At 71.3% G+C, this 57,170-nt stretch carries 49 protein-coding genes and 2 pseudogenes (1 of these 51 running past the window's edge); 24 read left to right on the top strand and 27 right to left on the bottom strand.

Annotated elements, in window-relative coordinates; translation table 11 throughout:
- From dapB to MKK68_RS14600, 10 genes are all read left to right on the top strand, one after another.
- A protein-coding gene (gene dapB / locus MKK68_RS14645; RefSeq protein ID WP_147841221.1) for a 4-hydroxy-tetrahydrodipicolinate reductase crosses the window boundary here: on the top strand, positions 1-177 show its 3' portion. It extends 621 nt beyond the left edge of the window; 177 of the gene's 798 nt are visible here — the last part of the coding sequence; its start codon lies beyond the left edge, outside the window; it ends in the stop codon at positions 175-177.
- 121 nt (positions 178-298) lie between these two features.
- Positions 299-934: a 2,3-bisphosphoglycerate-dependent phosphoglycerate mutase gene (locus MKK68_RS14640; RefSeq protein WP_147725019.1), complete on the top strand. Its 636-nt coding sequence runs from the start codon at positions 299-301 to the stop codon at positions 932-934.
- A gap of 10 nt (positions 935-944) precedes the next feature.
- A complete protein-coding gene (locus MKK68_RS14635) occupies positions 945-1,592 on the top strand; it encodes an alpha-ketoglutarate-dependent dioxygenase AlkB (protein ID WP_147841220.1) in 648 nt (215 codons plus the stop codon).
- Between the two features lie 183 nt (positions 1,593-1,775).
- A complete protein-coding gene (locus MKK68_RS14630) occupies positions 1,776-2,735 on the top strand; it encodes a hypothetical protein (RefSeq protein ID WP_147725023.1) in 960 nt (319 codons plus the stop codon).
- 110 nt (positions 2,736-2,845) lie between these two features.
- Positions 2,846-3,988, top strand: coding sequence for a YihY/virulence factor BrkB family protein (locus MKK68_RS14625; protein ID WP_244030880.1), 1,143 nt, complete (start codon positions 2,846-2,848; stop codon positions 3,986-3,988).
- Positions 3,989-4,029: 41 nt separating this feature from the next.
- Complete coding sequence (locus MKK68_RS14620) at positions 4,030-4,326, top strand: nucleotidyltransferase family protein (protein ID WP_244030879.1); 297 nt, start codon at positions 4,030-4,032, stop codon at positions 4,324-4,326.
- Positions 4,307-4,672 carry a DUF86 domain-containing protein gene (locus MKK68_RS14615; RefSeq protein WP_244030878.1) on the top strand — a complete coding sequence of 122 codons (366 nt, stop codon included), beginning with the start codon at positions 4,307-4,309 and terminating at the stop codon, positions 4,670-4,672. Before MKK68_RS14620 ends, MKK68_RS14615 begins: the two co-directional genes overlap by 20 nt.
- 37 nt (positions 4,673-4,709) lie before the next feature.
- Positions 4,710-7,775, top strand: coding sequence for a DNA polymerase I (polA, locus tag MKK68_RS14610; protein ID WP_244030877.1), 3,066 nt, complete (start codon positions 4,710-4,712; stop codon positions 7,773-7,775).
- 220 nt (positions 7,776-7,995) lie between these two features.
- Complete coding sequence (locus MKK68_RS14605; protein WP_244030876.1) at positions 7,996-8,742, top strand: rhodanese-like domain-containing protein; 747 nt, start codon at positions 7,996-7,998, stop codon at positions 8,740-8,742.
- Positions 8,739-8,945, top strand: a complete 207-nt coding sequence (locus MKK68_RS14600; RefSeq protein ID WP_147725031.1) for a SlyX family protein — start codon at positions 8,739-8,741, stop codon at positions 8,943-8,945. Before MKK68_RS14605 ends, MKK68_RS14600 begins: the two co-directional genes overlap by 4 nt.
- Before the next feature lie 67 nt (positions 8,946-9,012).
- Here the strand turns inward: MKK68_RS14600 and MKK68_RS14595 are convergent, their stop codons facing one another.
- Together MKK68_RS14595 and MKK68_RS14590 are read right to left on the bottom strand one after the other, a co-directional pair.
- Entirely contained in the window at positions 9,013-10,446 is a 1,434-nt protein-coding gene (locus tag MKK68_RS14595; protein WP_243951166.1) for an NAD-dependent succinate-semialdehyde dehydrogenase, read from the bottom strand.
- A gap of 117 nt (positions 10,447-10,563) precedes the next feature.
- The gene (locus tag MKK68_RS14590) at positions 10,564-11,355 is read right to left on the bottom strand and encodes a class II glutamine amidotransferase (protein WP_147858564.1); all 792 of its coding nucleotides are present in this window, start codon (positions 11,353-11,355) and stop codon (positions 10,564-10,566) included.
- A 339-nt stretch (positions 11,356-11,694) separates the two neighbouring features.
- On the opposite strand from MKK68_RS14590, the gene MKK68_RS14585 reads away from it, so the two are divergent.
- Entirely contained in the window at positions 11,695-12,087 is a 393-nt protein-coding gene (locus tag MKK68_RS14585) for a response regulator (RefSeq protein WP_147725038.1), read from the top strand.
- Positions 12,088-12,225: 138 nt separating this feature from the next.
- Here MKK68_RS14585 and rpsU read toward each other — a convergent pair whose 3' ends face one another.
- Positions 12,226-12,546 (bottom strand): 30S ribosomal protein S21, encoded by a 321-nt coding sequence (rpsU, locus tag MKK68_RS14580; protein ID WP_244030874.1) that lies wholly within the window; start codon positions 12,544-12,546, stop codon positions 12,226-12,228.
- Between the two features lie 403 nt (positions 12,547-12,949).
- On the opposite strand from rpsU, the gene MKK68_RS14575 reads away from it, so the two are divergent.
- Together MKK68_RS14575 and MKK68_RS14570 are read left to right on the top strand one after the other, a co-directional pair.
- Positions 12,950-13,993: a threonine aldolase family protein gene (locus MKK68_RS14575; RefSeq protein WP_244030873.1), complete on the top strand. Its 1,044-nt coding sequence runs from the start codon at positions 12,950-12,952 to the stop codon at positions 13,991-13,993.
- 222 nt (positions 13,994-14,215) lie between these two features.
- A complete protein-coding gene (locus MKK68_RS14570) occupies positions 14,216-15,688 on the top strand; it encodes a SulP family inorganic anion transporter (protein WP_244030872.1) in 1,473 nt (490 codons plus the stop codon).
- Positions 15,689-15,703: 15 nt separating this feature from the next.
- On the opposite strand, the gene lysA is transcribed toward MKK68_RS14570, so the two are convergent.
- From lysA to MKK68_RS14545, 5 genes are all read right to left on the bottom strand, one after another.
- Entirely contained in the window at positions 15,704-16,972 is a 1,269-nt protein-coding gene (lysA, locus tag MKK68_RS14565) for a diaminopimelate decarboxylase (RefSeq protein WP_244030870.1), read from the bottom strand.
- A 133-nt stretch (positions 16,973-17,105) separates the two neighbouring features.
- Complete coding sequence (gene lptM, locus MKK68_RS14560; protein ID WP_244030867.1) at positions 17,106-17,465, bottom strand: LPS translocon maturation chaperone LptM; 360 nt, start codon at positions 17,463-17,465, stop codon at positions 17,106-17,108.
- A gap of 132 nt (positions 17,466-17,597) precedes the next feature.
- The gene (locus MKK68_RS14555; protein WP_147729929.1) at positions 17,598-17,864 is read right to left on the bottom strand and encodes a 3',5'-cyclic-nucleotide phosphodiesterase; all 267 of its coding nucleotides are present in this window, start codon (positions 17,862-17,864) and stop codon (positions 17,598-17,600) included.
- Positions 17,865-17,994: 130 nt separating this feature from the next.
- On the bottom strand, positions 17,995-18,696 hold the full coding sequence (locus tag MKK68_RS14550) for a hypothetical protein (RefSeq protein WP_244030866.1): 702 nt from the start codon (positions 18,694-18,696) through the stop codon (positions 17,995-17,997).
- 199 nt (positions 18,697-18,895) lie between these two features.
- Entirely contained in the window at positions 18,896-19,552 is a 657-nt protein-coding gene (locus MKK68_RS14545; RefSeq protein ID WP_243935530.1) for a DUF1134 domain-containing protein, read from the bottom strand.
- Between the two features lie 172 nt (positions 19,553-19,724).
- On the opposite strand from MKK68_RS14545, the gene MKK68_RS14540 reads away from it, so the two are divergent.
- Complete coding sequence (locus MKK68_RS14540) at positions 19,725-20,177, top strand: YHS domain-containing (seleno)protein (protein ID WP_244030865.1); 453 nt, start codon at positions 19,725-19,727, stop codon at positions 20,175-20,177.
- On the opposite strand, the gene MKK68_RS14535 is transcribed toward MKK68_RS14540, so the two are convergent.
- The 10 genes from MKK68_RS14535 to MKK68_RS14490 form a co-directional block, all read right to left on the bottom strand.
- On the bottom strand, positions 20,155-21,048 hold the full coding sequence (locus MKK68_RS14535) for a 3'(2'),5'-bisphosphate nucleotidase CysQ (protein WP_409567246.1): 894 nt from the start codon (positions 21,046-21,048) through the stop codon (positions 20,155-20,157). The two genes, MKK68_RS14540 and MKK68_RS14535, sit on opposite strands and share 23 nt — an antisense overlap.
- 82 nt (positions 21,049-21,130) lie before the next feature.
- Positions 21,131-22,132 carry an asparaginase gene (locus MKK68_RS14530; RefSeq protein WP_244030861.1) on the bottom strand — a complete coding sequence of 334 codons (1,002 nt, stop codon included), beginning with the start codon at positions 22,130-22,132 and terminating at the stop codon, positions 21,131-21,133.
- A 157-nt stretch (positions 22,133-22,289) separates the two neighbouring features.
- Positions 22,290-22,928, bottom strand: a complete 639-nt coding sequence (locus tag MKK68_RS14525; RefSeq protein WP_244030860.1) for a hypothetical protein — start codon at positions 22,926-22,928, stop codon at positions 22,290-22,292.
- A gap of 174 nt (positions 22,929-23,102) precedes the next feature.
- A complete protein-coding gene (locus MKK68_RS14520) occupies positions 23,103-23,978 on the bottom strand; it encodes a protein-glutamate O-methyltransferase CheR (protein WP_147858557.1) in 876 nt (291 codons plus the stop codon).
- Positions 23,975-25,144: a chemotaxis response regulator protein-glutamate methylesterase gene (locus MKK68_RS14515; RefSeq protein ID WP_409567245.1), complete on the bottom strand. Its 1,170-nt coding sequence runs from the start codon at positions 25,142-25,144 to the stop codon at positions 23,975-23,977. The genes MKK68_RS14520 and MKK68_RS14515 overlap by 4 nt, the downstream gene beginning before the upstream one ends.
- 100 nt (positions 25,145-25,244) lie before the next feature.
- Complete coding sequence (locus tag MKK68_RS14510; protein WP_244030966.1) at positions 25,245-25,637, bottom strand: response regulator; 393 nt, start codon at positions 25,635-25,637, stop codon at positions 25,245-25,247.
- Positions 25,638-25,680: 43 nt separating this feature from the next.
- Positions 25,681-26,163: a chemotaxis protein CheW gene (locus tag MKK68_RS14505; RefSeq protein WP_147726973.1), complete on the bottom strand. Its 483-nt coding sequence runs from the start codon at positions 26,161-26,163 to the stop codon at positions 25,681-25,683.
- A gap of 89 nt (positions 26,164-26,252) precedes the next feature.
- A complete protein-coding gene (locus MKK68_RS14500) occupies positions 26,253-29,006 on the bottom strand; it encodes a hybrid sensor histidine kinase/response regulator (protein WP_244030859.1) in 2,754 nt (917 codons plus the stop codon).
- Between the two features lie 120 nt (positions 29,007-29,126).
- Positions 29,127-29,777, bottom strand: a complete 651-nt coding sequence (locus MKK68_RS14495) for a hypothetical protein (protein ID WP_147726975.1) — start codon at positions 29,775-29,777, stop codon at positions 29,127-29,129.
- Positions 29,774-30,997 carry an ATPase gene (locus MKK68_RS14490; RefSeq protein ID WP_147726976.1) on the bottom strand — a complete coding sequence of 408 codons (1,224 nt, stop codon included), beginning with the start codon at positions 30,995-30,997 and terminating at the stop codon, positions 29,774-29,776. Before MKK68_RS14490 ends, MKK68_RS14495 begins: the two co-directional genes overlap by 4 nt.
- 287 nt (positions 30,998-31,284) lie before the next feature.
- Between MKK68_RS14490 and MKK68_RS14485 the strand changes: the two genes are divergently transcribed.
- Positions 31,285-33,129: a cation:proton antiporter gene (locus MKK68_RS14485; RefSeq protein ID WP_147726977.1), complete on the top strand. Its 1,845-nt coding sequence runs from the start codon at positions 31,285-31,287 to the stop codon at positions 33,127-33,129.
- A gap of 28 nt (positions 33,130-33,157) precedes the next feature.
- Here MKK68_RS14485 and MKK68_RS14480 read toward each other — a convergent pair whose 3' ends face one another.
- Positions 33,158-33,574 carry a hypothetical protein gene (locus MKK68_RS14480; protein WP_147726978.1) on the bottom strand — a complete coding sequence of 139 codons (417 nt, stop codon included), beginning with the start codon at positions 33,572-33,574 and terminating at the stop codon, positions 33,158-33,160.
- A 246-nt stretch (positions 33,575-33,820) separates the two neighbouring features.
- Between MKK68_RS14480 and MKK68_RS14475 the strand changes: the two are divergent.
- A pseudogene (locus MKK68_RS14475) lies at positions 33,821-34,995 on the top strand (vWA domain-containing protein).
- A gap of 10 nt (positions 34,996-35,005) precedes the next feature.
- On the opposite strand, the gene MKK68_RS14470 reads toward MKK68_RS14475, so the two are convergent.
- Both MKK68_RS14470 and MKK68_RS14465 read right to left on the bottom strand, forming a co-directional pair.
- Complete coding sequence (locus tag MKK68_RS14470) at positions 35,006-35,326, bottom strand: 2Fe-2S iron-sulfur cluster-binding protein (protein ID WP_147726980.1); 321 nt, start codon at positions 35,324-35,326, stop codon at positions 35,006-35,008.
- Positions 35,327-35,543: 217 nt separating this feature from the next.
- Complete coding sequence (locus MKK68_RS14465) at positions 35,544-35,858, bottom strand: Hpt domain-containing protein (protein ID WP_244030858.1); 315 nt, start codon at positions 35,856-35,858, stop codon at positions 35,544-35,546.
- 272 nt (positions 35,859-36,130) lie between these two features.
- On the opposite strand from MKK68_RS14465, the gene MKK68_RS14460 reads away from it, so the two are divergent.
- The gene (locus tag MKK68_RS14460; protein WP_244030855.1) at positions 36,131-43,249 is read left to right on the top strand and encodes a hypothetical protein; all 7,119 of its coding nucleotides are present in this window, start codon (positions 36,131-36,133) and stop codon (positions 43,247-43,249) included.
- A gap of 55 nt (positions 43,250-43,304) precedes the next feature.
- Here the strand turns inward: MKK68_RS14460 and MKK68_RS14455 are convergent, their stop codons facing one another.
- The 3 genes and pseudogenes from MKK68_RS14455 to MKK68_RS14445 form a co-directional block, all read right to left on the bottom strand.
- Positions 43,305-43,745, bottom strand: coding sequence for a DUF1489 family protein (locus MKK68_RS14455; RefSeq protein ID WP_147728889.1), 441 nt, complete (start codon positions 43,743-43,745; stop codon positions 43,305-43,307).
- 115 nt (positions 43,746-43,860) lie between these two features.
- Positions 43,861-44,613, bottom strand: a pseudogene (locus tag MKK68_RS14450) (AAA family ATPase).
- A 173-nt stretch (positions 44,614-44,786) separates the two neighbouring features.
- Positions 44,787-45,806 (bottom strand): hypothetical protein, encoded by a 1,020-nt coding sequence (locus tag MKK68_RS14445; RefSeq protein ID WP_244030853.1) that lies wholly within the window; start codon positions 45,804-45,806, stop codon positions 44,787-44,789.
- 151 nt (positions 45,807-45,957) lie between these two features.
- Here MKK68_RS14445 and MKK68_RS14440 point away from each other — a divergent pair, with 151 nt between their 5' ends.
- The 5 genes from MKK68_RS14440 (at position 45,958) to MKK68_RS14420 (ending at position 51,109) form a co-directional block, all read left to right on the top strand.
- Positions 45,958-47,181 (top strand): MFS transporter, encoded by a 1,224-nt coding sequence (locus MKK68_RS14440; protein WP_244030851.1) that lies wholly within the window; start codon positions 45,958-45,960, stop codon positions 47,179-47,181.
- A gap of 111 nt (positions 47,182-47,292) precedes the next feature.
- Positions 47,293-48,393, top strand: coding sequence for an ABC transporter permease (locus tag MKK68_RS14435; RefSeq protein ID WP_244030965.1), 1,101 nt, complete (start codon positions 47,293-47,295; stop codon positions 48,391-48,393).
- Positions 48,394-48,418: 25 nt separating this feature from the next.
- Positions 48,419-49,228, top strand: a complete 810-nt coding sequence (locus MKK68_RS14430) for an ABC transporter ATP-binding protein (RefSeq protein WP_244030850.1) — start codon at positions 48,419-48,421, stop codon at positions 49,226-49,228.
- Between the two features lie 89 nt (positions 49,229-49,317).
- The gene (locus tag MKK68_RS14425; RefSeq protein WP_147729241.1) at positions 49,318-50,400 is read left to right on the top strand and encodes an MlaD family protein; all 1,083 of its coding nucleotides are present in this window, start codon (positions 49,318-49,320) and stop codon (positions 50,398-50,400) included.
- Positions 50,401-50,521: 121 nt separating this feature from the next.
- Positions 50,522-51,109, top strand: a complete 588-nt coding sequence (locus tag MKK68_RS14420; protein WP_243935546.1) for an ABC-type transport auxiliary lipoprotein family protein — start codon at positions 50,522-50,524, stop codon at positions 51,107-51,109.
- Between the two features lie 13 nt (positions 51,110-51,122).
- Here MKK68_RS14420 and MKK68_RS14415 read toward each other — a convergent pair whose 3' ends face one another.
- From MKK68_RS14415 to thiE, 3 genes are all read right to left on the bottom strand, one after another.
- A complete protein-coding gene (locus MKK68_RS14415) occupies positions 51,123-51,746 on the bottom strand; it encodes a helix-turn-helix domain-containing protein (protein ID WP_147729642.1) in 624 nt (207 codons plus the stop codon).
- 126 nt (positions 51,747-51,872) lie between these two features.
- A complete protein-coding gene (gene thiD / locus MKK68_RS14410; RefSeq protein WP_244030849.1) occupies positions 51,873-52,685 on the bottom strand; it encodes a bifunctional hydroxymethylpyrimidine kinase/phosphomethylpyrimidine kinase in 813 nt (270 codons plus the stop codon).
- Positions 52,682-53,407 (bottom strand): thiamine phosphate synthase, encoded by a 726-nt coding sequence (gene thiE / locus MKK68_RS14405; protein WP_147859161.1) that lies wholly within the window; start codon positions 53,405-53,407, stop codon positions 52,682-52,684. The genes thiD and thiE overlap by 4 nt, the downstream gene beginning before the upstream one ends.
- A 250-nt stretch (positions 53,408-53,657) precedes the next feature.
- Between thiE and MKK68_RS14400 the strand changes: the two genes are divergently transcribed.
- Positions 53,658-54,638, top strand: coding sequence for an NUDIX hydrolase (locus MKK68_RS14400; protein WP_147729042.1), 981 nt, complete (start codon positions 53,658-53,660; stop codon positions 54,636-54,638).
- Between the two features lie 194 nt (positions 54,639-54,832).
- On the top strand, positions 54,833-57,170 hold a 2,338-nt coding region (locus MKK68_RS29505), incomplete at its 3' end, for a phosphatase PAP2 family protein (protein ID WP_279605350.1).

Here is a 57,170-nt window from a genome sequence, read left to right as displayed (position 1 = left end):
GGCGGCAGCGTCGTCGGCGATCATTCGGTGATGTTCGCCGGCGCCGGCGAGCGCATCACCCTCTCGCACCACGCCGAAGATCGCAGCCTGTTCGCGGCCGGAGCGGTGAAGGCGGCGCTCTGGGCGCATCCGAAGCCGCCGGGCCTCTACAGCATGACAGACGTGCTCGGCCTGTAAGGCTACGCTCGACCACGGACGGGCGCGGGTGGTCGGCCCGCGCTTGGGGCCTTGGCCCGGCTCTGGTAGGAGCCGCAGCGACCTGCCCGATCGGGCGCCTCCCCAGAAAGACCGGACCCCGATGGACCGCTTGCTCGTCCTCGCTCGCCACGGCCAGAGCGAGTGGAACCTCAAGAACCTCTTCACCGGCTGGCGCAACCCGGACCTCACCGAGCGCGGCGTCGACGAGGCGCACAAGGCCGGGCGCTGGCTGAAGAGCGAGGGCTACGGCTTCGACGTGGCGTTCACCTCGAACCTCGGGCGGGCGCAGCGGACCTGCAAGCTGATGCTCGGCGAGATGGGCCTGTCCGAGATCGAGACGATCCGCTCGGAGGCGTTGAACGAGCGCGATTACGGCGACCTGTCCGGCCTCAACAAGGAAGACGCCAAGGCGCGCTGGGGGGCCGAGCAGGTGCACCAGTGGCGCCGCTCCTACGATATCCCGCCGCCCGGCGGCGAGAGCCTGAAGGACACCGCGGCCCGGGTGCTGCCCTACTATATCGAGACGATCCTGCCCCGCGTGATGGCCGGCGACCGGGTGCTCGTGGCCGCCCACGGCAACTCGCTCCGCGCCCTGGTGATGGTGCTCGACCGGCTCAACACCACGACCATCGCCGGCCTGGAGATCGCCACCGGCGTGCCGCTCGTCTACCGCCTCAAGGCCGACACCACCGTCGCCTCGAAGACGGTGCTGGAACGCGACATCGACGACGCGTGACGCGCAGCGCGTGGCGGTCGAACTCGCGCCGGGCCTGATCCACCATCCCGGCTGGCTCGATGCGGCCGCCCGGCGGCGCCTCTCCGACGAGATCGCGACCGTGCTGGCGGCCGCGCCGCCGTTCACGCCGCGGATGCCGCGCACGGGAAAACCGTTCTCGGTGCGGATGTCGAATGCCGGCCCGCTCGGCTGGGTCTCGGACGTCGCCGGATACCGCTATCAGCCGGATCATCCCGAGACCGGCGACCCCTGGCCGGCGATGCCCGCGACCGCACGCGCCGCCTGGGACGCGCTCGCCGATCATCCCCGCCCGCCCGAGGCCTGCCTGATCAACCTCTACGCACCGGGCGCCCGCATGGGCCTGCACCAGGACCGCGACGAGGAAGACCTGACGGCCCCGGTCGTGTCCCTGTCGCTGGGCGCGGCGGCGGTGTTCCGCTACGGCGGCCCGAAGCGCTCCGACCCGACCCGCTCGATCCGCCTGACGGCCGGCGACGCCCTCGTGATCGGCGGCCCCTCCCGCCTCATCCACCACGGCGTCGACCGCATCGTCGCGGGCGGCGACCTGCTGTCGGTGGCGGAAGACCCGGACCCGCCATTCCTGCCCCCGGGCGGCCGCTGCAACCTGACCCTGCGGCGGGTGACGAGGGCGCCTTGAACGCGAAGGGCCCTGGTTGATGCGGACTCATGGAGACAGGCGCCTGGTTCGAAGTTCGCTCCAAGGCCCGCAGGTCCGGCATCCGGGCAGACGCGTGAACGCGTCCGCTTGACAGGACCCGGCCGCGGGCCGACGCATCGCATCCGGTCCGGCGCCATTCCGGATTGTGGAGATCCTGGTTCGATGCGCCTGCGCCCCCGTCTGTCCGCCCTCGCGCTGCTTGCCCTGGTGCTCGGCTTCGATGCGGGGCCGGCGTCGGCCGCCGAGCCGATCTATCCCGCGGGCTCGCGCTTCGGGTTCGAGCCGCCCTCCGACATGTCGCCCTCGCGCCGCTTCTCCGGCTTCGAGCGCAAGGAGGGCGGGGCGACGCTCTCGGTGGTCGAGCTGCCGGCGACCGCCTTCGCCGACCTCGTGCAGACCTTCACCGACGCCAACCTGAAGAACCAGGGCTTCGCCGTCGAGACCCGCGAGCCGGTGAAGATCGGCGAGGCCGACGGCATGCTGTTCACCGGCTCGCAGCCGGGCGAACCGGGCAGCGCCACGCCGACGGTCCGCAAGTGGCTGCTGCTCGTCGGCGATCCGACCGTCACCGGCCTGATCATCGGGCAGGCGCTGCCCGATGCCGAGACCGAGAAGACCATGCGCAGCCTCGTCACCGGCGTGACGATCCGGCCGGCGCTGACGCTGGCGCAGCAGGTCGACGCGCTGCCCTTCCGCATCGCCGATCCGGCGGGGTTCCGCCCGCTGCGCGTGCTCGCCGGCAACTCGGTGCTGCTGACGCAGGGGCCGAAGGACCAGATGAGCAACCTCGAGCAGCCGATCCTGGTTCTGGCTCAGGCGGTGCAGCAGCCGCCGACGGCCGAGCAGCGCGACGGCTTCGCCAAGGCCGCGCTGTACTCCAACCAGACCATGAAGGATTTCGTGATCGAGCGCTCGCAGAGCTACCGCTCGAACGGAACCGATTGGCACGAGATCGTGGCGCGCGCCACCGACATGCCGACGAACACGCCGGTCGTCGTCTCCCAGACGATCCGCTTCGCGCCGGACGGCTATCTCCGCGCCCTCGGGGTGGTGCGCGAGGACCAGCGCGAGGGCACGCTCGCCAAATTTCGCGAGGTCGTGGACAGTGTTCAGGTGAAATAGCATGGGGCAGCCTGAGAATTCGCCCGTCGTCTGAGGAAACCACCCCTTGCGACCACCGGTTGTCGTCGCGACGCGCCGTCTCGTAGACGGCCATCGCGACGGGACCATTGATGACCGACCGAAACCATAGCGCAGACGGACTGGACGAGCGCCATTCCGCCGTGTGGACGCTGGCGCTCGCCGCCACCCTCGTCGGCATCGCCGCGCTACCGTATCGGCGCGGCGGAGACCGGCCCGCGCCGGCCCCGGACGGTCCCCGCGCGCCCTCGCCCTCGCATTCTGGCGGCGACGCCCGGGCGGTGGCGCAAACCGAGTCGGACCGCGGCCGGCAGGCGAGCACCCCCTTCGAGATACCCAAAAGCGGCTGGAAGGATGTCGGGCTGCGCGTGTTCCGCGACCTGAAGGAGAATCGCCTGGTCTCGGTCGCGGCCGGCGTCACCTTCTACGTGCTGCTCGCGATCTTCCCGGCCGTGGCGGCGCTGGTGTCCTGCTACGGCCTCTTCGCCGACGTCGCCACGATCAACGACCACCTCGCCAGCCTCCAGGGGGTGATGCCCTCCGGCGCGATCGACATCGTCGGCGAGCAGGTCAAGCGCATCGCGGCCAAGGGCGACACGACCCTCGGCGTCACATTCTTCACCGGCATCCTGCTCTCGGTCTGGAGCGCCAATGGCGGCATGAAGGCGGTCTTCGACGCGCTCAACATCGTCTACGAGGAGCGCGAGACGCGAAACTTCGTCTGGCTGAACCTGCGGTCCCTCGCCTTCACCGCGGGCGCGCTGCTGTTCATCATCCTGGCGCTTGGGGCGATCGTGGTGTTGCCGGTGGTGTTCAACACGGTCGGCCTGTCGGCGGACGCGTGGTACCTGGCGCTGCTGCGCTGGCCCGCCCTGTTCGTCGCCGTCCTCGGCGGCCTCGCCCTGCTCTACCGCTACGGCCCCTGCCGCGACGCGCCGCGCTGGCGCTGGGTGACGTGGGGCAGCGCGATCGCCGCCTTCGCCTGGCTCGCCGGCTCCCTCGGCTTCTCGTGGTACGTGGCGAACTTCGGCAAGTACAACGACACCTACGGCTCGCTCGGCGCCGTGATCGGGTTCATGACCTGGATCTGGATCTCGACGGTGATCGTGCTGCTCGGCGCGGAGGTGAATGCCGAGATGGAGCACCAGACCGTCCACGACACCACGGTCGGGGCGCCGCAGCCGCTCGGCACGCGGCGGGCGAAGATGGCGGATACGGTGGGGGCTGCGACCTGAGGCGCGTTCCGCGGAGGTCGGATCCGCGGTAGGGTCGGTCCATGGATCGCGACGCCGCCATCAATATCCTGCGTGCGCATGAGCCGGAGCTGCAACGCCTCGGCGTGCGGCATGCTGCGGTGTTCGGCTCGGTCGCGCGGGGTGAGAACCATGCAGGCAGCGACCTCGACGTGATGATCGAGATCGACGCGCGGGCGGTACGAGATGCCTTCAACTACGTCGGGATTTGCCGAGCCATCGGGAGCCTGTTCCCGGTCCCCGTCGACGTCGCCAATCGCGAGACGTTGAAGCCGCACATTCTCTCGCGCGCCGAGCGGGATGCCGTCCGTGCTTTCTGAGCGTAAATCGGACGCCTGCGTCGATATCGTCGCCAACGTTCAGGCTGCCCGCGACTTCATCGACGGCATGCCCTACGAGGCCTTCGCCGCCGATCTGCGGACGAATTACGCGGTGATCCGCTGCATCGAGATCGTGTCCGAGGCGAGCCGACGCCTCGGAGCGGCATTCAAAGCCCGGCATCCGCACATCCCCTGGCAGGACGTCGCAGATACGGGCAACTTCTATCGCCACGCCTATCATCGTGTCGCGCTGGACATCGTATGGAGGACCGTCCACGAGCCGCTGATGGAGATCGCTGTGGTCTGCCGCGCCGAGCTCGAGGCGCATCAGGATCCGGCTGCGTGATCCTCTGTTCTCCCGTTCGCCGAGATGTCCGCGCACCATGACCGACGAGACGCTTCCTTCCCCCGTCGGCCCCGGCGATCAGGTGATCCTGGTGGACGGCTCGTCGTTCATCTTCCGGGCCTACTTCCAGGCGATAAACCAGCCGGAAAAATTCAACTTTCGGCCCTCGGACGGGCTGCCGACCGGTGCGGTGCGGCTATTCTGCACCAAGATCGCGCAGTTCGTTCAGGAGGGCGCGGCCGGCATCTGCCCGACCCATCTCGGCATCGTCTTCGACAAGTCGGAGGGCTCGTTCCGCAAGGAGCTCTACTCCGACTATAAGGGCCACCGCCCCGACGCGCCGGACGACCTGAAGCGGCAGATGCCGCTGATGCGCGACGCGGTGCGCGCCTTCGGCCTGCATGCGATCGAGATGGAGCGCTACGAGGCCGACGACCTGATCGCCACCTATGCCCGGCAGGCCGAGGCGCGGGGCGCCGGCGTCATCATCGTGTCGTCCGACAAGGACCTGATGCAGCTCGTCGGGCCCCTGGTTCGGTTCTACGATTTCGAATCCGGCTCCAAGGGCAAGCCGGGCCACCGCCCCGAGCGCAACCTCGACGAGGCGGCGATCGTCGCGAAGTGGGAAGGCCTGCAGCCCAATCAGATCGGCGACGCGCTGGCGCTGATCGGCGACACCTCCGACAACGTGCCCGGCGTGCCCGGCATCGGTTTGAAGACCGCGGCGGCCTTGATCAAGGAATACGGCAGCCTCGAGCAGCTCCTGGAGCGGGCGGGCGAGATCAAGCAGCCCAAGCGCCGCGAGATGCTGCTCGCCGGCATCGAGCAGGCGCGGCTCTCGCGCCGGCTCGTGGCCCTGGTCGAGGACGTCGACGTGCCGGTGGCGCTCGACGACCTGCGCCTGCCCAAGCCCGACCCGGAAAAGCTCGTCGGCTTTCTCAAGGCGATGGAGTTCAACACGCTGACCCGGCGCATCGCCACGATGCTGCATGTCGACCCGGAAGCGGTGAAGCCCGATTCGCGCCTGCTCCCGGGCCATGTCCCGGGCGACGACGCTCCCTTCTCCGACGCCGCAGCCGCGGCCGGGGATGGCGTTGAGATCGACCCCTTCGCCGATCTCGGCCTGCCGGACGCGGCGCCCAAAGCCCGCGGCCCGTCCGATCCGACGCCGTCGAACCTCGTCGCGGTGCGCGCGGCGGAGGCGAGCAAGCCGTTCGACACCAGCGCCTACGAGACGATCCTCTCGCTCGAGCATCTCGATGCCTGGATCGCCGAAGCGCACGAGGTCGGCGTGATCGCAGTCGACACCGAGACCGACTCGCTCGATGCGCACCACGCCAATCTCGTCGGCGTGTCGCTCTGCGTCGCGCCGGGGCGCGCCGCCTACATCCCCCTCGCCCATGTCCGCGCGGTCGAGGCCGCGCCGAACGCCGACGACCTGTTCGGCGGCGGGGCGACGGCGTCCGATCTCGTGGAGCCGCTGCCTTCGCAGATCGACCGCGACGCCGCGCTCAGTCGGCTGAGGCCGCTGCTCGAGAGCCCGAGCGTGCTCAAGGTGGCGCAGAACCTGAAATACGATTGGCTCGTGTTCCAGCGCTACGGCATCACCGTGGCGCCGTGCGACGACACCATGCTGATCTCCTACGTGCTCGATGCCGGCAAGGGCGGGCACGGCATGGACGAACTCGCCAAGCGCCATCTCGGCCACCAGCCGATCACCTTCTCGGACGTGGCCGGCACCGGCAAGGCCAAGGTCACCTTCGACCGGGTGCCGCTCGACAGGGCCACCGCCTACGCGGCCGAGGATGCCGACGTGACGCTGCGGCTGTGGCGGATGATGAAGCCCCGCCTCGTCGCCGAGCGGCGGCTCGCCGTCTACGAGACCCTGGAACGGCCCCTGATCGCGGTGATCGCCCGGATGGAGCAGCACGGCATCCGCGTCGACCGCAACATGCTCTCGCGGCTGTCCGGCGACTTCTCGCAGATCCTGGCGCGTCTCGAGGAGGAGATCCAGGAGGATGCCGGCGAGCGCTTCCAGGTTTCCTCGCCGAAGCAGATCGGCGACATCCTGTTCGGCAAGATGGGCCTGCCCGGCGCCAAGAAGACGCCGTCCGGCCAATGGGCGACGCCAGCGACCCTGCTCGAGGAGCTGGCCCAGGCCGGGCACGACCTTCCGAAGAAGATCCTCAACTGGCGCCAGCTCGCCAAGCTGAAGTCGACCTACACCGACTCGCTGCAGGAGCACGCCGACCGCGACACCAACCGGGTCCACACCTCGTTCTCGCTCGCCGCCACCACCACCGGGCGGCTGTCCTCGTCGGACCCGAACCTGCAGAACATCCCGATCCGCACCGAGGAGGGCCGCCGCATCCGCCGCGCCTTCGTCGCCGACCCCGGCAACCGCCTGATCTCGGCCGACTACAGCCAGATCGAGCTGCGCCTGCTCGCCCACATGGCCGACATCCCGCAGCTGCGGCAGGCCTTCGCCGACGGCATCGACATCCATGCAGCGACCGCGAGCGCCATGTTCGGCGTGCCGCTCTCCGAGATGACGCCGGACCTGCGGCGGCGGGCCAAGACCATCAACTTCGGCATCATCTACGGCATCTCGGCCTTCGGGCTCGCCGACCGCCTCGGCATCGGCCGCGAGGAGGCGAGCCTGTTCATCAAGCAGTATTTCGAGCGCTTCCCGGGCATCCGCGACTACATCGACACCACCAAGCGCGCCTGCCGCGACAAGGGCTACGTCACGACCCTGTTCGGCCGCGTCTGCCACTACCCGCAGATCCGCTCCAACAACCCGTCCGAGCGCGCCAGCGTCGAGCGCCAGGCGATCAACGCTCCGATCCAGGGCACCGCCGCCGACATCATCCGCCGGGCGATGACACGGATGGAGGCGGCGCTCACCGCCGAGCGCCTGAACGTCCGCATGCTGCTGCAGGTGCACGACGAGCTGGTGTTCGAGACGAACGAGGCCGAGGTGGATCGCGCGATCCCGGTGATCAAGCGCATCATGGAAGAGGCCCCGGCTCCGGCGCTCACCCTCCACGTGCCGCTGGTGGTCGAGGCGCGGGCAGCGGAGAACTGGGAGGAGGCGCATTGAGCGGGTGCTCACCCGGTCGTCAAGTGATCGAGCTTCAGACCTCCGTCAAACCACCGCATCCTGAGGCGTCGAAGCCCAGCGGAGGCCTCCAGGTCGCACCGAGGGTTCTGGAGGCCTCCTTCGAGGCCCGCTGACGCGGGCACCTCAGGATGAGTCGAGGACGGGAATGGCGAACCGCGTGTGAATTCCCCGGATAGCTAGGCCCTGCTAAACCCGCGCCATGCCCCAAACCGTCGCCACCCTCTACCAGTTCGTCCCCCTCCCGGATGCCGCAACGCTCGCGCCGGTGATCGAGGGCTTGTGCCAAGACCTCGGCCTGACCGGCACGCTCCTGCTGGCGCACGAAGGCATCAACGGCACGGTGGCGGGCTCGGCCGAGGCGATCGCGGTGTTCCTCGCCGCCCTGAACGGACCCGACCTGTTCGGCGGACGCCTCGATCGGCTCGAATGCAAGCTGTCGACGGCCGAGGCGCCACCGTTCGCGCGGATGAAGGTGAAGCGCAAGCCGGAGATCGTGACCTTCGACGGCGGCGCCACCGACCCGGCCGACGGGGTCGGGACCTACGTCGCGCCCGAGGACTGGAACTCGCTGCTCGACCGGCCAGGGGTGGTGGCGGTCGACACCCGCAACCGGTTCGAGGTGGCGCTCGGCACGTTCGCGGGCGCGGTCGATCCGGGGCTGTCGCGCTTCGGCGAGTTTCGCGCGTTCGCGGAGACGCTCGATCCCGGTGCGGAATTGGCGCTGTTCTGCACCGGCGGCATCCGCTGCGAGAAGGCCGGCGCCTACCTCAAGGCGCGCGGGTTCGCGCACGTCCACCTGCTCCAGGGCGGCATCCTGAAATACCTCGAGACCGTGCCGGAGGCCGAGAGCCGCTGGACCGGCGACTGCTTCGTCTTCGACGGCCGCATCGCGCTGGGGCCGGCGCTGGCCGAGCGGCCCGACCATCCGCCGGAGGCCCTGCGATGAGCGAGTCCGCCCGCATCGACCATCTCGAGATGCGCCTCACCGAGCAGGACGCGACCATCGACGACCTCAACCGCACCGTCACCGAGCAGTGGCGGCTGATCGACCGGCTGCGGCGGCAGGTGGAATCGCTGATCGAGCGCGTCGAGGAGGCGGGCGCTCGCACGGCTGCCGGCGGCGCCGAGCCCCCACCGCCGCATTATTGAGGGCATCAGCGCGCCCTTCCCTCCCCCGCAGGGGGGAGAGAAGACGCGGTGAACCTGCCTTTGAGGCCTAGAAATTCGCCTGTGTGACGAACTTGGTGGCGAGGTAGCCGTCCAGCGCTTCGGAGCCGCCCTCGCTGCCATAGCCGGATTCCTTCACCCCGCCGAAGGGCGTCTCCGGCAGGGCGATGCCGTGGTGGTTGATCGAGACCATGCCGCTCTCGACCATGCTCGACACCCGCGTCGCCCGCTCCGACGAGCGGGTGTAGGCGTAGGCCGCCAAGCCGTAGGGCAGGCGGTTGGCCTCCGCGTAGGCTTCCGCGTCGTCGGAGAAGCGCTGGATCGCCGCGACGGGGCCGAACGGCTCCTCGTTCATGATCCGGGACGTCAGCGGCAGGTCGGTCAGCACCGTCGGCTCGAAGAAGTTGCCGCGATTGCCGATGCGCTTGCCGCCGGTGCGCAGCGTGGCGCCCTGCGCGTTGGCATCGGCGACCAGCGCTTCCATCGCCTCCAGGCGCCGCCCGTGGATCAGGGGCCCCATCTTCGTCTCGGGATCGAGGCCGTCGCCGACCTTCAGGTTGGAGGCGAGGTCGGTGAAGCCGTCGACGAAGCGGTCGAACACCGAATCGTGGACGAGAAAGCGGGTCGGCGCGACGCAGACCTGGCCGGCGTTGCGGAACTTGTTGGCGCCGAGAACCGCCACCGCCTTCTCGACGTCGGCATCGCCGAAGACGATCGCCGGCGCGTGGCCGCCGAGCTCCATCGTCGCCCGCTTCATGTGCTGGCCGGCCAGGGCCGCGAGCTGCTTGCCGACCACGGTCGAGCCGGTGAACGAGATCTTCCGGATCACCGGATGCGGGATCAGGTACGACGAGATCGTCGCCGGATCGCCGTAGACCAGCGCGAGGCAATCGCCTGGCACGCCAGCATCGAGGTAGGCGCGCACCAGCTCGGCGCAGCTCGCCGGCGTGTCCTCGGGTCCCTTGAGGATCACCGGGTTGCCGGTGCAGAGCGCGGCGGCGATCTTGCGGACGGCCTGGTTGATCGGGAAGTTCCACGGGGTGAAGCAGGCCACCGGCCCGACCGGCTCGCGCACTACGAACTGCAGCACCCCGTCGCCGCGGGGCGGGATCACCCGGCCGTAGGCGCGCTTGCCTTCCTCGGCGAACCAGTCGGTGACGTCTGCCGCGGCCATCGTCTCGATGCGCGCCTCGGCGAGGGGCTTGCCCTGCTCCAGCGTCATGATCCGGGCGATGGCGTCGGCGCGCTCCCGCAGCAGGTCGGCGGCCCGGCGCAGCACCTTGCCGCGATCGAAGGCCGAGACCTTGCGCCACTGCGCGAAGCCGCGCGCGGCGGCCTCGAGCGCCCGGTCGAGGTCGTCCCGGGTGGCGACGGCGCATCGCCCGATCGTCTCGCCGGTGGCGGGGTTGAGCACCGGCAGCGTCTCGCCGCCCGAGCCGGCGACCCAGGCGCCGGCGATGTGAAGCGTCACGTCCGGATACATGTCGGCCCTGCGATCCCTGCCCGGCCGGCCGCGATGGGCCGGCGATCGAGGCAATGTCGCGCTCGACGCCGCCGGGGGCAAGGCGCCGGCGAGAACGAACCGGCCGGGATGTCCGGCTCAGGCGGCGATGCTGCGCTTGACCGGCTCCGGGCCCTTCACCGTGACGGGGCCGCCGCGGCGCGCGCGCAGCGTGCCGCCCTTCGGCACGACCTGCCAGCCGTCCTTGGCGCCGTCGATCGGCTCGGAGACCACGACCAGGCCGGCCTCGGTCTGGCGATAGTACAGGCTCGGGGGTCGCGCGTCGCAGGCCCACCGATAGGCGATGAGCTCGTCGCCATCGGTCAGCAGCGCGGTGAAGCGCAGCGGCTCGGTGATGCCGGCCGCCTTCATCAGGTCGCGCACGGTGGCCAAGGTCTCGGCCATGGCGCCGATCGGGTCCTCGGCAAGGCCGTTGGAGAGGGCGAGCAGGAAAAGGGCCTCGGAGTCGGTGCTGCCGCGACGCCCGTCGTACAGGGCGTCCGGGATCAGCGCCTCGAGGCGTCGCTTGATCCGCAGGTATCCGCCGATCTGACCGTTGTGCATGAACAGGTGCCGGCCGTTCACGAAGGGGTGGCAGTTGGTCCGCGCGGTCGCCGTCCCGGTGGAGGCGCGCACGTGCGCGAAGAAGGTCCGGGCGCGGACCTGCCCGCACAGGTTGACGAGGTTCTCGTCCGACCAGGCGGGCGAGATGTCGCGATAGACGCCCGGCTCCGGTCGTTCGCCGTACCAGCCGAGGCCGAAGCCGTCGCCGTTGGTCTCGGTCTTCCCCTGCTCGGCGTGCAACGATTGATGCACGAGCGAGTGCGTCGGCGCGCAGACGAGGTCCGACAGGAAAACCGGCTCACCGCTATAGGCCAGGAAGCGGCACATGGTTGGGGCCAACCTCTTGCTGATCGCGCTGGCGCGAACCTCACCCAGTCTGCCCTCGGGCAAGCCCGGTGCCGCGCCGTCGCCGAACCGTAACATTTCGTTGTCGATGATGAACAGGTAGCTAACGCACTGCAGCATGCACGGAGTTTGTGCGCTCCTGAACGGATCCTCGCTAAACCGGTCGCAACGCAGGCATGCGCTTGAGACGAATTCGGACTCTTGTTACCCGGCTTCGGACGGCGCAGCATGGCTCATCCGGGAATCAGCGCCCCACGCATGAGGTCGCGTCGCCGGTCAGGCATCGAACCCGCATCCGCAACATCTCGTGAAGGAGGTCCCATGGACCGCGCCCCCTCCCCCTGTCCGGTCGCCCTCGTCGTCGAGGACGATGCCGCGGTCCGCAACCTCGCCGCCGCCGTGCTCGAGGAGACCGACCTCGGGGTGATCGCCTGCGACAGCGCGGAGGCCGCGATCTCGATCCTGGAGCGCGACGACGTCACCGTCGCGCTGCTCTTCGCCGACATCCGCCTGCCGGGCGCCATGGATGGGCTCGCGCTCGCCCGCACCGTCGAGCGCCGCTGGCCGGACGTGCGGGTGGTGGTGACCTCGGGCTACGATGCCGGCGGCGATGCGAGGATGCCGGCGCAGGCGGTGTTCATGCAGAAGCCGTGGCGCGCCCTCGACGTGCTGGTCCAGGCCGAGCATGCGACGGAAGCCGCCCGCGCCGCCTGAGCGCGTTCCGGTCCGATACGAGGACGGCGCACGCGGCGTCGTCCGAGATCCTTTCACGAATGAAAAAAGCCCGGACCGCAAGGGCGGCCGGGCCTTTTTCGAGGATCGCGATCGACGGGCCTCGCGGCCCGGATCGTCTTACTCGGCGGCGGGAGCCGCCGGAGCGCCGCCGGCCGGAGCGGACGGGGTCATCGACGGGAAGCCGGGACGACGGGGGGCGCCGGCGCCGAAACGGGGCTTCGGCTTCGGAGCAGCGATCAGGCCCTCGCGGATCGCGGTCTTGCGAGCCTGCTTGCGGGCGCGACGGACCGCCTCGGCCTTCTCGCGCGCCTTGCGCACGGACGGCTTCTCGTAGGCCTTGCGCTGCTTCATCTCGCGGAAGATGCCTTCGCGCTGCATCTTCTTCTTGAGGACGCGGAGCGCCTGATCGACGTTGTTATCGCGAACGAGTACCTGCAACGGAGTGGATCCTCTAGAACCGGTTTGAACGTGGCATTCGGTCGGCGCGGTCAGCGTGACGCCCGCGAGCGTTGCGGGAAACCGACAGCGCCCCGGACCCGGGGATCGCCCGGGCGGGACGCGGTTCGGACCGTCTCGATTCGGCACCAAATCTGCACCTTGGGCAGGCTCTTACACCAAGCGCCCGCGAGTTCCAACCGGATTGGCGACACGACGTCGATCGGCGTGCGGTGTGACCGCGCGGACGCAGGAGGAAGGCCGTCGTCCGCCCGCACAGGGCATGCCGGGCGCAGCAATCCGGCCCGGCTCCTGCAATGCTGTCCTAAGTCGGGTATGACATCCCAGGCCGGACTCGTCCCGGCAGGGCTGGCGAAGGGACGCTCATGACGGGTGAGAGACAGCAATGACCGACGACGCTCAGCAATTCGCCAGCGACAACTATTCCGGCATCTGCCCGGAAGCCTGGGCGGCGATGGCGGCCGCCAATGCCGGGCATGCGCCGGCCTACGGCGAGGATGCCTGGACGGCACGCGCGGCGAACGCCTTCCGCACCCTGTTCGAGAGCCACTGCGAGGTGTTCTTCGCCTTCAACGGCACGGCCGCCAACGCGCTGGCGCTGGCCGCGCTCTGCCGCTCCTACCACAGCGTGATCTGTGCCGACGCCGCCCACGTGGAGACCGACGAGTGCGGCGCGCCGGAGTTCTTCTCGAACGGCTCGAAGCTGCTCACGGTCCGCACCGAGAGCGGCAAGCTGACCCCGGACGCGATCCGGGCGCTCGCCACAAACCGCAAGGACATCCACTTCCCGAAGGTCCGCGTGGTGACGGTGACGCAGCCGACCGAGACGGGGCAGGTCTACACCCTCGCCGAGTTGCGGGCGATCTCGGCGACCTGCCGCGACCTCGGCCTGTCGCTGCACATGGACGGGGCCCGCTTCGCCAACGCCTGCGCCCATCTCGGATGCAGCGCGGCGGACATGACGTGGCGGTCGGGCGTCGACGTGCTCTGCTTCGGCGGCACCAAGAACGGCATGCATGCCGGCGAGGCGGTGGTGTTCTTCGACGCCGCACTAGCTGAGGATTTCGGCTATCGTTGCAAGCAGGCGGGGCAGCTCGCCTCGAAGATGCGCTTCCTCTCGGCCCCCTGGGTCGGGATGCTGGAGAGCGGGGCGTGGCTGAGCAACGCCGCGCACGGCAACGCCTGCGCACAGGACTTCGCGGCGGCGGTCGCGGACATGCCTGGCATCGCGCCGATGTTCCCGGTCCAGGCCAACGCCGTGTTCCTGGCGATGCCGGCGGACACGATGGAACGCCTGCGCGGCAGGGGCTGGCGCTTCTACACCTTCATCGGTGGTGGAGCCCGGTTCATGTTCGCCTGGGACGCGAAGCGTGAGCGCGTCGCCGAGCTGGTCGCAGATCTGCGCGCCGTCGCTGCGGCACCGGCATGAGCGGGCGGCGGGTTGCGTGGCCGGGTGCCGCTGTCTAACAGGGTCTCATGGTTCCGGCAGACGTTCGCCCGTCATCGATGACGCCGCCGTAGCGCGCGCGAAGCCCCGCGGTCCCCGTTTCCACGGGGCATCGTGCTTGGGCCGCCGAACCGTCTCCCGTCGAACCCCCGTCTCTCAAGAGCCCGTACGCCGCCTTCCGCGGGCGCGGGCCGGATCCTTTGCATGACCTTTCAAGCCTTGCGGGCCGAATGGGCCCCGCACGTGCCGCGCGAGCTCCTCGCCGGCACCGTCGTCGCGCTCGCGCTCATTCCGGAGGCGATCGCCTTCTCGCTCATCGCCGGCGTCGATCCGCAGGTCGGGCTCTACGCCTCGTTCTGCATCGCGGTGACCACCGCGATCGTCGGCGGACGGCCGGCGATGATCTCGGCCGCCACCGGCGCCACGGCCCTGGTGATGGCGGGGCTGGTGCGCGAGCACGGCCTGCAATACCTGCTGGCCGCCTCGATCCTCGCCGGCCTGATCCAGATCGGCGCCGGCCTGCTGCGGCTCGGCGACCTGATGCGCTTCGTCTCGCGCTCGGTGATCACCGGCTTCGTCAATGCCCTCGCGATCCTGATCTTCCTCGCTCAGATGCCCGAGCTGATCGGGCGCGGTCCGACCGTCTACGCGATGGTCGCGATCGGGCTGGCGATCATCTACGGCCTTCCGCGCCTCACCAGGGCGGTGCCCTCCCCGCTCGTCTGCATCGTCGTCCTGACGATCGCCGCGATCGCGTTGGCGCTGCCGATCCGCACGGTCGGCGACATGGGCGCGCTGCCGAGCAGCCTGCCCTCGTTCCTGCCGCCGCAGGTCCCGCTGAGCTTCGAGACCTTGCGGATCATCCTGCCCTACGCCGCCACGGTCGCCATGGTCGGCCTGCTCGAATCGCTGATGACGGCGGCGATCGTCGACGAGATGACCGATACCGGCAGCGACAAGAGCCGGGAATGCCTCGGCCAGGGCGCCGCCAACATCGTCTCGGGCCTCTTCGGCGGCATGGCCGGCTGCGCGATGATCGGGCAGACGGTGATCAACGTCACCTCCGGCGCCCGCGGTCGCCTGTCGTGCCTGTGGGCGGGCTGCTTCCTGCTGTTCCTGATCGTCGCGCTCGGCGCCTACGTCCGGCAGATCCCGATGGCGGCGCTGGTCGCGGTGATGATCTTCGTCTCGATCCAGACCTTCTCCTGGCGCTCGATCCGCGATCTCGCCCGGTACCCGGGCTCGTCCAGCGTGGTGATGCTCGCCACCGTCGCGGTGGTGGTCGCAACCCACGACCTCGCCCGCGGCGTCCTCGTCGGCGTGCTGCTGTCGGGCGTGTTCTTCGCGCGCAAGGTCGCCCGCGTCTTCCGCGTCGAGAGCCGCCGGGAGGGCGTGGTCCGCACCTACGTCGTCACCGGGCAGCTGTTCTTCGCGACGGCCGAGGCATTCCACGGCGCGTTCGATTTCCGCGACGACGCCGAGCGGATCGTGCTCGACCTTTCGGCGGCGCATTTCTGGGACATCACGGCGATCAATGCCCTCGACCGGGTGGTGCTGAAGTTCCGCCATCACGGCCGGGCGGTCGAGATCGTCGGCCTCAACCGCGCGAGCGCGACCCTGGTCGAACGTCTCGGCACCCACGACAAGCCCGGTGCGATGGCAGCACCGGGACACTGACGCGACGGCCGGCGCTCAGGCGAGCCAGTCGGGCATCCGGTCGAGCCCGATCAGCGCGTCGTAGCTCTGGCGCGGGCGCACGATCGCCGCCTGCGAACCGCTGACCAGCACCTCGGGCACGAGGCGGCGGGTGTTGTAGGTGCCGGCCTGGACCGCTCCGTAGGCGCCCGCCGTCATCACCGCGATCAGGTCGCCGGCGACGACCCGCGGCATCTCGCGCTGCAGGGCGAGATAGTCGCCGGTCTCGCAGACCGGTCCGACCACGTCCGCCGTCACGCGCGGCGCGTCGGCGGCCGGAGCCTCCACCGGGCGGAGGGCGTGATAGGCCTCGTAGAGGGTCGGTCGGATCAGGTCGTTCATCGCGGCATCCACGATGACGAAGGTGCGGCCCTCGCTTTCCTTCACGTAGACCACGCGGGTGACCAGGATGCCGGCATTGCCCGCGATCATCCGGCCGATCTCGAAGACCGGCCGCAGGCCGAGTGGGGCGAAATGCGGGCGGATCGTCGCGGCGAGCGCCGCCGGGTCCGGCGGGGCTGCGTTGTCGTCGCGATAGGGGATGCCGAGGCCGCCGCCGAAATCGATGTGGCGGATCGGATGGCCCTCGGCGATCAACCGGCCGGCCAGCCCGGCGAGCAGCCGCGCCGCATTCTCGAACGGCGCGAGATCGGTGATCTGGCTGCCGATATGCATGTCGACGCCGTGGATCGCGAGGCCCGGAAGGGTCGCCGCCAGGGCGTAGACGGCGGGCGCGCGCGTGATCGGGATGCCGAACTTGTTCTCGTACTTGCCCGTCGAGATCTTGGCGTGGCCGCCCGCGTCGATGTCGGGATTGACCCGGATCGAGACCGGCGCCTCGATCCCGAGGCTGGTCGCCACCTCGGAGAGCGCCAGCAGCTCGGGCTCGCTCTCGACGTTGAAGCAGTAGATCCCGGCCTTCAGCGCCGCCGCCATCTCGTCGCGGGTCTTGCCGACGCCGGAGAACACGATCTTCTGCGCGTCGACCCCGGCCCGAAGCGCGCGGAGCAGCTCGCCCTCGGAGACGATGTCCATGCCGGCACCCCGCCGGGCGAGCGTCGCCAGCACGGCCTGGTTGGAATTCGCCTTCATGGCGAAGCAGACCAGTGCGTCGTCACCCGAGAACGCCTCGGCGAAGACGTGGAAGTGCCGCTCCAGGGTGGCGGTGCTGTAGCAGTAGAACGGCGTCCCGACCCGCTCGGCCAGGGCCGTCAGGTCGACGTCCTCGGCGTGCAGGCGTCCATCGCGATCCTGGAAATGGTGCATCGTTCAGCCGTGTCCGGGAAGCGTCGAGATCCGCCGTTCGGCTCGAGATCCCGTCCGCGGGGAAGCCTCCCCCGGGGCGGGAGAGCAGGGTGGAAGACGAGGGCGCCGTGCGATCCGGCGCGGGAGCGGCGCGCTACAGCAGCGGATCGAGGATGAAGGGATCCTTCGGGATGCGATAGCCGCGCTTGGCCCCGCGGCCGGTCTCGACCGGCGCCTCCGTGCCGGAGGCCGGGGCGAGCGCGGAGGGCGGCAGCTCGTCGCCGTCGCGGACCGCGGACGGATCGGGCTCCGGCGTGCCGCCGCCGAGGCCGGTGCTCAGCGGAAGGGTCCGGGGTCCGGCCGTCGCTGTGGGGGTGCCTTGGGCTGCACTCCGTTGCGGCGTCGTCGCCGAGGCGCCCGGCGGCTCGAGGGCTCCGCGGCGGCCGCACCCTGCCAGCGCGAGCGCGGCGAGGCCTGTGGCGAGGGTCAACGTCAGGACGCGGGTGGGCGGCATCGCGGAGGGTCCGGCGGGCACTTCTGGGGCGGTCCTCCCGAGGGAGGATCGCACCTTAGCCGTTGCCGGAACGCGAGGCGAGCGTTCGCGCGCCACAGCCTCGCTCCGAACCGGCTCGGTCGAGCGGGCGGTTCAGCCCTTCTTGTCGCCGTTGGTCGCCTCGTAGGCGTCGATCGCCCGGCGGCAATTCTCGGACAGCGACTTCCAGTTCTTCTCGAAGCAGGCATCGAGCTTCGGGTCCTCGGGGGCGAGGTTGCCGCAATAGTTTAGGTAATCGCCGGTGCAGTACTTCTTCAGGGTCTCGTTGCCGCGCTTGGTCTCGGGCGCCGCCGAGGCCGGCGCGGAGAACGACACGGCCAGGCCGAGCGCGAGGGCGAGGGACATGAGCTTCAAGGCCATGGGGCGTCGTTCCATCTGTCGGATCGAGAGGGGGGATGGCGGTGCGATGATGCCATCGCGTGGTGGAAACAAGGCATCGCGGCGCGGTTTCGCAACCGCAACCCTAGGATTTTGGTGGCTCGACGGCCGCTCAGTGCGAGGAGGCACGCATCGCGTAGGCCGCCACCGGCGGAAGGCGCTCGCGCTGAGTCAGGGTGTCGGCCACCTCGGTGATGCGCCGGCGAAGGTCCGCATTCTCGCGCTCGACCGCCTCCCCGCGGTCGGACACGGCCTTGGCGAGCGCCGCCTCGGTGGCCGCGAGCTTTTCGCGCACGCTGCCCTCGCTCTCCGCCGCGCCGGCATCGGATGGGACGTCCTCGACCGTGCCGAGGGCGTTCCGCGCGGCGAGCAGGCTGTCCAGGAGGTCGGCATGCGCCTCTTCCAGGGCGAGCAGGGTCGCGAGGCTCGACGAGCCGTCGGCCTGCGCGGTCGAAAGCTCGTTCTCGAGACGACCGCGAAGCGCCAGCGCCTCGGCGATCTCGGCGTCGCGCACGGCGACGTCGCGCGCGAGGGCGGCCGCCTCCATGGTGCGGTTGCCGAGGGCCGCCATGTCGGCCTGGCGCTTGGCGCGCGCGTCCTCGACGGCACGCTCCATCCGCCGCTGCCGCACCGCGAACTCGGCGCGGAGAAAATCCTTCTCGGCGGCGATCTCTCCGACGGACAGCGGCAGCTGCGCCTCCGTCCGGCGCCGCGCCAGGCGGGCGGCGCGCGCGTTCACGGCGGGCAGCGCCAGCAGCGCGCACAGGATCGCCACCAGGAAGCCGAGGGCGAAGACCATCACGGTTTCGATCACGCGGGCGAACTCGATCCCTTGAGCGCCGCCGCAAGACCGGACCCTGCCCGCTCGTGCGACGATGCGACCACACGCAGAACGAGCCCGGACACCGGGGCTGAACCCGGATGCCGTGCCCGTGAGCCGAGCATGCCCGGCCGAAGCTGACGCGCAGTCTAACCGGTTTTGCGCGCGGGCGCGAAGTCGAGATTCGGTCGCGTCAGAACGGGTTCCAGGTCGGCGTGCCGGTGAACTTCAGATAGCCGACGTTGATGCCGAGGCGGGCGCCGACGCCGGTCCGGATCGGAACCACGACGATGCCGTCGTTGGTCACCGCCGTCATGCCGAAGCCGCCGACGAAGTAGGCCGAGCCGTCGACACCGCCGAAGCGGCGGTAGATCCCATTCACCGCCGGCAGGTTGTAGACCAGCATCATGGTGCGGTCGCCGTCGCCGCCGATGTCGAAGCCGAGGGTCGGGCCCTGCCAGTAGATCCGGCGCTGGCCCGCATTGCGGGTGTAGAGCGTGCCCTCGCCGTACCGGACGCCGCCGACGATGGCGCCGGAGGCTTCCTGGCCGAGGATGTAGCCGTTGGGCTCGCCCCAGCGCTTGGTCGCCTCCTGCACCGTGAGCGCCAGCCCGCGCGAGACGCTGCCGAAGAACTTGTGGCCGGAATCGACGATCTCGCGTGGCCGGAAGGTCTCCGGCGCGCCGGGATCCTCGACGCCGCGGGCGGAGGCCGGCACGCTCGCGGAAACGCCGAACGCGGCCGCCGACAAGGCGAGGAGCCCGGCCGAGCTCAGGCCGGCCAGGGCGCGGCGGCGTGTCGGCGCGTCCTGCCGCAGGGTGGCCGTGCGGGGGGAATCGGGTGTGGTCATGGTTCCTCCTCGATCCGCTGAAGGCGGCGCCGTCATGGGACGCGATCGCGCGCCTGAACTTGGATGCGCACCTGGACGATGGCTTGCGTCCGCCCCCAGGAACATGCGGCAGACCTGCCGCCGGAGCGCACGGCGGTCGATCCGGGCGCGAGCTAGGGGACAGGTGGACACGATGTGGTTAACGCGGCGTGACTGCGCCATCCTCATCCTGGCGGGCCTCGCGGAGCCGGCGATCGGACAGACGCCCGTCGCCGGCCCGCTCGCGCTCTCGGGCTTCGACCCGGTGAGCTACTTCCTGCCGAAGGGCCCGCGGGCGGGCTCGTCCGCGTTCGAGGCTTCCGGCGGCGGCAGGACCTGGCGGTTCGCCGGTGCCGCCAACCGCGCCGCCTACCTGCGCGACCCTACGGTCTACACGCCGCGGCTGGGCGGATACGACGTCGTCGGCATCCTCGACGGACGGCTGGTCGACGCCGATCCGCTGGTCTTCGCGGTGATCGAGGAGCGCCTCTACCTGTTCCGCAACGCCGAGCGACGGGACCGGGTGCTAGGGGACCCCACGCTGGCGGAGCGGGCGGAGGCGTCCTGGCCGAGCCTGCAGCCGCTCACGGACGGAGGACGGGAGTGAGCCGCGTCACCGCCGCGCCCTCCCGCGGCCGCAGGATCGGCCCGCGATCGGGAAGCGCGACCCGGGCGGCGAGCGCCGGATCGCCCATCGCCGCGAACGGGCCGTTGCGATAGGCCATCGCGTGCCGGCCGTAGATGATCGGCCGGCCGGTGGGGGTGACGACACGGCCGCCGGCGGAGGTCAGGATGTGGTCGCCGGCCGCGGTGTCCCATTCCATGGTCGGTCCGCAGCGGACGTAAAGGTCGGCCTCGCCCGAGGCGATCAGCGCGAACTTGAGGGCCGAGCCAGCCGCGCGGCGCGATGTCACGCCGAGCGCGTCGAGGCAGGCCTCGGTCTCGGAATCGCCGTGGCGCCGGCTGCCGAGCGCGGTCAGCCCGTCTGGCGGCTCGGGCCGGGTTCGGACGGCGCGAGAGTGCCCGGGGCGGCCGGCCTCGATCGGCGCCTCGTGCGCGGCGACGCCCGCGTGCCAGACGCGGCCGACGCCCGGCGCGGCCAGCGCCGCGGCGACCGGGCGGTTGCCCTCGATCAGGGCGATGCACACGGCGAATTCCGGGCTGCCGGCGAGGAAGTCGCGGGTGCCGTCCAGGGGGTCGACCAGGAAGAACCGGTCGGCGGGCGGCACGTCGTGGCAGGTCTCCTCGGCCACCACCGGGATCGCCGGGAACCGTTCCAGGAGCTTGGCCAGGATCAGCTGCTCGGCCTCGAGGTCGGCATGGCTCGAGGGCGAGCCGTCCACCTTGAGCACGTGCGGGCAGTCGTTGCCGTGGTGGCCGAGCAGGATCTCGCCGGCGGCGCAGGCGATCTCGGCCAGGTACGCGGCGATGCGCTCGCGTTCCGGCCCGGAGAGGGAGACGATGGATGATGCCGCCATTGTCATGGCACCGTCTTGCTCCACCCACCGATCCTTGTCGATGGCGGAGGCCGAAATCGGGTTCGGCCCGTCCCGACGCGTCTCAGTAGGTAGCGAACATCCGCGCGATCTCCGCGGGCTCGCGCGTCACCGTCAGGGCGAGCGCGAGCAGGATGCGGGCCTTCTGCGGCGTCAGGTTGTCGGCGCTGAGGATGCCGCGCTCCCTCAGGCGGGTGGTGAGCGGGACGACGCCGCTGCCCGCCCGGGTCGACTGCACCACGACGATCCCGGCGGCGGCCGCCTGCTCGAGGGCGTCGGCTTCGCGCGGCGGCGTCATGCCCGGCGCCAGCCCCGCCGAGACGATGCCCTGCGCTCCGGCGGCGAGGAAGGCCCGCACCGCCGTGCCGTCCGCGTCGGCATAGCCGTAGGACACGTCGACCCGCGGCAGCGCTTCGAGCGCGCGGATGTCGAAGGGCGTTCCCGGAGCGTGGCTCCGCTCCGAGCGCCGGTAGTACTGCACCGAGGCGCCGTCGACGTGGCCGAGCACCCCGAAATCCGGCGTCCGGAAGGTCTGGAGCCGGGCGACCGAGGTCTTGGTCACCTCGCGCGCCGCCTGGATCTCGTCGTTGAGGACGACGAGGACGCCGCGCCCGCGGGACTGCGCCGACGCCGCCGTGCGGATCGCCGCAACGAGGTTGAGCCCGGCATCGCTCGACAGGGCGCTCATCGGCCGCTGCGACCCGACAAGCACCACCGGGACGTCGACGGTGAGCGTCAGGCTCAGGGCGTAGGCGGTCTCCTCGAGGGTGGCGGTGCCGTGCCCGATGACGATGCCGGCGAGGTCGCGATGCTCCGCGACGAGGCGTTCGCAGGTCGTCGCCAGGTCGCGCCATTCCGCGAAGCCGATCGCCGGGCTCGGCACGGCGCGGAAGGCGACCGGCACCATCCTGGCGATCGCGCGCACCTCCGGCACGGCATCGAGGATCGCCTGCGACTCCAGGCGGTTCCCGGTCGCAGTGTAGTCGAGGATGTCGAGGGAATCGCGACCGAGCGACGAGATCGTCCCGCCGGTGCCGATGAACGCGACCTTCGGCCTTGCCGTCATCGAATGTCTCCTGCTCGCTTCGCGTCGAGACCGCGTCCTACCTGCTGAGGCCGGCGGTTGTCTCGCGGCATCGCCGGGGACGGACGATGTGCTGGGCGAGGACGCGGTGCCGGCTCGCTCGCCCCGAGGATGGCGACACCGCGCGCGCCGAGGCGGCTCAGCTGCGGAAGTCGAACACGAGGGCCGAGGCGTTGCTGCTCGTGCTGGAAGACCCGCTCGACGCGTAGCCGGTCGCGCTCGCCTGCGTCGATTGGAGTTGCTTGATGAAGCTCGCCAGCAGATCGCTCGTCGACGCGGTGCTGGTGCTGCCCGAGGCCGAGGCGTCGGGATCCGCGCTCGACGCATCGGACAGGTCGTTGCCGTCCGGCGCCGCCCCGAGGGGCGGTCCCGGGGGCGGGCCGCCCGCACCGCCGACCCCGCCATCCTTTGCCTCGCCCTTCGCGCCTCCCTTGGCGAACAGCGACGTCAACGTCGCCGCCTGGTCGCTGGTCAGCGTTCCGTTGGCGACCTGGTCGGCGATCAGGCCGTCGATCCGGCTCTTGATCTGGGACGGGTCGAGCCGCGACGCGGCGGAGGTGCTCGACGATGCCGACGCGGCACCGTTCGCGGTTTCGCCGGACTTGAGGCTGGCGTCGATCGAGTCGAGGGCGCTGGTAAGCGCGGTGGCGTCGGTCGCGGAGATGGTGCCGGCCGAGGCCTCGCTGTCGATCTCGGAGGCGACCCGGTTCTTGTGGGCGTGCGCCGGGCGCTGCGGCGCCTGGATCTGCGAGGCGGTGGTGCTGGAGATCGAACTCATGGGCGGCTTTCCCGTGAAGCTGCCGGAAACGCCCGGCCGCGGGTCCGTGTGCAAAGTGCCCACGCCGCGGTTAAGGATCTGTTCGCCTTAATGTTTCGGTATGTTTCCAGCGGCGCCGAGCGGCCGTTCCCCCCTCTTCCCGCAGCGTAAATCGTACTGTGATGCTCGCCCGAGTCAGCGGGCGGCGACCCGCAATTGCGGGAACGCGGCGGGGAGCGGAGGCACCGCGCGCAGGGCCGGTTGCGCCACGCCGTAGAGGCCGCGATGCTGCGGGTTCGGGCTCAGCCGGTCGGTGAGGCCGATCACCGTCTCGGCCGCGCCGAGAAGAAGCGCGCCTTCCGGTGCAAGCCGTTCGGCGAGCCGCCCGAGGATGTCGGCCTTGGTCGGCGTATCGAAGTAGATCAGCACGTTGCGGCAGTAGATCACGTCGAAGGAGCCGAGCGCCTCGAAGCCGTTGAGCAAATTGAGCGGCCGGTAATCGATCATCGCGCGCAGGGCCGGGGCGATCTGCCACTGCTCGCCGATCTGGGTGAAGTACTTCAGCAGCCACTGCACGGGCAGCCCGCGCTGCACCTCGAAATGGCTGTAGAGCCCGAGCTTGCCCTTCTCGATCACCTCGGTGGACAGGTCCGTCGCGACGATCTCGACCTGCCAGCCGGCAAGCTTGGCGCCAGCTTCCTGTAGCAGGATCGCGAGCGAATACGGCTCCTGGCCGGTCGAGGCCGCCGCGCACCAGATGCGCAGCCGGCGCTGGCCGGCACGGCGCGCCATCGCCTGAGGCAGCAGCACGTCGCGGAACAGATCGAACGGCGTCCGATCGCGGAAGAAGAAGGTCTCGTTGGTGGTCATCGCTTCGACGACCGCCTTCTCGATCGACGAATCGCGCGAGATCTTCAAGGTGCCGACGAGGTCGCGCAGCGTGGCGAGGCCGAAGCGGCGGCAGACGGGGGTGAGCCGGCTCTCGACGAGGTAGCGCTTCTCGGGGGTGAGCGCGAGGCCGGAGCGCTGCTTGAGATAGGCGCGCAGGAAATCAAATTCGAGCTCGGTCATGCCGCCTGTCCCGTGATCATGGCGCGCAGCGCAGGGCCGATCTCGGGAAGCGGCAGGATGGCCTGGGCCAGCCCCGCCTTGGCGATGCTGCCGGGCATGCCCCAGACGGTGCTCGTCGCCTCGTCCTGTGCAAGCACGGCGCCGCCGGCCTCGCACAGCGCGCGGGCGCCGTGGGTGCCGTCCGAGCCCATGCCGGTGAGCACGACGGAGAGGGTGGCGCCCCCGAACAAGGCGGCGGCGTCCTTGAACAGGACGTCGACGGCCGGCCGGCAGAAGTTCACCGGCGGTCCGTCGTCGAGGCGGATCACCGGCTCTCGGCCGGCGCCCCCCGTCAGGCCCATGTGGCGCCCGCCCGGCGCGACGTAGATCCGCCCGGGCTCGAGCCGTTCGTCGGCCTTGCCCTCGGCCGCGACGAGTCCGGTGCGGGTGGCGAGGTGCTCGGCGAAGACCGCGGTGAAGATCGGCGGCATGTGCTGGACGATCAGGATCGGCAGCCGGCGCAGCGTCGCCGCGCCGATCTTCTCGAGCATCTCGCCGACCGCCCGCGGGCCGCCGGTCGAGGCGCCGACGAGAAGGACACGGGGCGCCAGGCCGGTGCGGGCCTTCGGGCGCAGGGTGACCGGGGCGCTCGGGCGCGGCGCCGACGTGGCCGGCATCGGCGAGGGGGCGGCGCCGGGCGCGATCGGGGCCGGCGCCGGGCCGCGGCGGCGGGCGCGGGCGGCGCCGAACAGCCGCACCCGCTCCACGAGGTCGGCGCGGAAGGCGTCGGAGGTGGTGACGCCGCGGTTGCTCTCGGGCTTGGCGAGATAGTCGACCGCGCCGAGGGCGAGGCACTTGAGCGAGATGTCGGCGTTGCGCGTCGTTAGCGTCGACATCATCACAACCTGCACGGTCGGGCTGGCCGCGAGCATGCGCGGCAGCGCCTCGGTGCCGTCGAGCTCGGGCATGTCGATGTCGAGCAGCACCACGTCCGGATCGTGCCGCGTCATCATCTCCACGGCGATTCGGCCGTTCGAGGCAGTGCCGACGACGGTGAAGCCGGCCTCGCCGATCCAGCGCGCGACGAGCCCGCGCACCACAGCCGAGTCGTCGGCGATCAGCACCTTGATCGGCACGGACGCGGTCGCCCACGGCTTGGGCGCGAGGCTCGGGTTGGCGGCCAGCATGGGTTAGGCATCCCAATGACGATGGGGGAGTGGGGGTCGTTCGACGTCGCGGTCCAGCCAGCTCGACCGAGCCGACGCGGGCAGCCGGATCGGGCCTGCGTCAGGCCGCGGCCTGGATTACGCCGACCTGCTCGAGCTTGGCCGTCAGGATGTCGCGGTCGAACGGCTTCATGATGTACTCGTCCGCGCCCGCCCGGAGGGCCCGGGCGATGGCGCCGACGTCATTCTCGGTCGTGCAGAACAGGATCTTCGGGCCGTTGCCGTCGGGCCGCTGGCGCAGGGCCTGGAGGAAGGCGTAGCCGTCCATGTTCGGCATGTTCCAGTCGAGCAGGATGACCTGGGGCATCGCCTCGGCGCAGCGCAGCAGGGCGTCGCTGCCGTCCTCGGCTTCCGAGACGTCGAAGCCGAGCGTCTCGATGATCCGCCGCGCCACCTTCCGGATCACGGCGGAATCGTCGACCACGAGGCAGGTGCGGGTTTCGGCTGAAGCGATGGTCACGGCGTCTTGCCCTCTCGGCTCTTTGCTGTCGGCGACGTCACGCTGCGGTCGCGCCGGCGCGTTCGGACGCGAAGACCAGCAGCGCGTTGACGTCGAGGATGACGAGCAGCCGGCCGTCGAGGCGATGGACGCCGAGGGCGAGGTCGCGCCAGCGGGCATCCAGGTTGATCGGCACCGGCTCGTGCGTCTCGACGCCGAGCTTCAGCACCTCGCCGACGCCGTCGACCACGAGGGCGAAGGTCTCGCCGCCCTGCTCAAGGCCGATCGCCATGCGCGCCGCACCTTCGGCCGCCGGAAGGCCGAGCCGGCGGCGCAGGCAGATCGCGGTGACGACGCGTCCGCGCAGGTTCAGCAGGCCGACGATCTCGGGCGGGCTCAACGGCACCGGCGTGACGCCGGCCGGGATGAACACGTCGTGCACCCGGTCGATGGCGAGCCCGAACATCGTGTCGCCGACGAAGACGGTCACGAAGTCCTGGGTCGTTCCCGCCTCCGTGGCGTTGCTGTTGGCAGCCTGCATGGTGGTGTCTCCCCGGCGTCGCGGCGCCGTCAAACCAGGATGGTCGGTTCGCGCCGGGATCGGCGCGGCACCGTCGGGACGGGCCGGTCTCAGGCGGCGTGGGCGCGGAGCGCCGCGTTCGTCGCTGCATCGAGCTCGGCGAGCGCCGCGACGAGGCCGCTGCGGTCGAACTTCGCCACGAGGTCGCTGATCGCGAGGGTGCGGGCCCGCTCGACCGCATCGGCCCCGATGGTGCCGGTGAGGCCGATCACGGGCAGGCCGGCGACCCGCGGGTCGCCCGCCCGCATCGCGCCGACGAGATCGAAGCCGCTGCGGCCCGGCATCTCCAGGTCGGTCACCACGACGCTGATCCGCGCATCCGCCTGGAGGATGGCGAGCGCCTCCTCGGCACCGGGCGCCGTGACGACGCGGTAGCCGGCGGCTTTCAGCACCGGGCTCAGCATGTCGCGGAAGAAGGCCGAATCGTCCACGAGCAGCAGCGTGGCGGTCTTCGCCGAGGCCGCCTTCGCGCCGCGCGCCCAGTCGTCGTAGGCCAGCGGCAGGAAGTGGGCGATGTTGATGATGTCGGTGGCGCGGCCGCGCAGCACCGCCGACCCGATCAGGTCCGAACGCTCGGCCGCGATCTCGATGTCGAGGCGCTCCTCGACGATGTCGACGATCTCGTCGACCACGAGACCCATCGCCCGGTCGCCGTCGGAGAACACCACCAGCGCCTGCGTCCCCTCGGTGCGGATCGCGATGGCCTCGTCGGCCGGGACCAGCGGCATCAGCCGGCCGCGATACTGGATCAGCGGACGCCCGCCGAGCCACTCGACCTTGCCGGCGTCGATCTCCTCCAGCCGCGTGACGAGCGACAGCGGAACCGCCTTGAAGCTGCCGGCGCCGCCCTTGAACACGAGGAGCGTGGTCTTCGGGTCGCCGAGCTCGGCCGCCTCGGCCTCGGCCTCGATCGGGCCGCCGCCCTGCGCGCCCTGGCTGACCTGCCGCGCGATGCCGTTCGGGTCGACGATCAGCACCACGGCGCCGTCGCCGAGGATGGTGTTGCCGGCGAACAGCGGGATGTGGCGCAGCTTCGAGGACATCGGCTTCACGACGATCTCCTCCGTGTGGAAGACCTCGTCGACGAGGATGCCGAAGCGCTGGCGCCCGACCTGGGCCACCACCACGAAGCCGGTCTCGGTCCCGGTGTCGTCCTGGCCGAGCAGGCCCTTGAGGGTCACGATCGGCAGCAGCCGCTCGCGCAGGCGCAGCACCGGCGCGTCGTTGATGCGCTCGATCCGCTGCGGCGCGGTGGCGTCGACCCGCACCAGCTCGAGCACCGCGAGCTGCGGCACCGCGAAGCGGCTCTCGCCGGCCCGGACGATGAGGGCGGCGACGATCGCCAGCGTAAGCGGGATCTTGATGGTGAAGGTGGTGCCGACGCCCTTCTGCGTGGCGATGTCGATCACGCCGCCGATGGTCTCGATGTTGGTCTTCACCACGTCCATGCCGACGCCGCGGCCGGACACGGAGGTGACGGCGGCCGCGGTGGAGAACCCGGCGTCGAAGATGAACTTGGCGACCTGCGCGTCGGTCATGCGCTCGACGTCGGCCTGGGTCGCGATCCCGCGCTCCACGGCCTTCTTCCGGATCGCGACGAGATCGAGGCCCTTGCCGTCGTCGGCGATCTCGATCGTGATGGTCCCGCCCTCATGGTAGGCCGAGAGGCGGATCGAGCCGCGGGCCGGCTTGCCGGCCGAGATCCGCTGCATGGTCGATTCGAGGCCGTGGTCGGCCGAGTTCCGGACCATGTGGGTCAGCGGGTCCTTGATGACCTCGAGGACCTGCCGGTCGAGCTCGGTCTCGGCGCCGAGCATCACCAGGTCGATCTGCTTGCCGAGCTCGCTCGACAGGTCGCGCACCACCCGCGGCAGCTTCTGCCAGGCGTTGCCGATCGGCTGCATGCGCGTCTTCATGACGCCTTCCTGCAGCTCGGCCGTGACGTGGGAGAGCCGCTGCAGCGGGACCTTGTAGCTCGAATCCTCGTGCTTGCGCGCGATCTCGAGGAGCTGGTTGCGGGTCAGCACCAGCTCGGACACCATCGTCATCAGGTGCTCGAGGGTGTCGACGTTCACCCGGATGGTCTGCATCTTGGCCAGGCCGCCCTCGGGGGCCTCGGCCGGCGCATCGCCCGACACCGGGGCCTTCGCGACCGGGGCCGGAGCTTCCTGCACGGGGGCCGCCGGTGCCTGTGCGATCGGAGCCGGGGCGACCGGTGCCTGAGCGATCGGCGCCGGCTCGGGCATCCAGGCGGAGGGGGCATCGTCGGGGCCGGGGGCCGCGAGGAACGCGGCTTCGAGGTCCTCGAGCGAGACCTCGCCGGGCTTGCTCTCGCGAACGACGATCTCGGGCAGCTTCGGCTCCGGAGTCTTGGGCTCCGGGAGCTTGGGCTCGGCGATCTTGGGCTCGGGAGCTGCGGCGGCCTCGGGCGTGCCGAGCGACATGCGCTCCAGCGCCTCGATCAGGTCTGCGTCGCTGCCCGCGGGCTCGGTCCCGGTGGCTTCGAGGTCGGCGAGGATGAGCTTCAGGCGATCGAGCGTCGCGAGGATCAGGCTGACGGCCGGGCTGGTCACCGCGAGACCGTCGCGGAAGCGACCCATCAGGGTCTCGGCGGCATGCGCCAGCGCTTCCAGCCGTGGCAGGCCGAGGAAGCCGCAGGTTCCCTTGATGGTGTGAACGAGGCGGAAGATATTCCGGAGGATCGTCTCGTTGTTCGGATCCTGCTCGAACCGGACGAGTTCCGTGTCGACGGTGTCGAGATGCTCGCCGCTCTCAGTCAGAAACTCGCGCAGAAGGTCGTCCATCGGCGGTACTCGGATCACGTCTGCACGCACGTTCGTGCAGACGCATCCTGGCGCGCGAGCGGTTAGGGAAGCGTTTCCTCGGACCCGTTTTTTCGTGCGATGGCGTCGTGTCGTCCTGCGTTACAGCGACTTGCCGTCGTGCCAGACGCAGTTCGAGGCGAGGATCGCAAGATTCACGTCCGATTTTTGCGGTTGCGGTAGAGTTTTACCGTCCATCGCGAGATCGATCTTGATCTCCACCTGGCCCTTCGACTCGTTGGACCGCCGGGAGAAGTAGCAGTACTGCTGGTAGGGCTGGTCGGCGCTGTCCTTGAAGTTCCAGCCGGTCACGATCTGCCCGTCGAGATAGGGCACCTGCTTGAACACGGTGAAGGTTGTGTTGACGATCGCCTTCGAAGCCGGCGCCGCGTCGGCCCCGAGCTGCGCCTTCGTCGGCGTCGGGGCGCCGGCGGCCTTCGGCAGGCCGCCTTCGAGCTTCAGCACGTTGTCGGTCAGCGTCACCTCGCCCTTGGTCTTGAGCGTGACGTCGGAGAGCGCCGCCTGCATCGCGGCGGCGATCTTCTCGGCGGCGGTGTCGAACTGGTTCATCGTGGCCCAGCCGTAGGCCGCCGCGCCGATGCCGATGCCGGCCAGCGCGGTGAAGATCCCCGCGCCGGCCGCCCGGAACAGGAAGGCGCGGGCGAAGACGATGCGGGATTCCGCCCGCAACCGGCCGTTGACCTGCTGCGCGAGCGCGATGTTCTCCGGCGACCCCTGCGCGACGTAGCTCATGCGCCCGCTCCCGCGCTGGCGGCCGGAAGGTTCGGCTGGTTCGCGGCCGCGATCCCCGGGGCGATCCCCGTGGCCGGGCGGTTGATCGGGATCACCGCGCCCGTCGCCGCCTCACGGTTCTGCCGCGGCAGCACCGGCTCGAGGTTCTGCTTCAGTGCCTCGGTGATCGATTCCAGCATGTAGGGCGTCGCCTCCGGGTTCACGGCGGCGCCGAGGTCGTCCTCGTCCATGAAGGTCTTGCGCACCGAGACAGCGCAGAGCGCCAGGATCGTCGAGGCGAAGGCGGCGCAGAGGGCCGGCAGGAACACGAAGATGCGCAGGAAGGCGTGCACCTGCTGCTCGGACACGTCGATCGGATCGACGCCGTAGACCATCGCCGTGAAGGAGTGCAGCTGCGAGCGGTTCACGGCGTTGCGGTAGGCCTGCTCGGCGTCTGCGACCTTGCGCTCGGCGGCGCCGCGGTCGAGCTGCGCACGGGCCTTGCGCGCTTCTTCCAGGTCTTTGGTCAGCACGCCGCGATCGGCCGAGGCCTTGGCGACGCTCGACGAGAGCGTGGCGGTGCGCGGGTCGGTGACGCATTTCAGGTTCTGGTAGCGCACGCCGCGGCTGTTGGTGCCGAACACCTTCTCGCAGCGCTGCGCCGGCAGCGCCGAGAGCTGCGCCGCGTTGTCGGCGGCGCGCTTCTCGATCTGGTCGAGCTCGGTCGTGTACTGTGCGACCCGGGCGTCGGCCGAGGCGATGCGGTTGTCGATGGTGCTCCGATCGGCCTGCGCGTCCTTGAGCGCGGTCTTGGTCTTGGAGGCCTCCATCAGGCGGGGATGGAACATCATCTCGCCGAGCTGCGAGACCGACTTCGTCGTCACGCCGGCGGCGAAGATGATGCCAACGACCGCGAGCGCCCGAATGAAGTACGAGCGCTGCGTCCGCGCCAGGATACCCAGCGGCACGCGGCACAGCTCGACCGCGGCGTAGACCAGCGGCGCCAGCAGCATGAAGTAGAAGGCGTGGTTGTCGCCGTCGCTGTAGACCGCCGCGAACAGCCAGGCGCCCCAGAGCGAGGCACCGATGACCATGAACTCGACGAGGTAGGCGATCGCGACGTAGCCCCACTTGATGCGATAGCCCTTCTCGACATGGCGCTCGTGCGTCCACCTGTCGGACTCGATGGCCCAAGCACGGCGCTCGCGCTGGACCTCCCGGCTCGGGGGCATCTTTCGCATGGGGCTCTCTAAGCTCGGATCGTATGCGACGCGCGGTTGAGCGTAACCGTTCGTTAATCGTTTTCGCTAAGCGGGCATTGTGCCGAATTTGGGCCGCATGGCGGCCATCCACCGGAACCGCATCCGGGGTGGCGCAAATGCCTCACTTAGAAGTCGCGAATTCGGGCGGGGCGGCCGGCCAATCGCGCCGCGGCGGCGTTTCGAGGTTGCTCGCGCGGCGCCCACCTCGCATGATCGCGGCGACCCAAAGCAGCGCCACCCGACCAAGAGGTTCGAACCGACCGCCGATGCCCGACGTCCATGCCGGCTCCTACAAGGAAGCGATCCTGTTCCTCGTCACCGCGGGCGTGGTGGTGCCGCTGTTCCATCGCCTGCGCATCAGCCCGGTGCTCGGCTTCATCGGGGCCGGCGCGCTCCTCGGGCCGTTCGGGCTCGGCCGCTTCGCCGACCAGTTCCACTGGGTTTCGCTGTTCACGATCGGCAACCGCACCGAGATCGCGCATCTCGCCGAGTTCGGCGTGATCTTCCTGATGTTCATGATCGGCGTCGAGCTGTCCTGGGAGCGGCTGCGCACGCTGCGGCGCCTGGTCTTCGGCCTCGGCTCGATCCAGGTGATCTGCTCGGCCCTGGTGATCGGGTCGATCCTGTTCGGGCTGAAGGTCCCGCTGGCGGGCGCGGTGATCGTCGGCATCGCGCTGGCGCTGTCCTCCACCGCCGTGGTGCTGCCGGTGCTGGCCGAGCAGCGGCGGCTCAACACGCCGGCCGGGCGCGCGAGCTTCGCGGTGCTGCTGTTCCAGGACCTTGCCGTGGCGCCGGTCCTGTTCGCGATCGCGGTGTCGGGCCGCAGCGACGGCGCCGACATGGGCGGCGCGCTGGCTCTGGCTCTCGCCCAGGCGGCGATCGCCTTAGTGCTGATCGTGGTCGCCGGCCGCCTCGCGCTTCGGCCGCTGTTCCACCTCGTGGCGCGCACCAAGTCGGCCGAGCTGTTCATGGCGGCCTGCCTGCTCGTCATCGTCGCGACCGCGCTGACGGCGGCCGCCTCGGGCCTGTCGATGACGCTGGGCGCCTTCGTCGCCGGGCTGCTGCTCGCCGAGACCGAGTACCGCCGGGCGATCGAGGCCACGATCGATCCGTTCAAGGGGCTCCTGCTCGGGGTGTTCTTCGTCTCCGTGGGGATGAACCTCGATCCCGCGCAGCTGCTGGCGGCGCCCGGCGCGATCCTCGGGCTCGCCTTCGCGCTGCTGTTCATCAAGGCGGCGGTCGTGGTGATGGCGGCGCCCGCGCTCAAGCTCTCCCGCGCCGTCGCCCTGGAGACCGCGATGCTGCTCGGGCCGGGCGGCGAGTTCGCCTTCGTGCTGATCGGCGGCGCGATGGCCGGCGGCCTGGTGCCGGAGCCGGTCGGGGGCGCGGCGCTGATCGTCACCACCGTGACGATGATCATGATCCCGGGCCTTGCGGCGCTCGGCCGGCGGATCGGGAAGCGCGCCTCGAAGAACCAGGCCGGGCGGGTGCGGGCCGACCCGCCGCCGGACAAGCAGCAGGACCGGGTCATCGTCGCCGGCTACGGCCGGGTCGGTCGGCAGGTCGGCGAGATGCTGGCCCGCCACAAGATCCCCTACCTCGCCCTCGACGCGGACGCCGCCCGCGTCGCCGAGCAGCGCCGGCTCGGCAAGCCGGTCTATTTCGGCGATTCCTCGAACACCGAGCTGCTGCGCCGCTGCGACATCGCCACCGCGCGGGCGCTGGTGGTAACCCTCGACAACCCGCACGCGGTCGAGGCGGTGGTGATGGCCGCCCGCGCCGAGCGGGCGGACCTGACCATCGTCGCGCGCGCCCGCGACGCCAAGCACGCGACCGCGCTCTACGAGCTCGGCGTCGACGACGCGGTGCCGGAGACGATCGAGGCCTCGCTTCAGCTGTCGGAGGCGGTGCTGGTGGATGTCGGCGTGCCGATGGGCCTCGTCATCGCCTCGATCCACGAGCGCCGCGACGAGTACCGCGCGATGCTCAAGCGCAAGGAGACCGATACGCGCCCGGTCTTCCGGGCGCGACGCACCGTCGGCAAGGCGCACGAGGCGCCGCGCGAGGCGCCCCCCAAGGACGAGCCCGCTCCGGTGGTGCGGCGCGCCTGAGCCGGGCGCGGACGCCGCGCGCCTGCGGTCAGATCAGGTTCGGCATCGCCTCGCCGTGCCAGTCGCGCGCCTCCGGCTTGGCCGCCCGGACCGCGCGGGCCGGCTCGAGCCCCTCTGCGAAGCTGCAGCGGTAGACGATCTCGTCGGGCGGTCCGAGCCCCATCGAGAGCGGCACCGTCACGGTGTCGCCGTTGAAGCGCCAGCCGCGGGCGCCCTTGTCCCAGTACAGCCAGACCGTTCCCGGATGCCCCTTCAGCGCGAACACCGCCGCCTTTCGCGAGATCGCCTGGACCGTGCGCGGCAGGTACATGCCCTTGTCGCGGTAGGCCGCGCGGGCCGCCTCGGGCTGGCGATCCATGAAGGTGTTGCGAACGACCTGAATCATCGCGCCCGGCTTCCCGAGAAACCGCTTGAATTCGGACATGTTGCGTAGGATGACTGCCATCGCAGACCTCCTGATTCCGGGCATGTTGACTCGCGCCACGCCCGACTGGACTCGATGCATCCGAGATGATCGATTCCGATGACTGTTTGCGTGACCGTGCGAGCCCGACTCGACGGGATATCAACAGGAATGAGGACTTGTACCCAGGAATCCTGGCCTGCCGGAGCCCATCGTCCCGCCGCACCGCCCTTCAGGTGATCGCGACCGGCGCTTGACCCGATGCCCGCCGCGGCGCGTTATCGAGCGATGCTGCTTCAGTTCTTCACAGCGCTGCGCGAGGCGCGCGTCCCCGTCTCCCTGCGCGAGTACCTGGTCCTGCTGGGCGCGCTCGAGCGCGACCTCGCCGAGAAGCGGGTCGAGGAGTTCTACTTTCTCGCCCGTACGGCCCTGGTGAAGGACGAGGGCCATCTCGACCGGTTCGACCGGGTGTTCGGGTCGGTCTTCAAGGGCCTGGAAACCGTCGGCGAGGCTGTGGCGCCCACCGCGATTCCGGAGGAATGGCTGCGCAAGCTCGCCGAAAAGTACCTCACCGATGCCGAGAAGGCGGAGATGAAGGCGCTCGGCTGGGACAAGCTGTTCGAGACCCTGAAGCAGCGGCTCGCCGAGCAGAAGGAGCGCCACCAGGGCGGCTCCAAGTGGATCGGCACCGGCGGCACCTCGCCCTTCGGCGCCTACGGCTACAACCCGGAGGGCATCCGCATCGGCCAGGACGGCAACCGCAACTTCCGCGCGGTGAAGGTCTGGGACAAGCGCGAGTTCAAGGATCTCGACGACACCGTCGAGCTCGGGACCCGCACGATGCGGCTGGCCCTGCGGCGGCTGCGCCGCTTCGCCCGCACCGGGGCGGCCGACGAGCTCGACCTCGACGGCACGATCCGCGAGAGCGCCCGCCAGGGCTACATCGACGTGCGCCTGCGGCCGGAGCGGCGCAACGCGGTGAAGGTGCTGCTGTTTCTCGACGTCGGGGGCTCGATGGATTGGCACGTCGAGCAGGTCGAGGAGCTGTTCTCGGCCGCGCGCTCGGAGTTCAAGCACTTCGCGCACTTCTACTTCCACAACTGCCCCACGAGGCGGTGTGGACCGAGAACCGCCGCCGCCACGACGCGGCGACGCCGCTCGTCGACGTGATCCGCACCTATCCGTCGGACTACCGGGTGGTGTTCGTCGGCGACGCCTCGATGAGCCCCTACGAGATCGCGGCGCCCGGCGGATCGGTGGAGCACTGGAACGAGGAGCCCGGCGCGGCCTGGGTGCAACGGGTGCTCGCGCACTTCCCGAAGGCGGTGTGGCTCAACCCGGTGCCGGCGCCGCAATGGGGCTACACGCAATCGATCGCGATGATGCGGCGGCTGTTCTCCGACCGCATGTTCCCGCTGACGCTGGAAGGCCTCGACGGGGCGATGCGGGCGCTGCTGCGTTGAACCCGATCGCTCAGCCCTGGCGGGCCGGCGTCGTCACCGTGAGCCCGTCGAACTCGGGCTTGATGCGGATCTGGCACGAGAGCCGGGACGTCGCCTTCACGTCGGAAGCGAAATCGAGCATGTCCTGCTCCATGTCCTCGGCCGGCCCGACCGCCTCGGCCCAATCGTCGGCCACGTAGACGTGGCAGGTGGCGCAGGCGCAGGCGCCGCCGCACTCCGCGTCGATCCCCGGCACGTTGTTGCGCAACGCCGTCTCCATGACGGTGGCGCCGACGCTGCCCTCGACGGTCCTCGCCGTTCCGGCATGATCGACGTAGGTGATCTTGGGCATCCGTAACTCCGGGCTCGTGGATCGGGCGGGCAAATGTCCGGCGAGCGCCGGGCCTGCTTGGCGGGGCATGACGCGGATTGCAAGCACGCGAACGTTGTGACGCGTCGGCGGACACCTGAGGGATGGGTTTGTCGCTGCAAGCTACGCGGCAAGCCGCGGCGTGTTCCCCTCCCCTGCAACCCGAACCGCTTATGCCGCAGATGTCGACCGCTCAGGATCAGCCGGCGATCTCCGCGAGCACGGCCGCGACCGCCGGTCCGAGGGCGGCCACCGCGTCTGCGCCGTCGCCGCCCCCGCGCAGCGCCGACTCGGCGGCGGCGGCGAGATCGCGCACGCGCCCGGCGCCGACCGAGGCGGCGGAGCCCTTCAGGTTGTGGGCGAGATCGGCACGGTCCTGCCCCGGCAGCGCCGCATCGGACAGGCGCGGCAGGATCCGCAGGCACTGCTCCGCGAACAGGCCGAGGAGCTCGGCGGCCAGATCCGCGTCTCCGAACGTCTGCGCGTCGAGATGCGCACGGTCGATGGCGTCCACGGTCGGGCTTCCTCGGATCTGCATCCCGGCTGTCCACAGGGCGCGTCGCAAAGCGGTCGCCACCGGATCATCCTTGCTGCATCATGGGTTGGCGGCCTGTCCGCCAGGTCCGCTCCGCCTTGGTAACCATTCCGTTAAGGAATTCCGAAGCGGGGTCCCCGATCGGGTATCCGGGGGGACCGGCGGGGTCTAAATTGACTTGGTAAACGGGTAGTTGTGTCTCCGCCACCGGCTCTCGCCGGCGGTCGCGAGATCGCGTAACGAGGCGTTGCATGGCCACCGAAAAGAAGCTGAAGGACCCGGCCGAGGCGGCGCTCTCTGCGATCGAGCAGGCGCTGAACCTCGAGGTCCTGACGCCCGAGGCCGAGACCCGGACCGAGCCGCGCCTGCCCGATGTCGGCGACGGCGACCCACTGCAGGAGCAGGGCGGGCGCCTGAGCCCTCCGCGCCTCGACCTCGATCCGCCGCTCGCCTCCGACGTGCCGCCGCCCGGCCGGGAGCGCGCGCATCGCGAAGGCGGCCTGCTTCCGCCCGACCGCTCGCTGGTGGCCAACGACGACCGGCGCAACATCGGAATCCTGCAGCAGACGCTGCGCGTGCGCCCGGCGCGGACTCCCTACATCCTGGCCGCGCTGGCGGCGTTCCTCTGGGTCAACGGGCTCGCGCTGCTGGCCTGGAATCAGTCCGGCGGCGACCTGAAGGGATTTCTGACCGGCCTCACCGCGCTGCAGGCCACGGTCGGCGCCGCCGCGCTGGTCGGGCCGGTGGTGCTGTTCCTGATAACGGGCATGCTGGCCGTGCGGGCCCAGGAGATGCGCCTCGTGGCGCGCGCCGTCGGAGAGGTCGCGATCCGCCTGGCCGAGCCCGAGAGCTTCTCCACCGACGCGGTGCTGACGATGTCGCAGACCGTCCGCCGCGAGGTCGCGGCGGTCGGCGACGGCGTCGAGCGGGCCCTGGCCCGGGCCGGCGAGCTTGAAACCCTTGTCCGCGGCGAGATCGCGACCCTGGAACGCGCCTATTCCGACAACGAGATCCGCATCCGCTCCCTGGTCGACGAGCTCGTGGCGCAGCGCGAGTCCATCGTCGCCAACGCCGAGCGCGTGCGTGGCGCGATCACCGGCTCGCACCAGAGCCTGACGCAGGAGCTGGAGGGCGCGGCCGAGCGCATCGTCACGGCGATGACCGGCGCCGGCGAGCGCGTCACCGGCGCGCTCGACGCGCGCGGCGACGCCATCACGACGTCGCTGGGCGAGGCCGGAGACCGCGTCGTCGGCGTGATGTCGGGACGCGGCGACGAGCTGATCGCGCGGCTCGCCGCCACCAGCGAAGGCGTGCGCGGCTCGATCGCCGAGGTCGGCGAGACGCTGACGCGGTCGTTCGAGACCCGCGCGGCCGACGTGACCCGGGTGTTCGAGAGCACCGGCGGCGCGCTGACCGAGCGGCTGGCCGAGAACGCCAGCCAGGTCGCACGCTCGCTCGCCGAGACCGGTGCCGGCGTGATCGACGCCCTCGACCGCCAGGGCGCGACGGTGCGCGAGAGCTTCGAGCGCTCGGCGGGAAGCCTGGAGACCACGTTCCTCAGCCGCGGCGATGCGCTCGCCGAGCGCTTCACCCAGACCGGCGGCGAGATCACCGCCCGCTTCGCCGAGACCGGCGACGCCCTGCGCGCGCACTTCGCGGCCACCGGCACCGCCCTGTCCGACGACATCGCCGGCCGCGGCGCCGCGCTCCGCACCGAGATCGAGACCGCCGGCGACGGCGTCGCCGCGTCGATCGAGGCGCGCGGCCGCGACGCCCAGGCCGGGCTGGCGCTCGCCGCCGCGGGGGTCATCGAGACCTTCGCGTCGCGCGCCGCCGCCGTCCGCGACGACCTCGTCGGCACCGCCGAGCGGGTCGCGGAGGCGGTCACCACCGGCGGCGGCGGCGTCGCCGACCGCATCGAGGCGATCGCCGGGCGCCTGCACGAGACCATCACCCTCCACGGCGGCGACCTGGAGACCCGCCTCGACGCGGCGGGCGAGCGCGCCGGCAGCCTCGTGGCCCAGCGCTCGCAGGAGGCCGCCTCCAGCCTGGAGGCCGCCTTCGCCAACCTCGGCGACACCTTCGCCCACGGCGCCTCGGGCGCCACCGGCTCGCTCCGCGAGACCATCGCGACCCTCTCGGCCGAGATCGCGGCGCGCACCGCCGAGGCCGTGGACAGCTTCCGCCGCTCGGCGGAGGAGACCACGGTCTCGATCGGCGCGACCGGTGCCGAGGCGGCGCAGGCGATGCGCCGCTCGGCCGCCGGCGCCACCGGCGAGCTCGAGGCCCGCACCGTCGAGGCCGTTCAGATCTTCGAGCGTCGCCTGGCCGACACCGCCGCCGACCTCGCGGCCCGCAGCGCCGAGGCCGCCGAGGCGATCGGCCTTGCGGCGACCGCCGCGCACGGCGCCACCGCGACCCAGACCGCCGAGATGACCGCCCGCGTCGACGCCGCGATGGACGCGCTGCGCGCGACCTCCGGCGAGGTGACGGGTGCCGTCGAGACGCACATGACAGGCCTGCTCGGCCGGATCCGCGCCGCCTCGGAGGAGACCGGGGGCGAGCTCGGCAGCCGTGCCGAGGCGGCGATCGAGGCCCTGCGCACCGCGATGGGCTCGCTCAACGCCGAATTCGCGACGCGCTCGAACGAGACCACAGGCGCCATCGCCCGCGCCGCCGATCAGGTCGCCGAGGAGCTGTCCGCCCGGATGCGCACGATCGAGGCGGCCTTCGGCGAGCACGGCCGCGGCGTCACCGACCTCCTCGCCAGCCATGCCGAGGAGACCCAGGCGCGGATCGCCGGGACCGGACGCGACATCGTCCTCGCGGTCGCGACGCAGGGCGCGCGCGTCGCCGACGCCCTCCACCAGAGCGGCGCCAGCTTCGGCGAGACCGCCGACGTGCGGGTCAAGGCGATCGACGAGACCATCGGCAGCCGGCTCGCCGCCCTGCAGGACATCATCGCCCGCGGCGACATCCTCGCCGACAAGATCTCCCGCGACACGAGCACGCTCGGCGAGACCATGGGTGGCAGCCTGGCCGAGATGGACCGGATCATTTCCGTGAAGGGCAAGGCGGTCGCCGAATCCATCGCCGAACGCACCCGCGACGCGCAGGACGCGGTCGAGACCCATCTCGGCGCGCTGGAAGAGCGCTCGGCGAAGCGCTCCAGCGAGATCGGCGAGACCTTCGCCAACCTCGTTACCCACATCGACGGGCATCTCGGCACCCGCGCGACGGCGCTGAACGAAGCCCTGGTCGGTCGCACCGGCGAGATGGCGCGGATCATGGCCGAGGGCAGCCGCGACCTCGTGCAGGCGCTGGACAGCCGGACCGAGGGCCTGGGCCAGGACATCGCGTCCCGCGCGGTCGCCATCAGCGACGCCCTCGCGCTCCGCAGCGAGGAGATCGCCCGCCGCCTCGACGAGGGGGCCGGACGGTTCGACACCGGCGTGCTCGGCCGCCTCGAGGCGATCGGCGCGGCGCTGGAGGAGCGCAGCCGCCTGGTCGACGAACGCTTCGGTGCCCAGGCCTTCGAGGCGATCCGCCTGATCGAGAGCCGCACCCGCGCGGTCGACGAGGAACTCGGCAGCCGGACCCGCGACCTCGTGGAGACGATCGAGAGCCGCACCAGCGGCATCGACGCGGCGATGGCCGCGCGCGTCGCCGACCTCACCCGCGCGATCGAGGAGCGGACCGGCGGCATCGACGCCGCGCTCTCCGGCCGCGTCCAGGAACTCGTCGCCCTGATCGAGGAGCGGGCGACCAGCGCCGACGCGGCGCTCGCGACCCAGACCGAGACGGTACGGCGCGCCTTCGCCGAGCGCTCGGACCTGCTCGGCCAGCTCATCGACGAGCGCACCGCCGCGATGTCGAACGAGCTCGACGAGAAGGGCCGCATGGTGTTCGGCGCCATCGGCGGCCGCATCACCGAGCTGGCCCGCCTGTTCGACCGCGGCGGCACCTCGCTCGGCGAGGTCATCGACCAGCGCGGCGAGAGCGTGCTGGCCAAGCTGCAGCAGACCATCGCCGACGCGGAGCGCATGCTGGGCGACGGCGAGGGGCGCCTCGGGCGCACCCTCTCGTCCCGCACCTCGGACATCAGCGGCTTGCTCGACGAGGGCGTGCGCACGGTCCACGACCTGCTCGACGCCCGCACCAACCAGATCCGCCTCCTGCTCGACGAGCACGCCACGACCCTGTCGTCGAGCCTCAACGGCCGCATGGGCCCGCTCCACGACGCCCTCGACAGCCGCGGCCGCGAGCTGGTCGAGACCATCGCGACCACGCTCGGCCACGCCACGAGCACCCTCGACGACCGGACCCAGGCGATGGGAACCCTGTTCGACGAGCGCCTGCATGCGCTGGCGGACCTCGTCGACGGCCGCGGGACGCAGTTCGCCAAGACCGTGGACGCCCGGGCGCAGATGCTGCGCGCCCTGTTCGAGCAGGCGCATGCCGCCCTCGATGCGGTGGTCGAAGGCCGCGGCGATCATCTCGCCACGAACGTGGACGCCCGCGTCGCGACGCTGCGCGCGGTGTTCGACGAGGCGCCGGCCGCGCTGGCGCAGCTCGTCGACGCCCGCGAGCGCCAGCTCACCGAGGCGCTGGACGAGCGCACGTCCGCCCTGCGCACCGCCTTCGCCGAAGCGCACGACGCCCTCGAAGGCCTGGTCGAGAGCCGCGGGCGGCAGCTGGCCGAGACCGTCGACACCCGGACGCAGACCCTGCGCTCCCTGTTCGACGAGAGCGGCCACGCGCTGGGCAGCGCCGTCGAGGATCGTGCCGAGCACTTCGCCCGGATGGTCGCGGCCCGCACCGACGGCCTGCGCGCCCTCTTCGACGAGGCGACCGGCACGATCGAGCACCTGCTCGAAAGCCGCACCTCGGCCCTCGGCGGCGACGTCGAGGCCCGCACCCGGGCGATCACCGAGGCTTTCGACGCCCGGATGGCCGACCTCGCCGACCTGCTGCAGGCGCGGACCGATGCCTTCGCCAAGACCGTCGAGGCGCAGGGCACGGCCCTCACCGTCAGCGTCGACGGCCACAGCGAGGCGTTCACCCAGCGCATCGACAGCCGGATGAAGACCTTCGCCACCCTGGTGGCCTCGCGCGGCGACGCGCTCGCCACGGCCTTCGACGACCGCCACGACGCCTTCGCCGGCCTCGTCGAGGAGCGGATGGCGTCCCTCGTGGCGGCGCTCGACGAGCGCGCCCGCAGCCACGCGGCTTTGGCCGACGCCCACACGGCGGCGCTCGGGGCAGCCCTCGACGAGCGCAACGCCGCGATGGCGGCGCTGCTCGACGAGCGGACCGAGGCCCTGTCCGCCGGCTTCGAACGCCGCGCCGACGCGCTCGGCACGCTGGTGGATTCCCGCGGCGAGGCCCTGGCACGCCGCCTCGCGCAGAGCGCCGAGACCATCGTCCGCGGCATCGAGGAGGGCGGCGGCGCCCTGGTCGAGCGCGTCGACGGGACCGGCCGCACGGTCGCGGACACCATGAAGGGCCATATCGACCGCCTGCGAGCGGTGATCGACGGACCGGTGCTGCAGCTCTCCGGCGCCCTGGCCGAGCGCGGCACCGCGATCGAGCGGGCGCTCGCCGAGACCGGCGAGCCCCTGATCGAGGCGCTGCGCGAGCGCACCGAGGCGCTGACCCTGCAATCGCGCGAATCGGCCGAAGCGCTGCGCGCCGCGGTCGAGAACGGTGCGGCCCGCTCCATCGCAGGCCTGTCTGAGGTCAACGACCGCCTGCGGCGCGACCTCGGCAGCGTGGTCGCCCGGATCGAGGCGGCGAACGCGGCCCTCTTGGATCTCGTCGCCGGTGCCGACGCCAATCTCGGCGCGATCGAGGGCAGCCTCGCCAACCGCGTCCAGCAGATCCAGGAGGCGCTGCAGGAGGTCGCGGCGCAGACCGGGACGGCGAGCGAGGGCGTCTCGGCCCAGGTCGAGGTCCTGCGCGGCGTCGCCGAAGGGGCCGTGCGCGAGGCCACGAGCCTGGCCGAGGCCCTCGACGGCCGCAGCCGCGCCCTGGCCGAGCAGTCCCGCACCCATGTGGCCGAGCTCGGCCGCGCCGCCGGGTCGCTCGAGGGCGTCGAGGGCCGGCTCGCCGCCAGCCTGTCGGGCCGCGAGGAAGCGATGGAGACGGCTCTGGCCGGCCTGCAGGAGCGCTCGGCTTCGTTGGACAGCCAGACCGCGGCCTTCGCCGAGTCGATCGAGCGTTCGCTGCGCGCCGCCGAGGAGCGCGCCCGCGCCGTCGGCGAAAGCCTCACGCAGTCGGCCGGCGCCGCCGGCGCCCGTGTCTCGGAGGCCTTCGACGGCCTCCGGACCGGAGCCGACGCGGAGGGCGAGAAGACCGCCGAGTCCGTCCGCGCCGCCATCGCCGCCGCCTCGGCCGAGATGCGCACCGTCTTCGCGGAGGCACAGACCCGCTTCGGTGAATCGGTCGCCGGCATGCGCGAGATGGCAGGGGCGATCCGGACCGAGCTCGACGCCACCCGCGCCGACCTCGCCCGCGGCGTGCTGGAGCTGCCGCAGGAGACCCAGGACGCCACCGGCGAGATGCGCCGCGTGGTCTCCGATCAGATCAAGGCGCTGAACGAGCTCTCGGCCCTCGTCGCCCGCTCGAACCGTGCGGTCGACGTGGTTCAGCCGCAGGCGGCCGAGCAGCGGCGGACGGCGGAGGCCGGCGGTCGTGCCGCTCCGGCTTCGCGCCCGGCCCCGGCGCAGCCGGCGCCCGCCGCGACCTCCGCCCCGGCAGCGGCGCGGACGCCTCCCGCGGCGGCTGCCGCCCGGCCGGCGGCCCCGGCCGCCCCGGCGCGGCCCGTGGCGACGGCACGGGCCGAGACCCCGGCCGCGCGTCCCGCGTCTCCGGTCCGCCCGACGGCAGGCCCGGCCTCCGGTGACAAGCGCGGCTGGCTGTCCGATCTGCTGACGCGGGCCTCGCTCGACGACGAGGACGAGGCCGGCGCCACCGAGCCCCCCGTCCCTGCCGCTGCCACGTCGAAGGCCGCGGTGGAGACCGGTCGGATCGCCCTGGAGACGATCTCGGCCGATATCGCGCGGATGATCGACCACCGCACGGCGGTCGACCTGTGGGAGCGTTATCGTCGCGGCGAGCCGAACCTGTTCGACATCAAGATCTACACGCCGCAGGGCAAGCAGACCTTCCTGGAGATGCAGCGCCGCTACCGTGCCGACGCCGAGTTCCGCCGCACCGTCGACCGCTACGTCAGCGAGTTCGAGCGCCTGCTCGGCGACGTGGCCCGCAACGACCGCGACGCGGCCCGCGCCGACGCCTACCTGACCTCCGAAACCGGCAAGGTCTACACGATGCTCGCCCATGCGAGCGGGCGGTTCGAGGGCGCCTGACGTCTGCTGGACGCGAGAAGGGCGGCTCCATCGGGGCCGCCCTTCGTTTGTCCGATCACAAGAGCCCGAGACCGACCAGCTCGCGGCGCAGGGCCTCGGGCATGGCGGCGAGGTCGGCGGCGGCGCCGATGCCGAGGTCCCCGGGCGCATCGCGCTGGGTCAGGTAGCGCCAGCCCTGGAACGGTCGGCACGGCCGCGGCGTCACCGCGACGATCGCCGGATCGAGGACGAGGCGGCAGCGGCCGATGCCGTCGTCGCCGGTGACGAGGTCGATCGCGGTGATCGCCTGGCGGCAGCTCAGCGTGCCCTTGATCACCCAGTAGATCGAGCCGTGCCCAGCGATCTCGGCCCGCCGCTTCGGGACCATCCGCGTGGTGTGGACGGGCGCCGGATCGGCACCGAGCCGCAACGCCTCGTCGCGGAATCGGGATTGACGCGCCTCCAACTCGTCGATCGAGGCGGGGCCGACGCAGAGCTTGAGCAGGTGAAGGGCCACGATGTCGTCGGTCTCTCGCAGGCGCCGGGCGATGCGCGGAGGGTGTAACGCCGGATCATTGCGGCGAACGCGCGACCCTTCGTCCTGGCTACAGGTTCCGGCCGCGCGATCGTCGCTACGCGTCGGTCATCGCCTCGATCATGCCTTCGGGATCGCTCACGAACTGCCGCAGGATCCGGAAATGCTCGGTGTCCTGAAGGGCGACGGGCTCGAGGCCGTGCCGGCTCATCCGCAGCAGCCGTGCGCCGGGATGGGCCATGATGATCGGCGATTGCGTGACGATCAGCACCTAGGTCTGGTTGCCCGCCTCCATGCGCCTCAGGAGCCTGAGGAAGTCGAATTGCCGGTTCGGCGACAGGGCCGCTTCGGGCTCGTCGAAGAGGAAGATCCCGGGCTTGGCGCAGCGTTCCTCGAAGAACCGGATGAAGCCCTCGCCATGCGAGTAGGACAGGAAATCCGCGCTGGGGCTGCCGACCTCGTCGAGGTAGCGGGCGACGGAGAAGAAGCTCTCCGCCCGGAAGAACCAGCCGCGACCGACCTTCGGCAGCCAGCTCGCCCGGAGCACCCGCGCGAGGTCGCCGCCGCTGGTCTCGGCCGCCCGGGCGTTGTCGACGGCGCGGTAGCCCGCGCCGCCACCGCTCTCGTCGAACCCGGCGAGGACCGCGATGCCCTCCAGCAGGGTGGATTTCCCGACCCCGTTCTCGCCGGCAATGATGGTCACCGGACGATCGAACGCGAGCTCGAACCCGCCCTCCCGGAACAGCGGAAGGCAGTAGGGATAGGCGTCGCGATCGTAGACCGCGTCGTCGGGCAGCCAGACCCGCTTCAGGTACGGCGGCGGCAACGACTTGTTCCGATACCTCGGCAACGCCCGGCCTCCGTCGCTTCGCCCCTCTGGCCCATAGGAGCGGCGATCTCACGGGGGCGCAAGCGGCGCGAGGCGCGATCCCGAGCTTCGGGGAACGCGTCGCCCCGCCGTGGTTCGCCGGCGCAGGCGCGGTCCCGGATCGGAGGGCGGTCTCGCGCTCGCTCGGCGGAGCCCTAGCAGAACAGCGCCAGCTTCTCCTCGACGCTGAGCGCATCGATCTCGGCGAAGCTGAGCGCACGTTCCGCGGGCGGATGCGATTCGGCGCTGATGTCGGCGGGTGCCGCGTCGGCAGCCCGGAACTCGAGGGCGTCGTCCTCGGAGGCGATCTGCGCCTCGAAATCGTCGGCCCAATCCAGCTCGGCCTCGACGTCCGACGCCTCCGCGGCCGACTCGGGCTCGGGCTCGGGCGCCGAGGGCAGGAACACGATGTCGTCGTGGAGCGGCACCGCACCGGGTTCGATCGCGCGGAGAGCCGCATGCGCGGCGGCGATCACCGCCGGTGCGTCCATGCCGAGATAGCGGTCGACGTCGCTCTGATCGAGGTCCTCGGGCCGCGATTCGCGGGCCGGGCGCGAGGTCGCGTAGCCCGGCGCCGGCGGGACCGGAGCGCCGGCATCGCCCCAGATCGCCATCATCGCGATCAGGCGTTCCTCGAGATAGCGCAAAGTCTGCACGATCCGGCTCGTGCGCTGCGCCGTGAGGTCCTGGAACGAGCAGGCGGTGTAGATCTGCGTCGCGTAGCGGTCGAGGGCGTCGCAGGCCGCCTCGTCGATGCCGTGCTCGCGCAGCGACCACGCGCTTTCCTGAACCTGCTCGGCGGCGGTGAGGATGTCGGTGGTCGCCCGCTCGGTCGCCTGGACGATCGCGTCCAGCGCCTCCGAGGCGATGCCGAGGCGGGTCTGGTCGTGATCGGGATCGGTGATCGCCGCGATCTCGGCCTTGGTCCGGCTGATCGCGCTCGCCATCTCCATGATGTCGCCGCGGAAATGGCTGACCGCGTCCGGGCCGTGCCCGTCCGTGACCGCGGATTCGAGCCGCGCGATCGCGTCGAGCAGCACGTTCGTGTCGGCGCTGCGGTTGCGGCGGGCATACTCGGCGAGGAACCAGCGCCCGCGGGCGCTCCCGCTCATGGTCGCCTCGATGGCCTCGTACTCGGTCGGCTCGAAGGCCGTCAGCGAGTGGGAACCGGACATGATACGCGTCCTCGAAGGCGATAGCCTCGCGCGGTGGGACGAGACCCGGCTCCGGCGCAACTCTGGCAAGAGCGCAATTTGACAGGATCGGTTTAACGGCGGCTTACGGTGGCCGCTCCCGTCCCGATCCACCCCGCATCGATCCGAGACCTTGGCCGCGTTCCCGACTCTCGAGCCCAGCCGTTTCCGCCTGTCGCTCCTCTACGCGGTGGTCTTCGTCGAGATCGGCATCGCGATGCCGTTCATGCCCGTCTGGCTCGCCGCGCTCGGCCTCGACGCCTCGGTGATCGGGCTGCTGCTCGCCCTGCCGATCGCCACGCGCATCGTCGCCACCGCACCGCTGATGAGCCTGATCGATCGCGGCGTCGGCGTCCGGGCGCTGCTGCTGACGGGCAGCCTCGCCCTGGCGGCGACCTACGCCCTGATGCCGGCCGGCGCCGGGATCGGCTGGCCTGCGCTGGCGCTCCTCGTGCTGCTCAACGCGGTCGCCGGCGCGCCCCTGGTTCCGAGCATCGACTACCTCACCCTCGCCGCCGTCCGCCGGCAGCCGCGGATCGACTACGCGCGGATCCGGATGTCGGGCTCGGTGGCGTTCCTCATCGCCAACCTCGCCGGCGGGGCGCTGCTCACGGCAATGGGCGAAACCCTCGCGGTGCCGCTGCTGCTCACAGGGCTGGCGCTGATCGCGAGCGTGGTGGCCTTCACCAGCCGCTCGGTCGCCGCGCCGGCGCCGGAGCACGCGGAGGGGCTTCGTCCACGGCTGCCGCTGCGCCTCAAGCTCTGCGTCGCCGCCGCCGCCGCGATCCAGGCGAGCCACGCGGCGATCTACGCCTTCGGCAGCATCCACTGGACCGCGCACGGCTTCTCGACCGCGACGGTCGGCGCGCTCTGGGGCGTCGGGGTCGTCGCCGAGATCGTGCTGTTCGCCTGCGTCGCCCGCCTGCCGGCCGCGTGGCGCACGCCGTTCCGCTATCTCGCCCTCGGCGGCGGGGCGGCGCTGGTTCGCGCCGTGGGGATGTACGCCCTCGGCGACACCTTGCCCGCGCTCGTCGGCCTCCAGGCCCTGCACGGGCTGACCTTCGGCGCGACGCAGCTCGGGGCAATGGCCGCCGTCTCCGCCTTCGCCCCGGACGGCGCCCGCGGCCGGGCGCAGGGAACGCTCAGCGCCGCGAACGCGACGGCGGCGGCCGGCGCCACGCTGCTCAGCGGCTTCGCCTACCGGGCCGGCGGGCCCCTCGTCTTCCTGGCGATGGCGCCGCTCGCGGTCGCGGGCCTCGCCCTGACTGCGGCCGCCGCGAGCCGGGCCGCGGCCCGGGTCCCTGCCACCGGGCAGCCTCCGGTTGCGGTGCGGCACGATACGGACCGTCAACCCTAATCTGAACATATCGCGCAGGCAGACCGGCGCCGATCGAGGGACACAGGCTTCGTGCAGGCCAACGACACCACGCCGACGCATCGACTCGACCGGCAGCCCGCCGGCGCGACCATCGCGCCGGGCGACGGACGCGTCGCGCTCGACGGGCGCTGGACGGCCGACCAGGGCGGCGCGGTCGAGACCGCCGCCGCGCGGATCGCCGCCGAGGCCAGGAGCCGCCCCGTGATGGTCGACCTGAGCGCCGTCGCGCGCCTCGACACCCTCGGCGCCTGGGTGCTGGAGCGGACCCGCGGCGAGATCGAGGCGGCCGGCGGGCACCTGAGCTATGCCGGCGTGCGGCCTGAGCACCGCATCCTGCTCGGCGAGATGCACCTGCGCGATCCCGAGCCGGCCGCTCCCGAGCGCCAGGGCCGGGTCTTCGCGATGCTCGACGGCCTCGGCCGCCGCGTGGTCCGCGGCGGGCACGACCTGATCACGGGGCTCGCCTTCCTCGGCGAGGTGATCGCCGCGTGCCTGCGCGTGGCGTCGCGTCCGTCGACCTTCCGCGGCCGGGCCTTCGTCAACCAGATCGAGCAGGTCGCCTTCCGCGGCGTGCCGATCATCTTCCTGATCTCGTTCCTCGTCGGCGGCATCGTCGCGCAGCAGGGCATCTTCCAGCTCCAGCGCTTCGGGGCGGCGGCCTTCGTCGTCAACCTGATCGGGCTCCTGATCCTGCGCGAGCTCGGCGTGCTGCTCACCTCGATCATGGTAGCCGGACGCTCCGGCTCGGCCTTCACCGCCGAGATCGGCTCGATGCGGATGCGCGAGGAGGTCGACGCCCTGCGCGTGATGGGGCTCGACCCGATCGAGATCCTGATCGTTCCGCGCATCCTCGCCCTCGTCGTCGGGCTGCCGATGCTGACGCTGATCGCGGCGCTCGCGGCGCTGACCGGCGGCGGCCTCACGGCGATGGCCTATGGCGGGCTCACGCTGGAGCAGTTCCTGGCGCGGCTGCAGGCGGCGGTCGGCGTCCACCACGTCCTCGTCGGGCTGATCAAGGCGCCGTTCATGGCGCTGATCATCGGCATCATCGCGACGATCGAGGGGTTCGCCGTGGAGGGCTCGGCGGAATCGCTCGGGCGCCACGTCACCGCCTCAGTCGTCAAATCCATCTTCATGGTGATCGTCCTCGACGGGTTGTTCGCGGTGTTCTTCGCAGCGATCGATTTCTGAGGATCCGGTGCGAAACCCAGACGCCATGCCCGAGACGACCGAACCCGAACCGATCATCCGCGTCCGCGACCTCGTCGTCGGCTTTCGCGACCGCACCATCCTGAAGGGCCTGAACCTCGACATCCGCCGCGGCGAGATCCTCGGCTTCGTCGGCCCGTCGGGCCAGGGCAAGTCGGTCCTGACCCGCACGATCCTCGGCCTCGTGGCCAAGCGCTCGGGCACCATCGAGGTGTTCGGCCAGGACATGGACGGCCTCACCATCGCCGAGCGCCGCAGCGTCGAGCAGCGCTGGGGCGTGCTGTTCCAGCAGGGCGCGCTGTTCTCGGCGCTCACCGTGAAGCAGAACATCCAGATGCCGATGCGCGAGCACCTGAACCTGTCCGAGCGCCTGCTCGACGAGTTCGCGCGCCTCAAGATCGAGATGGTCGGCCTCAAGCCGGATGCCGCCGACAAGCTGCCCTCGGAACTGTCGGGCGGCATGATCAAGCGCGCGGCGCTGGCCCGCTCGCTCGCGCTCGACCCCGAGATCCTGTTCCTCGACGAGCCGACCTCGGGCATCGACCCGATCGGCGCCGGCGAGTTCGACGAGCTGGTCGCGACCCTCAAGCAGACCCTGGGCCTCACCGTCTTCATGGTGACGCACGACCTCGACAGCCTCTACACCGCATGCGACCGCATCGCGGCGCTCGGTGACGGACAGATCATCGCCGCCGGCACGATCGACGAGATGCTGGCGCACGACCACCTGTGGCTGCGCTCGTACTTCCACGGCAAGCGCGCCCGCGCGATCGTCCCGGCGGCGCCGGTGCGGACGGGCGTCCCCGCCCATGCGTGACCGCTCGCACCGGGGGCGGATGCCGGCGCGCCACGCGGGTGCGCCCGCGCACCGCACGAATGCCACAGCTTGGCGGAAGGCCTGAGATCATGGAGACCCGTGCGAACTTCGCCCTCATCGGCGCCTTCACCCTCGGGGTGATCCTGGTCGGCTTCGGCTTCGTGCTGTGGCTGTCGGGCGGCTCGTCGCGGCAGGTGAGCCAGGCGGTGCGCGTCGTGTTCTCGGGCAGCGTCGGCGGGCTGTCGCGCGGGTCGAGCGTGACCTTCAACGGCATCAAGGTCGGCGAGGTGACGGACGTCCACCTGCTGCCGCAGGATCCGCGCCGGGTCATCGCCGAGATCAAGGTGGCCCCCTCGACGCCCCTGCGCGCCGACACCCGCGCGCGCCTCGATTCGGCGATGCTGACCGGCGTCTCGGTGATCGCGCTGAACGGCGGCAACGCCGACGCGCCGGCGCTGGCGCCGGGCACGAACGGCGAGATGCCGACGATCTTCGCCGACTCGTCCGACATCCAGGACATGATGGCCGCCGCCAAGCAGATCGCGCAGCGGGCCGACGACGTGCTCCAGCGCCTCGACAAGCTGGTCGCCGGCAACGAGGGCGCGATCACCCGCACGCTCGCCAACGTCGAGAGCTTCTCGAAGACGCTGGCCGAGGCCGGGCCCGCCGTCTCGAGCCTGGTGAAGGCGGTGGACGGCAGCAAGCTCAACCGCGTGATCGACAACGCCGACCGGTTCTCGAGCGCGCTCGCGACGTCGAGCCCGGACATCGAGGCCGGCCTGCACGACGCCCGGTCGCTGGCGGGCAAGCTCAACGCCTCGGCCGACCGGATCGACGCCGTGCTGAAGGGCGCCGAGGGCTTCCTCGGATCCGCCTCGGGCGAGGCCGGCGCCAGCACGTTCACGCAGGTGCGCGAGGCCGCGATCTCGGTGCGCGACGCCGGCAAGGCGTTCCGGACCCTGTCCGAGAACCTCGACAAGCGCACCGCCAACATCGCCACGAGCTTCGGGCGGCTCAGCGGCACCGGCCGACGCGAGGTCGAGGCCCTGTCGACCGACGGGCAACGCACGCTCAACACCCTGAACCGCACGGTCCGGACGCTGGAGCGAGATCCCTCGCAGGTGATCTTCGGCGGCAAGCCGTCGTTGCCGGAATACAACGGTGGCCGCTGAAGTCGCGCCGTTCCGGGTCGATGTGCCTCGCCGCACGGCACATTTCATGCGGCCGAATAGTTTGAACGGCACAGCTTCATCCGTTCCCGGCCACCCGGCCGGGAACGTTCAGGTATCGCGTATGCTCCGTCCCGTTACCGGTCTGGCCCTGGTCGCCTCGCTCGTCGCCCCGATCCTCGGCGGCTGCGGCGGGGGCGCCGCGCCGCTGACCTTCGACCTCATGGCGCTGCCGGCCGCCGGCCGCCCGGCCGCGAGCGCGCGCGCGATCGTGGTCGCGGAGCCGGTGGGCATCCAGCCGTTCGAGGCCGATCGGATCATCGTGCGCGAGGCCGGCGGCTCGCTCTCGTTCCTCGGCGGCGGCCAATGGGCCGATCGCCTGCCGCGCCTGATCCAGACCCGGATCATCCAGAGCCTGGAGAATGCCGGCCGCCTGCGCTCGGTCTCGCGCCCCGGCGACAAGGTCGTGGCCGACTACCAGCTCATCTCCGAGATCCGCGCCTTCGACATCGCGGCCGGCACCGGCGAGGCGGTGGTGGACATCTCGGCCAAGCTGGTCGCCGACGGCACCGGCAAGGTGGTCGCGGCCCGGATCTTCACGGCGCGCGTGCCCGTCACCGCGGTCGATGCCGGCAACGGCGCGCGGGCGCTCGACCAGGCGCTCGGCACCGTGCTCGCGGACCTGGTGCGCTGGGTGAACGGCGGGCGCTGAGCGCCCGGGCCGCTCACTCCATCACCGCCGCCTTCATGATCACCACCATCGTCGCGCGGCCCGGCACGTCGCCGGTGCAGCGGACGACGTGCTGGCGGTCGCAGCGGTAGCGCAGGGTCTCGCCGGCCCTCGCGCGCTGAACGACGCCGCCGATGTCGACCTCGAAGCAGCCCTCCGAGACCGAGAGCGATTCGACCGAGCCGCGCTGGTGCGGATCGGAATCGAGCACCCCGCCCGGGTCGGCCGAGACCTCGTACCATTGCAGCCACTCGATGGTCTTGACCCAGCCGATGATCGCCAGCCGCACCTTGCCGTCCTCGGAGACGAGGATCGGCGTGTCGGCGCGCGAGGACTTCTCGATGAAGGGCTCCTCGTCGTTGGCCGCCAGCACCCGCTCGATCGAGACGTCGAGCGCCTGCGACAGGCGCCAGATCGTCGCCAGCGTCGGGTTGGTCTCGTTGCGCTCGATCTGGCTGATGATCGACTTGGCGACGCCGGATTGCTCGGCGAGCTCCGACAGCGAGAGGTTGTAGGCCTTGCGCAGGCGCTGGATCGTCTTGCCGAGCTGTCCCGACAGCACGGCCGCTCCGCTCAGCATGTCCCGGCCCCGACCCGGCCGTTCCGCCTGTTCCTGCATCGCCGAAGCCATCCGCATTCCGCCATCGCGTTCCGTTTATCGGAACGAACGTGCGCTACTACAAACGCAATCCCCCCGCGGATGCAAGGCGACCGGCGCGGATGCGGCAGCGTGCCGGCTCGGCGTTCAGGCCCAGATCGCGAAGAAGTGGTGGACCGGCCCATGCCCCTCGCCGATCGCGAGGTCGTCGGCGGCGGCGATCGCGGCGGCGACGTAGGCCTTGGCGGCGCGGACCGCCGCCTCGAGGCCAAGGCCCTTCGCGAGGCCGGCGGCGACGGCGGCCGACAAGGTGCAGCCGGTGCCGTGGGTGTTGCGCGTCGGGTGGCGTGCGCCCGAGAAGCGCCGCACCAGCCCCTCCGAGGTCAGCAGATGATCGACGCTCTCGTCGCCCGCGGCATGGCCGCCCTTGATCAGCACGCCGTGGGCGCCCGCGGCGACGAGGCGCCTGGCCTGCGCGGCCGCGCCGTTCTCGTCGGCGGCCGGTGCCTCGTCGAGAAGGCTCGCCGCCTCGGGCAGGTTCGGGGTGATCAGGTCGGCGAGCGGCATCAGGCGGCTGCGGAGCAGCATCACCGCGTCGTCCGAAATCAACCGGTCGCCGCTGGTGGCGACCATCACCGGATCGAGCACCACCGGGATGCGCCGCGGGATGGCGTGGCGCTCGAGCGCCGCGGCCACGGCCTCGATCACCGCCGGCTGCGACAGCATCCCGATCTTCACCGCCGTCACGGCGAGGTCGGAGAAGACGCTGTCGATCTGCGTGGCGACGAAGTCGGCGGGCACGTCGTGGATGCCCTGGACGCCGCGCGTGTTCTGCGCGGTCAGCGCCGTGATCGCGCTGGCGCCGTAGACGCCGAGCGCCGAGAAGGTCTTGAGATCGGCCTGGATCCCGGCGCCGCCGCCCGAATCCGATCCTGCGATGGTCAGCGCGATCGGCGTCATCGGGCGGCTCCCCGTTCGACCAGCGCCGCGTCGACCCGCGCCCGCAGGTCGCGCGCCCGGCCCTCGACCGCCTCCGCCCCGAACAGGGCCGAGATCACCGCGATCCCGTCGGCGCCGGCGGCGATCACCGCGGCGGCGTTGCTCGCGTCGATGCCGGCGATCGCGCCGACCGGCACCGCGGTGCCGCGGGCGAGCCTGGCGCGGAACGCGATCCGCGCGAATCCGTCGAGGCCGACCGGCGGATCCGGGTTGTCCTTGCTGGTCGTGGCGAAGACGCCGCCGATGCAGGCGTAATCCACCGGCAGCCGATAGAGCTCGTCGGCCTGCGCGCCGGTCTTCAGCGTCAACCCGACGATCGCCCGGTCGCCGAGCAGCCGGCGGGCATCGGCCGGGTGCAGATCCGACTGGCCGAGATGCACGCCCTCGCAACCCGCGGCCAGCGCGAGGTCAACCCGGTCGTTGACCAGCAGCGGCGCGCGGCCGGCGAGGGCCGCATGGATCGCGCGGATGCGGGCGAGCGCGGCTCGGGCGTCGGCGATGTCCTTCTCGCGATACTGGAACAGGGTGCAGCCCCCGGCGACCGCCGCCGCCGCCATGTCGGCGAGGCGAGGCCCGTCGTCGCCGCAGACGCCGACGTCGAGGAGACCGTAGAGGCGCAGGTCGACCGTCGGACCGGACGCGCGGCCGGTCGTCGCGTTTCCGAGGCTGCCGCCCGCCTGCATCGCCCGCCTCCTCACGACCGGCTGTCGTCCCGGCGCGTTCGGCCCTGTCTGGCCACCGCAGAGCCGCTTAGCAAGCGCTTTCGGCCTCAGAGGCAAGAGGGCGCCATCCCCGCCGGAATGTCGGCGCCGCGTTGACGGATTGCGGCCGTTTGCGGCTTAAGCAACGACAGGTCGATGCGCGGCCGCTCCATCGACGACCGCTCGGCCTCGGGCGGCGGGTCATGCGATGGACAGGGCGACGGGAAAGACGATGTCGGCGGACTTGCGCGCGGCCGGGACGGTGCCCAGCCCCTCCTCCGTGGGGCTCGCCGCGGCGATCATCGCCGCCACCGAGGGCGAGCCGCGCGCGCTGACCGTCCAGGTGGCCGACCAGGCCGCGGGACGCGGCGACGGGCTGCCGGCCGGGCCGCTCGTGTCGGAGCATGCCACCCTGGAGCGCGGCCTGCGCGCCTGGGTCGAGCGCCAGACCCACCAGCGCTTGGGCTACGTCGAGCAGCTCTACACCTTCGGCGACCGCGACCGGCAGGCCGACGCCAGGGCAGGCGTCCACACCCTGTCGGTGGCCTACCTCGCCCTCGTGCGCGAGGAGCGCCCAGCGGGCCTGGCCGAGGCGGCCTGGCGCAACTGGTACCGCTACCTGCCCTACGAGGATTTCCGGAAGGGCCGGCCGCCCGAGCTCGATGCGATCGAGGCCGAGCTGCTGGCCTGGGCCGGCGCGCCGACCGATGCCAAGCTCCGGCGCTCGCGCGCGGACCGCCTCGGCCTCACCTTCGGCCTCAACGGCGCGACCTGGAACGAGGAGCGCGTGCTGGAACGCTACGAGCTGCTGTTCGAGGCGGGGCTGATCCCGGAAGCCGCCGGCAATGCCGGGCCCGCGCGCCCCGGCGACCCGACGGGAGTGCCGATGGCGTTCGACCATCGCCGGGTGCTCGCCACCGCGATCGGACGCCTGCGCGGCAAGATCAAGTATCGCCCGGTGGTGTTCGAGCTGATGCCGCCGCACTTCACGCTGCTCCAGCTTCAGCGCACCGTCGAGGCTCTGTCGGGAACGCAGCTCCACAAGCAGAACTTCCGCCGGCTGGTGGCGCAGCAGGGGCTGGTGGAGGAGACCGAGGGCGTCACCAGCGGCACCGCCGGGCGGCCGGCGCGCCTGGTCCGCTTTCGCCGTGAGGTCCTGCTCGAGCGCCCCGCCCCCGGCCTGCGCCTGACGCCGTCGCGCCGGTCGCAGTGATGCGAGCCGGCAAAGTCATCCTCGAGACGCCGTGTTCCGGGCCGAGGTATTTAGCCACCACAGGATAGTACTTGTTGCTTTTCAGCAACCCCGCGTACTTCTCAATATTATGACTGGATTATGACGAAGACTCCGACGTAGACTTCGCTAGTTCTGCTCTCCGAACGCCGAAGATCGGCACGAGGGGACGAATCATGGACTTCAAGCAGGGTGTCTCGATCGCCGCGGTGGTCGTCGCGGCCTATGGGCCGGCAGCCGTCCAGGCGCAGACCGCGAACACGACGCCGGCCAACGTCAACGTGCTGAACCTGCTCGCGCCGTTCCTCTCGCTGAACGGAACGGCGGTCGGGCAGCAGACGCTGCAGCTCAACCTCTCGCAGGCCATCGCCCAGAACCAGGGCGCCTCGGTCGCCGACCAGCAGCGGGCGATCAGCGACAAGGCGCTGCCCGGAAGCGCCGCCTTCGCGACGACGATCACCCTCCTCGACGGGACGCGGGTCAATCTCGGGCCGGGCGACAATCTCGCGGGCGGGCTGCCGCTGCAGGCGGCGCAGAGCCCGGGCGGCCTCAACCCCTACCAGCCCGTGGGCGGGCTCGGGCCGCAGCTCGGCGCGATCTACCAGACCGGCATCCGGGCGAGCACCGCGACGAGCGGGCCGCTCACCAACACCTTCAACCTCCTGAATCAGGCCTACACGGTGCTCAGCGCCAACCTCGGCGTGGCGAAGAGCTACTTCGCGAACGGGGCAGCGAACAACCCGAGCACCGCGCCCTCCGGCAACGCGCCGCCGATCCCGGCGGTGGCGCCGGCCGGCTACACCCTGCCCACCGGTCCCTACACGATCCCCGCCGGCTCGCCCGCCGGGGCGGCCGGGACGACCGGCACGCTGCCCAACCGCTTCGACAGCGTCCTCGACCTCGCCTACGGCGTCCGCAACACGCAAGCGGGTCAGGACGTCTACGGCTCCTCGCGGCCGATCCAGGTCGCCGCGAGCCGCTACAACGTGTTCGACCCGACGGCGCTGAACGGCATCGCCACCAACCCGTCCTTCCCGAGCGGGCACACCCAGTACGCCTATACCGACGGCTACCTGCTCGCGATGCTGGTGCCGCAGCAGTACCAGAACATGCTGCTGCGCGCCTCGGACTACGCCAACGACCGCATCGTGCTCGGCGTGCACTATCCGCTCGACATCATCGCCTCGCGCGCCTTCTCGGCCTACGACCTCGCCCAGACCTTCACCAACCCGGCCTACATTAACAACGCCGCGACGACGGGCACGGCGATCAACATGCCGGGCCTGTTCACCCGGGCCGCGGCGGAGCTGCAGGCCTACGAGGCGGTGCAGTGCGGGAACACCGTCGCGGCCTGCGCGGCGAGTGCCGCCAACACCGCGAGCAACCCGTACGTGCCCTCCGCCGCCAACCAGGCGCTGTACCAGTCCCGCCTGACCTACGGCCTGCCGACCCTGACCTTCGCCCAGGCGCCGCGCGAGACGGCGCCCTTCAACGGCCCCGACGCCTCGATCCTGCTGGCGCCGCTCTACGGCGGCAGCACGACCGCCGCCAGGACGGTCGCGCCGAACGGCGGCCTCTACGGCAACCTGCAGACCGGCACGATCAACCAGATCCTCGTCAACACCGAGACCAACGCGCTCGCCGCCTTCTACGGCACGGCGCTGAGCTACTGGAGCCGTCTCGACCTGTACTCGGCCGCAGGCTACTTCGGGAACGTCGCCGGCACCCTGCGGATGGATGCCGCCGACGCGCTGGCGACGAACGTCGCGGTCGGCAACGGCGGCGCGCTCTACGCCAACGGCACGATCGCCGGCCTCGCCACGGTCAGCGACGGCGGCCTGCTCGGCGGCACCGGCACGGTCGGCGGCATCAGCGCGCTTTCGGGCGGCACGGTGGCGCCGGGCAACTCCATCGGCACGCTCACCGTCGCGGGCAACGCCGCGTTCGCGGCCGGCTCGGTGTTTCAGGTCGAGGCCAACGCCGCCGGCCAGTCCGACCGGCTCGCGGTCGCCGGCACGGCGACGCTCGCCGGCGGCACCGTGCAGGTGCTCGCGGCGCCCGGCACCTACGATCCGCGCACGCAGTACGCGATCCTCACCGCCGGCGGCGGCGTAGCCGGGCAGTTCGCGGGCGTGACCGCGAACTTCGCCTTCCTCTCCCCGACGCTGCGCTACCAGGCCAACGAGGTCGACCTCACGCTGACCCGCAACGACATCGCGTTCGCGACGATCGCGCAGACCCGCAACCAGGGCGCGGTCGCCAACGCGATCCAGGCCGGCGGCCCCGGCACCGGCGCCTACGACCGCACCATCGGGCTGACGACCCCCGAGGCGGTCGGAGCCTTCCGGGCTCTGACCGGGGACATCCATGCCAGCGCGATCTCGGCCGAGTTCGAGACCGCGTTCTTCGTCCGCGAGGCGATCCTGGACCGGATGCGCTGGGGCGCCCCCCCCGGCTTCGCGGAGGGCGCCGATTACGGACGCCTGCCGGCCGCCTACGCCGCCGACCTGCCCG

This window comes from Methylobacterium sp. E-016 (assembly GCF_022829745.1).
In the GTDB taxonomy this organism is placed as follows: Bacteria; Pseudomonadota; Alphaproteobacteria; order Rhizobiales; family Beijerinckiaceae; genus Methylobacterium.
This window is presented reverse-complemented; position numbering and strand designations above follow the sequence as displayed.

Coding starts and splice junctions, on each gene's coding strand:
- MKK68_RS14640 (WP_147725019.1), top strand. CDS start 299: ATGGACCGCTTGCTCGTCCTCGCTCGCCACGGCCAGAGCGAGTGGAAC.
- MKK68_RS14630 (WP_147725023.1), top strand. CDS start 1,776: ATGCGCCTGCGCCCCCGTCTGTCCGCCCTCGCGCTGCTTGCCCTGGTG.
- MKK68_RS14625 (WP_244030880.1), top strand. CDS start 2,846: ATGACCGACCGAAACCATAGCGCAGACGGACTGGACGAGCGCCATTCC.
- MKK68_RS14620 (WP_244030879.1), top strand. CDS start 4,030: ATGGATCGCGACGCCGCCATCAATATCCTGCGTGCGCATGAGCCGGAG.
- MKK68_RS14615 (WP_244030878.1), top strand. CDS start 4,307: ATGCCGTCCGTGCTTTCTGAGCGTAAATCGGACGCCTGCGTCGATATC.
- polA (WP_244030877.1), top strand. CDS start 4,710: ATGACCGACGAGACGCTTCCTTCCCCCGTCGGCCCCGGCGATCAGGTG.
- MKK68_RS14605 (WP_244030876.1), top strand. CDS start 7,996: ATGCCCCAAACCGTCGCCACCCTCTACCAGTTCGTCCCCCTCCCGGAT.
- MKK68_RS14600 (WP_147725031.1), top strand. CDS start 8,739: ATGAGCGAGTCCGCCCGCATCGACCATCTCGAGATGCGCCTCACCGAG.
- MKK68_RS14595 (WP_243951166.1), bottom strand. CDS start 10,446: ATGTATCCGGACGTGACGCTTCACATCGCCGGCGCCTGGGTCGCCGGC.
- MKK68_RS14590 (WP_147858564.1), bottom strand. CDS start 11,355: ATGTGCCGCTTCCTGGCCTATAGCGGTGAGCCGGTTTTCCTGTCGGAC.
- MKK68_RS14585 (WP_147725038.1), top strand. CDS start 11,695: ATGGACCGCGCCCCCTCCCCCTGTCCGGTCGCCCTCGTCGTCGAGGAC.
- MKK68_RS14575 (WP_244030873.1), top strand. CDS start 12,950: ATGACCGACGACGCTCAGCAATTCGCCAGCGACAACTATTCCGGCATC.
- MKK68_RS14570 (WP_244030872.1), top strand. CDS start 14,216: ATGACCTTTCAAGCCTTGCGGGCCGAATGGGCCCCGCACGTGCCGCGC.
- lysA (WP_244030870.1), bottom strand. CDS start 16,972: ATGCACCATTTCCAGGATCGCGATGGACGCCTGCACGCCGAGGACGTC.
- lptM (WP_244030867.1), bottom strand. CDS start 17,465: ATGCCGCCCACCCGCGTCCTGACGTTGACCCTCGCCACAGGCCTCGCC.
- MKK68_RS14555 (WP_147729929.1), bottom strand. CDS start 17,864: ATGGCCTTGAAGCTCATGTCCCTCGCCCTCGCGCTCGGCCTGGCCGTG.
- MKK68_RS14545 (WP_243935530.1), bottom strand. CDS start 19,552: ATGACCACACCCGATTCCCCCCGCACGGCCACCCTGCGGCAGGACGCG.
- MKK68_RS14540 (WP_244030865.1), top strand. CDS start 19,725: ATGTGGTTAACGCGGCGTGACTGCGCCATCCTCATCCTGGCGGGCCTC.
- MKK68_RS14535 (WP_409567246.1), bottom strand. CDS start 21,048: ATGGCGGCATCATCCATCGTCTCCCTCTCCGGGCCGGAACGCGAGCGC.
- MKK68_RS14530 (WP_244030861.1), bottom strand. CDS start 22,132: ATGACGGCAAGGCCGAAGGTCGCGTTCATCGGCACCGGCGGGACGATC.
- MKK68_RS14525 (WP_244030860.1), bottom strand. CDS start 22,928: ATGAGTTCGATCTCCAGCACCACCGCCTCGCAGATCCAGGCGCCGCAG.
- MKK68_RS14520 (WP_147858557.1), bottom strand. CDS start 23,978: ATGACCGAGCTCGAATTTGATTTCCTGCGCGCCTATCTCAAGCAGCGC.
- MKK68_RS14515 (WP_409567245.1), bottom strand. CDS start 25,144: ATGCTGGCCGCCAACCCGAGCCTCGCGCCCAAGCCGTGGGCGACCGCG.
- MKK68_RS14505 (WP_147726973.1), bottom strand. CDS start 26,163: ATGCAGGCTGCCAACAGCAACGCCACGGAGGCGGGAACGACCCAGGAC.
- MKK68_RS14500 (WP_244030859.1), bottom strand. CDS start 29,006: ATGGACGACCTTCTGCGCGAGTTTCTGACTGAGAGCGGCGAGCATCTC.
- MKK68_RS14495 (WP_147726975.1), bottom strand. CDS start 29,777: ATGAGCTACGTCGCGCAGGGGTCGCCGGAGAACATCGCGCTCGCGCAG.
- MKK68_RS14490 (WP_147726976.1), bottom strand. CDS start 30,997: ATGCGAAAGATGCCCCCGAGCCGGGAGGTCCAGCGCGAGCGCCGTGCT.
- MKK68_RS14485 (WP_147726977.1), top strand. CDS start 31,285: ATGCCCGACGTCCATGCCGGCTCCTACAAGGAAGCGATCCTGTTCCTC.
- MKK68_RS14480 (WP_147726978.1), bottom strand. CDS start 33,574: ATGGCAGTCATCCTACGCAACATGTCCGAATTCAAGCGGTTTCTCGGG.
- MKK68_RS14470 (WP_147726980.1), bottom strand. CDS start 35,326: ATGCCCAAGATCACCTACGTCGATCATGCCGGAACGGCGAGGACCGTC.
- MKK68_RS14460 (WP_244030855.1), top strand. CDS start 36,131: ATGGCCACCGAAAAGAAGCTGAAGGACCCGGCCGAGGCGGCGCTCTCT.
- MKK68_RS14445 (WP_244030853.1), bottom strand. CDS start 45,806: ATGTCCGGTTCCCACTCGCTGACGGCCTTCGAGCCGACCGAGTACGAG.
- MKK68_RS14430 (WP_244030850.1), top strand. CDS start 48,419: ATGCCCGAGACGACCGAACCCGAACCGATCATCCGCGTCCGCGACCTC.
- MKK68_RS14425 (WP_147729241.1), top strand. CDS start 49,318: ATGGAGACCCGTGCGAACTTCGCCCTCATCGGCGCCTTCACCCTCGGG.
- MKK68_RS14420 (WP_243935546.1), top strand. CDS start 50,522: ATGCTCCGTCCCGTTACCGGTCTGGCCCTGGTCGCCTCGCTCGTCGCC.
- MKK68_RS14415 (WP_147729642.1), bottom strand. CDS start 51,746: ATGCAGGAACAGGCGGAACGGCCGGGTCGGGGCCGGGACATGCTGAGC.
- thiD (WP_244030849.1), bottom strand. CDS start 52,685: ATGACGCCGATCGCGCTGACCATCGCAGGATCGGATTCGGGCGGCGGC.
- thiE (WP_147859161.1), bottom strand. CDS start 53,407: ATGCAGGCGGGCGGCAGCCTCGGAAACGCGACGACCGGCCGCGCGTCC.
- MKK68_RS14400 (WP_147729042.1), top strand. CDS start 53,658: ATGTCGGCGGACTTGCGCGCGGCCGGGACGGTGCCCAGCCCCTCCTCC.